Genomic DNA, 57,671 nt, shown 5'->3' on the forward strand with positions numbered 1-57,671 from the left:
TATTTTTCTAACCTTCAGTCCTATTTACTTATCGTCTGCGCTACCTACTATCTCTCGTTTTCAGTGGGGCAAAAGTAGAAACTTTTGATATATCTACCAAGCTTTTCACAAACTTTTTTAATGCAAAATATATAACTAACTGACTTTCGGCATTAAAAATTTTAATCAAGATCTCAAAACGTACAAAAAATAAGACGACTGGCACATCTTAAGCTATCCAAATATAAAAAACTGACCTAAAAAAGTCAGTTTTCATATACTATATTATATGTATTAATAATGATGAACTATGTACTCATTCTCAAATGAGCCATCATCATAGAATTTTAATATGGCATAACCAAGGAGGTGTTTCCTGATAATAGAAGGGTTTCGCGGAATGTTTATCACCTTCACCCCACCAAAATCCAGACATCGCGCCATTACAGAAATAGTATACATCATTATACCAGGCTCTGTCTAGCAGGTGCTGATGCCCACTAAGGCATCCTTTTACTTTATCTCTATGTTTATAAAAAAGATCTTTAAGGACTATGTGGTCTTTATGCTGTCCTCCTTCCCAGGTTCCGGCAACAGTAAGTATAGGATAATGCGACATGATCAATACATATTCCCCCTGAGGAATATTATAAATTATATAATGGAGTTGCTGCATCGTGTTTATATTCCATAACAGTTAATGGATCAGTTACCAGCTCCGGTAATTTCCCAACCGTTCTACTAGGCAGTATTGGTATTCACAGATACATTTAACTGTCCTCCCTTTGCTAACTGTCCTCCTTTTGCACTTTTAGTCGTGATTAATACGACTCCAAATGCTGCTCTTGCTCCATATATTGCAGCTGAAGATGCATCTTTAAGAACTGATACGTTTTCTATATCTGCAGGATTCAATCTTGGGAGCTCTTCACCACTATAAGGTACATTATCTACTAATATCAAAGGCCTGCCTCCGTTCATACTGGTAAAACCTCTTATATTAAAGTTCGCTGCTGAAGTAGCCCTTCCATTATCAATAGTAATATTAAGGTTAGGAATAAGTCCTTGAAGTCCCCCTCCAATATTGATAATATGTCTGTTTTCAAGTTTCTTGGCTGAAATCATATCTACCGCTCCGGTAAGATTAATTTTTTTTGCTTTCCAAAGCCTACAACCACTACCTCATCTATATCTTTAGATATGGCAAGTGTATCCGTTTTTGGAGAATTTTCTTTCTTTACACGTTTTTAAACCAATGCAAGTAGATTAAGGTTTCTGAATAGAATAAGAATAGAATAAAAATAAACCCCGAACTAAGTCGGGGTTTATATATTTAGTGTCCAAAAATGTCTTTCAGACCTATTTCTTTAAATGTTCCCATTTCATTAACGGCTTCCATATTCAGGTTTTCTTTCTTCCCGATAATAGCTGTATTAAAATGCAATGGTTTTATCTCTGTTTGATAGAATTTTTTTACAACTGCAAAGTCCAGGCTTTGGATCTGTTCATAAATATCTTTTCTGAAATCGTGAGCAACTCCTATTTTTTTTAACCTTAATGTATTAAAGAAAATATTTGTTCTTGTTACTCTTGTTGAAGCAATCTGCTTCATGGCAGTATTTTTAGCATTCTCAAATTGAATGGATACCTCTGGAAGATCGTTCATCAGTTCAGACATGGTATCTACGGCAATTTGTAATTTATCCGGTTGCGTTCCAATATAGGTTGAAACATAATCCGGATGTCCCAATTCTGAATTAGCTGAATAGGAAACATATGCTGAATAGGCTAAACTTTTACTTTCGCGGATCTCCTGAAAAACAATAGACGACAAACCTCTTCCGAAATATTCATTGAAAACATTGATCTTCCCAAAATTCAAAATATTGACATTCTTTCCTTTGCCGATTTTACTCATTTCCATCTGCACCATATCGTAATTTGTGAAGTAAACATTTCCCTTGGTTTCTGGCTCAGGGTATTCTTTAGGTTCAGGAATTGCAAGACTTGATACCTCAACATAGTGATCAATATAATTTTTGAAGTTTTCATAGTTTTTCCCGTAGAAAAATAACTGATAAGGAAATTTGAATAAGTTTTTCATCCGATCAGTAAATTTCTCTACGGCACTGCTTTCCAACTCTTCTTTAGAGATAACATCTGTAAAACGTGAGAATTCTCCCAATTTTGTATAATTCGTTAAAGCTGTCATGATTCGGTTTTTATCCTTTTTCACGGCTTCACGATTTTCTAAAACCGTTTCTACAAACTGATGATAGACTTCCTGATCAGGTTTTATATTCTGCATCCAATGCTGGAGGAGTTCAATTCCCTGTTGAATGTTTTCTTCCAAACCACTTAATGAAATTAAAAGCTGATCATTGGTCGTTTTGAAATCATTACTCACTCCTATTTTAAAGAATTCTTTCTTCAAGTCTTCAGGTGAATACTTATCGGTTCCTAAATACTGAAGTAATTGTGTTGAGATTCCTAAATCACGTTCATTATCACTTCCAAAAGGAAAAATAAAATACGCTTGCGCAATATCATTATATTTATTCTTAACGAAACTCAGCTTTTTATCTTTAACAGTATCTGTTAGGATCTCTTTATCATAATCAATAAACTCCGGTTGAATATCTTCAGTTTTTTCCGCTAAAATCTGTTTTAAAAACTCTGACTGTGCTTCTCTATTAATTTTAATTGGCGTAATTCCAGGATTTTCAACCCTAATCAGTTTGTCATTAACTCCTTTTTCTTTGTTGATAATTACATAATTATCAACAAAGAAATCTTTCGCAAAATCTACAACATCTTGTTTAGTAAATGCAGCATATACATCCATTTCATTAAGTTCCTCCGCCCAGGTTCTTCCTTTAATATAGGTATCATAAAGATTTGTTGCCAAGCCATCTGCTGTCTCCAGCGCTTTCATTCTCTGAAGCTTGAAATCATTAATAATAGCCGGAAGCATCCAATCCGGAAATTCTCCTTTTTTTACCAGTTCGATTTGCTCTAAAACCATATCCTTTGCTTCATCCAAAGTCTGCGTCTCCTTAGGAACCGCTACAATTGAAAAATAGCCATATTGTTTTAAACCTACAGAAAAGGCTTGTGCCCACAGCATTCTTTGAGTTTGATTAATATGGAGATCCAACAATCCGGCCTCTCCTCTATTACTCATAATGTTAGCTGTAATATCAGCCAACATTGCTTCCTTAGTTCCATAACTATCCGTTCTCCAGGCCAATTGGACTCTTGGAGTCGTAGGGCTTTTTACCGTTCTTTTTACAATTGCTGTAAGTGGTTTCTCAATAACAGACGTTTTCTTTGGTAATTCCTTGTATGGAATAGCTCCAAAATATTGATCAATAAGCTGAATAGCATCTTCAAAAACCAAATCCCCAACCATGACCATAGCATAATTATTAGGAACATAATATTCATCAAAATATTTATGAATTGCCTTCATAGAAGGGTTCTTTAAATGTTCCGGCTTTCCTAAAGTAGTTTGCTGACCATTAGCATGCGTTGGAAAAAGTGCATCCATCAGTTCATAATTCACAAGCCTTGAATCATTATCCTGAGCTCTGTTAAATTCTTCATATACAGATTCCAATTCTGTATGGAAAAGGCGTAAAACAACTTCCGAGAATCTCTCTTTCTCAACTTTCAGCCATTTTTCCAACTCGTTATTCGGAATATTATTCTTATAAACCGTTTCATCAAACCAAGTATGGGCATTGGTTCCGCTAGCTCCCAATGAAGAAATTACTTTATCGTATTCATTGGCAATAGCATATTGACTGGCTTCCTGAGATACCGCATCAATTTTTTTATAAATATCCTTCTTTTTTTCGGCGTCCGGTTCTGCTTTATGCTGTTCGTAAAGTTCTGAAATCTGATCAAGCAAAGCTTTCTCCTGAGTCCAATCCTGAGTTCCGATTTTGGAAGTTCCTTTAAACATCATATGCTCAAGGTAATGTGCTAAGCCTGTATTATCAGAAGGATCATTATTACTCCCGGTTCTTACAGGGATATAGGTCTGAATTCTTGGCGCATCAAAATTTTGAGCAAGAAAAACCTTTAATCCGTTCTTAAGAGTATACACTCTTACCCCGTTTTCATCGTGAGTGATGCTTATATATTCGTAGTTGTTTTTATCTGTATGAATCGTCTCCTTATATCTTTTGTCCGTCATATGTAAATTCATTTTCATTCTTTAAATAGAATGCCTTACAAATGTAAGGAATAGAAAAAGAAGACTTTCCAATTTTATTAATTTTTAAATCTATGGTGACGATTTATTATTCCAAATGAATTAACATTAATTTTTCGTATTTACCACAAAACTTAACGGAAAGCCTCTCATAGCCGGATTATCGTTAAAAATAATCACAATACAGTGAAAACTAATTGCAAATATTAACTTAAAATTACATTATCAATAATTATATTTTATTATTTTTATATAACCAACACCTAAGCATCCAAAATATTATGAGAAAAATTTTATTCAGCATTTTTTTGTTCATATTTATATTACATATGTGCAAAACGTCTCCATCTGTTTTTATAGACGCTTCACTATCAAACTTTCCAACCGTAAAAATCAAGGAAGAGAAAAAGGCTTTTCACATTTTCTCTCATGGAAGGCCAGGTGAACTTTTTATTAATGGACAATGGTTAGAAAAAGAGAAGATATTATATTTTTTAAAAGACAAAATAAAAGAGCAAAAAGAACTTCTTATTTACGGCTGTGAATTCGCAAAAGGTAAAAAAGGAAAAGAAGCTGTTCATTATCTTGAGAAAAAATTAAATATAAAGGTCTCAGCCTCTACGGATCTTACAGGTTTGAATGGCAATTGGACTCTTGAATATGGTAAAAGCCTCCAAACACTAAAATTATCAGCATATAAGGGAAGTTTACAATTAGATAATCTTCATTATCTTAATCCTATTGTATTTACCAATTATCCACTTGATATTACTCAGGAGTTCATTTATCTTTCTACACCATCCCTGTCAAATATTACAATTTCTGTCAATTACGCTTCAGGAAATGGTAATCCGAGAATGTCTGTTTTAGATATCAACAGTAATACCTCTGCAATTATCACTGACGGGTTGATTACGATAAGCAATACCCAGCCTAAAAGAATCAGTTTTATCAATCCATCCAATACCGTAATTACACCAGGACAATCTCCTATCACATTACCTTCTACAAGCGCAGGAACAATTATTTCCGGTGATACTGCAGGACTTGTATTTGCATCCACCGGTAATTTTTATGTTAACTATCGGGGGCGGCAGACCAATCATGCAGGAACAGTTCTTACCAAGGGAGAATCAGCTTTAGGAAAAGAATTCAGATGGGGAGGCTCTCCAACGCAAAATCCCACAGCTACCGAAGATGTAGGTAACATCCTCTCTGTAATGGCCACTGAAGACAATACAAACATAGACATATCAGATATTAAACCTGGTGTGGAGTTCCTAAACGGTACTAATCCCACACCACTTATCGGCACTTCATTCCATAGAACCTTACAGAAGGGGGAAACATTTATACTTTACGCACCAGTAAAAACAGGTGGAATAACAATACAAGATACAGGATGGCTAGGATCAAAAATTATATCAAATAAAAACGTAAGTGTCGTTGTAGGAGGACTTATGATGTTAGGAGCTTCTGGCACAGCGAGAGATTTTGGTCTGGATCAGCTTATTCCCGTTAATCAAATAGGTGTTGAATACATTGTTATGCAGGGAGCAGGTGGAAATAATGAAAGGTTAATTGTTGTAGCAACTGCGGACAACACTACTATTACTTTAAATGGATCTCCTACCCCTTTATTAACATTAGCAAACGCCGGGGATTATGCCGTTATCAATGCAGCTGGAAACTTTAATGCAAATGGGAATTTATATCTGAAAGCCAGTAAGCCATCCTATGTATTTCACAAAATATATGGGAGTGCTGGAGGTGCTACCAATAATATTGTTCTGGTCGCCCCATTATCGTGTTTTGGTCAGAATGAAATTGATCTGATTCCCGATGCCCATAAAATTGGCAATACCGGTTATGCAAATACCATATTATCAATTCTTACGACGGCAGGAAATACACCTACTGTTACCATTAACGGAAATGCTGTTGTGCCTTCTCAAAGTGCAGGAACAGTAGATGGAAACAGCACCTGGGTAAGTTATAGATATCCGATAGGAGATGCAGTAAATGATGTAAAAAATGTAAAAGTAACATCCACAGGAACTATTCAGGCGGATCTGCTGGGAGCTGATACAAATGCTGGTTTCGGAGGTTATTTTTCTGGTTTTGGAACCACTCCGATTGTAACCATCTCACTAAGCACTCCTTATCCCCAGGCTTGTATAGGACAATCTATTTTATCTGTTCCTACAGGTTTGGGTACCTACCAGTGGTATAAAGATGGAGTCCTTATTCCGGGAGCAACAAACAATACTTACACATTGCCTATTACAGATATTTCCCCTGCCGAATACAGTATTATAGTAACTACGCCCGGAGGATGTACTATTAGTTCTAACTTCGTTAAAAGTGACACATGTCCTTGTTCTAAGCCCGGCACAACCGGTACTCCCAACTCTGGAACTAAGTTCGGCATATCGATTAGAAATGCAAGAAGTTCGAGTAACTGGCCTCATGACGTTAACAATGGATTTGTAGCTCTGGAAGGTAATAGCAAAGGTTTTGTTATTACAAGGATCAGTAATCCTGAAACATCGATCACACAACCGGTGGAAGGAATGATTGTTTATGATACAGATGACAGCTGTATTAAGCTTTATAATGGAACATCTTGGAACTGCATACAACAAACCTGTAATTAATATGAAAAAGCTAATATTATTAATATTTATACCTGTTGCGTTAAACGCACAAGTTGCTATAGGAAAAGAACAAGTAGATGGAAGTGGTATTTTAGATTTTACTACGGGAACTACTAATGGGATCATCTTACCTCAGGTATTGGATAGTGAAACCATGACTTCTACGGAGCCCGGAACATTGGTTTTCGATTTAACCACATCCAGAGTAAAATATTTTAATGGTGCATGGGTAGATCTTTCTGACAAAACGGGAAGCAGCCCTACCCTTATTACTGGAAATGATATTACCGATCGTGGGGTTATTATTGGAGCTGCCTCTTCAACTGCAAATGGAGTTTTGGTTTTAGAATCAGCTGATAAAGCACTTATTCTTCCTAAAATAACAGATCCTGTAACGAATGTAAAATCTCCAGTTGCGGGAATGATCTGCTATGACCCTACTGCCAAACTTATTTGTGTTTATAATGGTAATGAATGGTTTTTCTGGAAATAAAACTCATTAAAAAATAAGAAAAATATAAACCTTTATCGAATCTGGTAAAGGTTTTTATTTAGGAATAGTTTTTTTGTTATTTTCTATTTGGTTTTATCTAATCTTATCTAAAATATCAGGAATATTCGGTTTGTATCTTGAACTTTGTTTAAGTTTGCATAAGGTTTTACCTAAAATATATACCATGTCCGGAAATATTCTTATCATCGATGATGAGCTCAAACTTCTCAAACTTTTGGGAATGATCCTTTCTCAGGAAGATTTTAATGTAAAAGAAGCTTCTACCGCACGTTCTGCTATGACGATGCTTGAACAATATGAGTTTGATGTTGTTTTAAGTGATGTCAGACTTCCCGATGCATTTGGAGTTGAACTTGTAAGATCCATCAAAACAAAATATCCACATCAGGAGATCATTTTGATGACCGCTTTCGGGAATATTACTGATGCTGTTCAGGCCATGAAGAACGGAGCTTATGACTATCTGGTAAAAGGAGATGATAACGATAAAATTATCCCTCTGGTGTATAAAGCTTTGGATAAAGTAAAAGATAATAAATCTAAAATTGTTCAGAAAAGTGATATACAAAAGGGGTTCGATCAGATTATAGGAAGCTCTTCTGCCATTCTTCAGGCTAAAAAACTGGCTGAAAAAGTTGCTTTAACAGATGCTACTGTACTGTTGACAGGAGAGACGGGAACCGGAAAAGAGGTTTTTGCCAATGCCATTCATGAAGGAAGTGATAGAAAGAAAAATAATTTTGTCGCCATCAACTGCTCTGCATTCAGTAAAGAAATTCTTGAAAGTGAACTTTTTGGCCATAAACAAGGATCTTTCACAGGAGCAATTAAAGATAAAAAAGGATTGGTAGAAGAAGCCAACGGCGGTACTTTATTTTTAGATGAAATCGGAGAAATGCCTATTGAGCTTCAGGCTAAATTACTTCGTGTACTTGAAACCCACGAATTCATGAAAATGGGTGAAACAAAAGTTTCGAAATCAGATTTCAGATTAATTGCTGCAACAAACAGAAATCTGGAAGACGAAATCAAACAGGGAAATTTCAGGGAAGATCTGTATTTCAGACTGAATGTTTTTGAAATCAACCTCCCTCCACTTCGTGAAAGAAAAGAAGACTTAAAAGTATTAGCGAAAAACTTCGTTGATATCTTTTCACATAAACTTCACCTCACTTCTGTAGAGGTTTCGGCAGATTATTATAAAACATTAGAAAAAAACGACTGGAAAGGAAACATCCGTGAGTTAAGAAATACGATAGAAAGGAGTTTAATTTTAATGAATGACCATACTCTGGATGCTGAAAGCCTTCCCCATTATTTAGAAAAAGTAACGGGCGACAAAGATTCTTTAAGCATCAGGTCTTTAGAAAAAGAACACATCCAGAAAGTTCTGCATTACACCAAAGGTAACAAAGCTGAAGCCGCGAGACTGCTCGAGATTGGTATTGCCACTTTATACCGCAAGTTGGAAGAGTATGGATTAAGATAAATACTACCTTATCATTTTAATAAAGAGCCTATCATTTTGATAGGCTTTTCTGTTTTTGGCAGGTTCTCAAATAGCACACAACACTCTATTACAAAGCAACTTAACAAAAAAAACAAAAAAATGGATTCTTTTTTGGCATTAGAGATATAGAATAAAATATTTTAAAATGACTATTTCAAAAAAAACATTCAAAAAACGAGATCATTCGAAGTTGAGCTTCCTGATCGTGTCGTATGTACTGTTTACCCTTTTAACTTTAATTGTAACGCTATGATGTTGGTAATTTTATTAGTACTGAGTGCCATTTTATTTTGGCTTTTGTATAAATCCGTTGAATTTTTTGATAAAATATAAAGCTATGTGGAGTTTATTTTTTCTTTCAATACTAGCCTTTGTGTATATCTGCTATGTTTTAATAAAACCTGAAAAATTTTAATCAGCCATGAATACAGAAATTTTAGGCATCGTAGCGATGTTCGCAATCACATTGGTAATAGGGATATTTTTAGGTAAATATATTGCTAATGTCTATGGTCATAAAAAGACTTTTTTAGATCCTGTTTTTCAGCCTCTTGAAAACTTTGTTTATAAGATATCAGGGATTAATCCTAACCGTCAGATGAATTGGAAACAGAATATGTTTGCCATGCTGACGATCAATCTTGTTTGGTTTGTCATTGGATTTTTTATCCTGCTCAACCAATCCTGGCTTCCACTAAATCCCGATGGAAATCCAGATATGTCACCCGATCTTGCTTTCAATACAGCAATTTCTTTTTTAGTGAATTGTAATTTACAGCATTATTCCGGAGAAACGGGAGTAAGTTATTTAAGTCAATTATACTTAATGTTCCTTCAGTTTGTAACTGCTGCAACGGGAATGGCAGCTATGGCTGTACTTTTCAAAGCGTTTAAGGAAAAATCAACGTCGGAATTAGGAAATTTCTTCGATTTTTTTACAAAATCTATGGTCAGAATATTAATTCCGATCAGTATTATTGTTGCTTTTATTCTTTCTGCTAATGGAACTCCTATGACTTTTGAAGGTAAAGATCATATCACAACCTTAGAAGGTCAAAAAGTAGATGTTTCAAGAGGTCCGGCTGCTGCTTTTGTTTCTATTAAACATTTAGGAACAAACGGAGGTGGTTTTTTTGGCACCAACTCAGCACATCCACTTGAGAACCCTAATTATATGACGAATATGACAGAGATGATCGCTCAGATGATCATTCCGTTCGCATTGGTTTTTGCTTTAGGATTTTATTTAAAAAAGAGAAAACTTTCCTGGACAATATTTACGGTAATGACCATCGGTTTTCTGGCCCTTACTATTCCTAATGTTATTAATGAAACAAATGGCAACCCACTCATTACACAAATGGGTACTGATAGTCATTTAGGAGCTATGGAAGGTAAAGAAATTCGTTTTGGAAGCGCTGCATCAGGTTATTGGAGTATTGCTACGACGGTAATTTCTACAGGTTCTGTAAATGCCATGCACGACAGTACCATGCCTTTATCAGGAATGAATCAGCTTCTTGCCATGATGATCAACTGCTTCTACGGAGGTTGTGGAGTTGGTATACTGAATTACTTCATATTCATTATTCTCGCTGTATTCATGAGTGGGCTGATGGTAGGAAGGACACCAGAGTTTATGGGTAAAAAAATCGAGGCTAAAGAAATGAAAATTGCAATGATCGTTGCCTTATTCCACCCTTTCTTAATTCTTGTCGGAACAGCTCTAACCGCTTACCTACCAGAATTTGGAGCCAAAACATTGAATAATCCGGGATTCCATGGATTCAGTGAGATGTTGTACGAATTCACTTCTTCTTCCGCCAATAACGGATCAGGATTTGAAGGGTTGGGAGATAATACACCATGGTGGAACATTTCTACAGGAATTGTGCTTTTACTTTCAAGGTTTATTCCAATTATAGGTCCTATTGCTATTGCTGGGTATCTGGCTGAGAAAAAATACATTCCGGAAAGTGCAGGTACTTTGAAAACAGATACTGCAACATTTGGATTCATGACTTTAGCCGTAATCCTACTTATTGCAGCCTTATCTTTCTTCCCGGCACTTACATTAGGGCCAATCGCAGAACAACTTCAATATTTTTCTAAATAAATGAAATTAAAATCAATTGTAAACCATTAAGGAATTCAGGATACTAAGAACTCAAAACTAGTTTATAGTTCATAAAACATTCACTTGAAAAATATTATCCATTTCAAATCTTAGGTCTTCTATCAACCTTAATGGTTCACGTTGGTTTCAAATTATATAACTCTTTCAAAAAAATGAAAAATCAATCACAAACATTGTTTCAAAAAGATTTGGTAAACGAAGCTATCAAACAGTCTTTCGTAAAACTGAATCCGAAAATTATGTTTAAAAATCCCGTCATGTTCCTGGTTGAAATTGGAACAATCATTATGTTTATTGTGAGCTTATTTAGCTTAACGGGAGACAAAACACAGGGAAGTTTTTCCTATAATTTCTTAGTATTCATTATTTTATTTTTCACGGTCTTATTCGCCAATTTTGCTGAAGCTATTGCTGAGGCAAGAGGTAAAGCACAGGCAGACACCCTTAGAAAAACCCGTGAAGAAACTCCTGCTAAGCTGATCATTGATAATAAGCCGGGATTTCAGGTGGAAACGACATTAAAAATGTCTGCCGAAATGAAGCTTGGTGATATTTTCTTTTGTGAAGCGGGTGATCAGATCCCTATGGATGGAGAGATCATCGAAGGTCTAGCGACCATAGATGAATCTGCAATTACTGGAGAAAGTGCACCGGTCATTCGTGAAGCTGGCGGAGATAAAAGTTCTGTAACCGGAGGTACAAAAGTACTTTCAGATCGTATTAAAGTGAAAGTAACCACAAAACCTGGAGAATCTTTTCTTGATAAAATGATTGCCCTTGTTGAAGGTGCTTCACGACAAAAAACACCTAACGAAATCGCATTAACTATACTTTTAGCAGGGTTTACCCTTACATTTATAATTGTTACCCTTACTTTAAAACCTTTTGCAGACTACGCGCAGACACCGATTACCATTGCGGCATTTATATCACTTTTCGTTTGTCTGATACCCACAACGATCGGAGGTCTGCTTTCTGCAATTGGAATTGCCGGGATGGACAGAGCCTTAAGAGCAAATGTTATTACCAAAAGTGGTAAGGCAGTAGAAACAGCGGGAGACATTGATGTTTTACTTCTTGATAAAACAGGAACGATTACCATCGGTAACCGTAAAGCAACACAATTTCACCCAGCTAACAACATTAAACTGGAAGAGTTTATTAAAGCTTCTGCACTAAGTTCAGTAGCTGATGAGACTCCGGAAGGAAAATCAATTATTGAATTAAGTGAATTAAAACCTCAGGATTTATTGGTTCCCAGCCCTACTTATATCGAATTTACCGCTGAAACAAGAACTTCAGGAATTGATTTCGAAGATACAAGAATCAGAAAAGGAGCTTATGACACCATTAAAAAACTGACTGAAAAAGCGGGAAACATCTTTCCTCAGGAAACTCAGGATGCCACCACAAAAATTTCTGAAAACGGAGGAACTCCATTGGTTGTTTCTGTAAATGAAGTGGTTTGGGGAGTGATTGAGCTTCAGGATATTATTAAAACCGGAATTCAGGAACGTTTTCAGCGTTTGAGAAAAATGGGTGTTAAAACGGTGATGGTGACCGGAGATAATCCTTTAACAGCCAAATTTATCGCAGAAAAAGCTGGTGTTGATGATTTCATAGCTGAAGCTAAACCTGAAGATAAAATGAACTACATCAAAAAAGAACAGCAATCCGGAAAGTTAGTTGCGATGATGGGAGATGGAACAAATGATGCACCCGCACTTGCTCAGGCTGATGTAGGTGTTGCAATGAACAGTGGAACGCAGGCTGCAAAAGAAGCGGGAAACATGGTTGACCTTGATAATGACCCTACAAAACTAATTGAGATTGTAGAAATAGGAAAACAGTTATTAATGACACGTGGAACCTTAACCACTTTTAGTATTGCCAATGACGTTGCTAAGTATTTTGCCATTATTCCGGCACTATTTATCACTTTCATTCCAGCTCTTCAGAAGTTAAACATTATGAACCTTCACAGCCCTGAATCAGCCATATTATCGGCAATTATTTTCAATGCGATCATTATTCCTATTTTGATTCCGCTGGCTTTGAAAGGGGTTGCTTATAAACCGATCGGTGCAAGTGCCTTGTTAAGAAGAAATCTCTTGATCTATGGTGTTGGAGGGATCATCGCTCCATTTATCGGAATAAAAGTTATCGACCTATTCATCAGTTTATTCTTTTAAAAAATTAAAAAAAATGAAAAATTATATTTTATCAGCATTGAAACTGACTTTTGTAATGCTGATTCTTGTAGGGGTTTATTTGATCTTTGTTTATGCAGGCTCAAAAGTATTACCTACTCAAGGAAATGCAGAAATCATCAATCATAATGGTCAAAAATTCTACGCTAATATCGGACAGGATTTTAAGTCTCCAAAATATTTTCACGGTCGTCCATCCGCAGTTGATTATAATGCAGCAGGAAGTGCAGGAAGCAACAAAGGACCTAGCAATGCAGAGTATCTTGAAACAGTGCAGAAAAGAATTGATACTCTGAAAATGCAGAATCCAGAAATGAATACCATCAAAGTTCCTGTAGAATTGGTTACAGCAAGCGGAAGTGGATTAGATCCTGATATTTCTGATGAAGGAGCTCTTTATCAAGTAAAAAGAATCGCTAAAGAAAGAAATCTTCCGGAAGCTAAAATTGAAAGTCTTGTGAAAACAAATACTGAAAAACCTTTTATAGGACTTTTCGGACCTTCAAAGGTGAACGTATTAAAACTCAATATCGCTTTAGATCAATTAAAATAAAAAATATATTCATTTTCTTTTTGTCTTAAGAAGACCCATCTGGTCAAATAAAATTCAATAAGAAAACTTCAATTAAAAATGAATTCTGTTTCCTACAATTCTACATGGACGGGCATCAAAACTTTCAAGTTCAAATAGATCCCGTTTCCTAATCATAAAACATTCTTATTGTTAACAGAATTCATTTTCTTATCATCCTTTTTAAGTGGAAAGTTGTTTCCACATATTACTGCAACACATTATTATCAATATTTATATAATGAAATCAAAAACTTTTCAAGCAGCATTTTTCTTAGGACTTACTGCTTTAAGCCAAATCAACGCCCAAGAAATTAAAAAAGATTCAGTTTTAGGCAAACCTAAAGATTCCTTAATTACAAAAACTGAATCCAGAATTCCTTTTGATGGATATGATCTTACCTGGATCAACGGTCAAAATCGTCAGACAGACTTTCCTTTAACCTTAAAAGACAAAGATGGAGAAACTATACTTACTGGTGTAACGTATGTAGATGCCTATTACAATTATGATTTTAACCGTCCAAAAGACAATACACATACGATTTCCTCAGCCATAGGACGTTCAAATGAAGTAACCATTAATATGGCGAGTATTGGTCTGGAAACCAATTATAAGAATGTGATTGGCCGTTTGTGGCTACAATATGGACAGATGGGTTCTATTGTTCAGGACCTCGATGGTACTGTGAATCACGGTAAAAATACAAGCGGAGGCAACTTAAAAAACATTCGTGAAGCTTCTGCAGGGTATCATTTCGATGTGATGCATGGTTTGAATGTAGAAGCCGGTATTTTCATGAGTTATATTGGGTTGGAAAGTTACGTTTTAGGAGAAAACTGGAACTACCAGAGAAGTTTGGTGTGTGATTTTACTCCTTTCTACTTCCAGGGAGCAAGAATTCAGGCTTTTCCTTCAAAAAAATTCAAAACCGAGATTTGGGTTCTCAATGGATGGCAGACTTATAATTCATGGAATACAGGTCTTGGATTAGGAGTTTCCAATTATTACCGTCCTAATGAAAATTTACAATTGGTAGCCAATTTTTACCTTAATGGAAAAGATACCAGAAACAATCCCGGAGTTCGCCGATTTCACCATGATCACAGTATTGTAGCCAGATATTACAAAAACAAAGAAAGTAAGGGATTATCTCAGGCAGCATTCAGTATCAATAACCATTACGGATTTCAAAGTGGTGGTGGTATAAAGGCTAAGGACAACTATATGATCGGTACTTCTGTCGCAAACAGACTTTGGTTCCACAACAATAAAATTGCTTTAACCCTAAGAGCAGATGCGGTTTCAAATCCGGGTGCTTATTTAGCATTTACTCCTTCTCCTGTTGCTCAGAATGATTTTAATGATGCCATTGCTTCTGGAGAAAAACTTAAAATGTTCCAGGGAACAGCAACCGTGGATATTATGCCTAATCAGTTTGTAACATTCAGATTGGAATATGGATTCAGAAAAAGCAACATCCCTTATTTTGCAGGAAGAGATGGAACAACCAGTCCGGACGGATGGATAGACACTCCTATTGAATCCTGGAGACCTGATCTTAGAAAATCTGACAGCAGGTTTACATTAGCTGTAATGTTCAGATTGTAATACATTATTTAACTATTAAAACTACATGAAAAAATATATTGTTGTTGGGATATTATTAGGAATATTTTTTCCAAAAGCTCAAACTTCGGATTCAACAAAAGTAAGTCCTAAAATAAAATTCTCTGCCTATGCGGAACTCTTTTATACTTATGATTTTAATGAACCGGCTAATCATCTTCGTCAAAATTTTTTATACTCATACAATAGACATAATGAAGTAAATCTTAACTTAGGATTGGTAAAAGCGTCTTATGAAAGTGATCAGCTTCGTGCTAATCTTAGTTTAATGGCAGGAACTTATGCTCAAGATAATATGGCAGCCGAACAAGATGCTTTACGTTATGTAAATGAAGCTAATATTGGAATTAAAATTTCCAAAAATAAGAACTTATGGATCGATGCGGGAATAATGCCATCCCACATTGGTTGGGAAAGTGCGATAGGAAAAGACAACTTCAATCTGACAAGGAGTTTGGCAGCAGAAAATTCTCCTTATTTTGAAACGGGTGCCAAAATTTCCTACACCTCAGATAACGGAAAATGGTTTTTAAGTGGATTGGTATTGAACGGATGGCAGCGTATTGCAAAACCTGAAGGTAATCAGACCATTTCTTTCGGGCATCAGGTAACCTACAAACCCAATGATAGAATTACATTAAACAGCAGTTCATTCATAGGAAATGATAAGGCAAAAGATGATAAAAGAATGCGTTATTTCCATGATTTACATGGAATTTTCCAGGTGACAAAACAGTTTTCTACGATCTTAGGTTTTGACATTGGAGCTGAACAAAAAACAAAAGGAAGCGATCAGTACAACATCTGGTATACTCCGAATGTTCTGATGAAGTATCAGTTCGATGATAAATGGGCATTGGCAGGAAGATTTGAATATTATAATGATAAAAATGGAGTAATCATCGACACAAAAACTCCAAACGGCTTTCAGACCTTCGGATATTCTGTGAATGTAGATTATGCCATTTTGAAGAATGTCGTATTTCGTACAGAAGCCAGAGGCTTTACTTCAAAAGATGCGATCTTTGTACAAAATAATGAGTTGAAACAGGGGAATTTTTTCATTACAACAAGTCTTGCAGCTTGGTTTTAATAATAAATTTAGCCACAGAAAAAAGTGTTTAAAATAAAATTAAAAAGAATAAAATCAATGTCATCAGCAGAACAATTTTTAGAACTGATCCAAAAATCCAAAAAAGGAAAATTCAAGATCTATATTGGAATGAGCGCCGGTGTGGGAAAAACCTTTCGTATGCTTCAGGAAGCTCATGCTCTCTTACGAAATGGTATCGATGTAAAAATAGGTTATATTGAAACCCACGGTCGGGAGGAAACAGTCGCGTTAGTTGATGGCATTCCAGAAATAGCAAGGAGATCCGTATTTTATAAGGGGAAAAATCTCGAAGAGATGGATCTGCAATCCATTATCAATGAACATCCTGAAGTAGTTCTTGTAGATGAACTGGCACATACCAATGTGGAAGGTTCAAAAAACAAAAAAAGATGGCAGGATGTTCTTGAGATTCTAGATAATGGAATCAATGTGATCAGCGCAATGAATATTCAGCATATTGAAAGTCTGAATGAAGAGGTCAAAAAAATTACTGGTGTAGAGGTTTCAGAGCGTGTTCCGGATAAAATCCTTGCCCTTGCTGATGAGGTTGTAAATATAGATTTAACAGCTGATGAACTTTTAACAAGATTAAAAGAAGGAAAGATCTATAAAAAAGATAAAATTCAGACGGCATTAAATAACTTTTTCCAAAGCGGACATATTCTACAACTTCGGGAGCTTTCATTAAAAGAAGTAGCTACACACGTTGAGAGAAAGGTTGAAACTGAAATCAAAACTGAAAACTTTAAGCCTATTAAGTTTCTCGCCTGTATCAGTAGTAATGAAAAAATTGCCAAAAATATTATCCGGAAAACAGCTCGTCTGGCCAGCTATTATAACAGTCCATGGACTGTTTTATACGTTCAGAAACCTTCTGAAAATCCAGAAAAAATAGCCTTAAATAAGCAACGATATTTAATTAATAATTTTAATTTAGCACAAGAAATGGGTGCTAAAGTAATCCGGATAAAGGAAAGCAGCGTTCATAAAGGAATTTTGGACTATGTGATTCAGCATAATATCACAACAGTCTGTATTGGAAAACCCCATTCTCATTTCTGGCAAAGACTTTCAGGTTACAGTTGGATCTACACATTAATGAACCGATTGAACGAACGACAGATAGACATTATCATTTTATCTTAAGAGTAATGAAACTTAAAACTAAACTCACACTAGGCGTAGGTCTTTTATTTTTGCTGATCGTTTTACTATCAGTGATAGGCTCTGTATACATCAATAAATTAAAATCGGATACAGAGAAAATTCTTACTGCAAATTACAACAGCTTAGAATATTCTAAAAATATGCTGATCGCCTTAGACAGGATGAGTACAGACAGCGTTGTTTCCGTAAGGGATTTTGAAAAAAATAATGCTTTACAGGAAAATAATCTTTCAGAAATTGGTGAAAAAGAAATCACTCAGAATCTTAAGATCCATTTTGGCAGCTATTTGAAGCAACCAGATTTTAAAAAAGAAAAGCTCATTCGTGAAGATTTAGTAAAGATCATGTCTTTAAATATGAAAGGGATTGAACGAAAAAGTGATACCGCAATAATCACTGCTGAACGTGCCACATTCTGGATTGTAAGTTTAGGAACGGTTAGTTTTCTGATCGCTTTTATTCTCTTATTTAATTTACCACAAACCATTGCGGAACCAATTAATCAGCTCACCTTTAGTATTAAACAGATCGCCAATAAAAATTATAATGAAAGAGTTCATTTTAAAGGAAGCGAAGAGTTTAGTGACCTTGCGAATTCTTTCAACATCATGGCTGAGAAATTACAGGAATATGAAAGCAGTACGCTTTCTACGCAGCTGATGGATAAAAAACGTATTGAAACACTTGTCAACAATATGCACGATGCCGTTATTGGTCTTGATGAAAATAATTTCATCTACATGATCAATGACGAAGCTTTGAATATCACCAATCTTCGCAAGGAAGAAATTATTGGAAAAACAGCGCATGAAGTTGCTGTAAACAATGATCTGGTCAGGGAGCTTCTTAAAAATATGGATCATCCGGTAAAAGATCCGATCAAAATTGTTACGGATAATAAAGAAAACTACTTTGAACAGGAAATAGTTCCCATTAATATTGCAAAAACGGGTGAAAAAGAGAAAAAATATATTGGAAAAGTAATCTTGCTACGAAATATTACTCCTTTTAAGGAACTTGATTTTGCAAAGACCAATTTTATAGCTACTATTTCTCATGAGCTTAAAACACCAATTGCGGCAATAAAAATGGGTGTTCAGCTTTTAGGAAATCAAAAATTTGGTGAACTCAACGGTCAACAGCAAGAGCTTCTTAAAAGCATCAATGATGATAGCCAACGTTTATTAGATATCACAGGGGAACTTCTCAACCTATCACAAGTTGAAACTGGAAATATCCGCCTGAATATTAAGAGTTGCTCTCCCAAAGAGATCGTTCTTACTGCCATTAAAAATGTTGAAAAACTAGCTGAGCAAAAACATATTGCTATTACCACAAACTTTCTTTTAGGTGATGATGATTTTGTTTCTGCAGATTTTGATAAAACGGTTTGGGTAATGAATAATTTCCTGAGCAATGCTATTAAGCATTCTTTTCAAGATGAGAACATTCAAATTTTAGTTGAAAAATCAGAGGCAATGATTCAATTCAGTATTACCGATACCGGAAGTGGAATTGATGAAAAATACCATCGTCAGATTTTCGACCGCTATTTTCAGGTTCCCGGTGAGCACCAAAATGGAACAGGTCTGGGATTAGCCATTTCAAAAAACTTTATTGAAAAACAGCACGGTGAAATCGGAGTAAAAAGCTCTCCGAATCAGGGAAGTACTTTTTATTTTGAATTGCCTTTAGCTTAAGTTAAAATTTTAAGATAAGATTTCATAAATGTGGTTGTTATAAATTAATAACCAAATTTAGCTTATCAATTAAGGTAATAATGAAAGAAATCCATTTTTATTCAAGTAAAATTAAGAGCTTATTTTTACTTTTGGGTTCAATTGGTTTTTGTTTATTACTCAGTCAATTTTATAGAAAGTTAGGAAATGAGGCTTGGATAAAACTATTCTATTCTACTTTGCATTCACTATTTTCATTTTTTCATCCATCCTTTCAATGTTATTACTATTGAGAAGAAAGCCATTATTAAGTATTACTGACACAGAAATTATTATTTATTATTTATTGAGAAAATCTGTTTCAGTAAAATTTAAAGAAATTTCAAAATTTTTTATATCTAATACGAAATTTCGAGGAATGAAAACAACTGAATACATCAATATCGTTATTAAGTATCCTAAAAATGTTCCACAGAAAAAATTTCCCGTATATTCTAGTGCTCAAAATATGATACAGACTGATATGTTGAATATTAAAACGAGTGAATTACTAAAAATATTAAATAAAAAATTGAATAGCTAAAAGCTCTTTCCAATTTTAGATAAATTACAACCAGTCCCTTATCATTATTAAAAACCATTGCTTTCCCATATTATAAGTATCTTGGTTCGCTTAAAAGCTATTGGTAATTACTTATGAAAAAAATTCTATTATTTGCTTTGTTGAGCTTCATTTTCACCCACAAGGTTTACGCTCAAGAAACTCCTGCCTCCTATGTTGAAAAAGCCATTCAGATTATGGAGCAAAATTCTGTTAATAAAAAAAGCATAGATTGGGTAACGATCAAAAAAGACGCCTTGAAGACTGCCCATGAAAAAAAGGAAATCAAAGAAACTTATCCGATAATCAGAGATATTTTAGGAAAATTAGGTGATCACCATTCAAAATTATACGAACCGGAGGTTGTTGCAGATTATTTAAAAAGACATAAAGATGTAGGACTGCCGTTTCCATATCCTAAGGATAGTCTTATTGATAAGAAGATAGCCTATATCTCCGTTCCTGCAATTGCTAATTTCAATCAGGAAGATTGGGATGAATATGTAAAAACGTTTTACGAGAAAGTAGAGAATCTGGATAAAAGTAATCCAACGATATGGATAATAGATCTCAGAAACAATGAAGGAGGCATGTTTTCACCTATGTTAAAAGCAATTTATCCATTTTTAGATGCTGAGAAAGTAGTCGGTTCTATTGACAATTCTGAAGGAGCAAGCTTCTATTCTTATAAAAATCCAGACATCTACTTTGGAAAACAAAAAATTGCAAATATTCCCATTCCTGATATCACATTAAAAAATAAAAACAAACCTATTTACATTTTAACAAATAAAAGAACGGCAAGTTCAGGGGAATTCGTCGTGGCAAGCTTTGTCGGACAAAAAAATGTAAAAATAGTGGGATGTAATACAATGGGATTGACCTCTGACAACTCCGAATTTAAATTGCCTGACAATGCTTTTCTGGTTCTTACTACTGGAACTCTCATCAACAGACAAAAATACGCATATAAAGAAGTTGGAAAGGGGATTGCAGCTGATATTGAAGTGAAAAGTGATCAATTGAGTGATTATATTAATGCAATTAAGAAGTTGTGAAGTTTAAATACTAAAAGTATTTTTGTACCTATCAAAACTTAAAATAAAACATAATGCCTGACTTTTTCTCTTTTTTTCCCTATCCATTTCTGATATTCGGTTTAACATACATGATTTTCTCTTCTATAATATTTTCAATTCAAAAAAAGAATATCATTTCCAATTTTAAACAATATGATTCTACAGAATTAAAAAATGTAAATGGGACGATTATTATTGAAAATGGATATTTAAGAAAAAATATTGAATGGTGCAGTTTTGACCTATTGATCAATAAAAATTCAATTTTTTTATTTAAGAAAAGATTCTATTTTATTCCAGGACGGAACATTAATTTAATATTTTCTAATTCTGATAAAAAAAATACCAAAAGGGCAACACTTCTTAGAGAGTTTAAAATTAATACTAATAATATTGAACTGGTGTATTATCCACCATTTCTCATGGGTCGCCAAAGTAAAATATTTTTAAAAAATCTAAATAAGGAACATATCTTATTACTCGAGAATACTCTAAGTAATAAAAGCAGAAGAATACCATAACAATTCAAATTATAAGTTAATTATGAATAAAACTCTTTTCATATTTTTTTGTTTTTTATTTGGTATAGTATATTCCCAAACGAATGTAAGTGATTATAATCTCTATATCTTTATTGGAGAAAAAGTAAGTATACATGAGTTTGATCCTAACATAGATAGAATAAAGCATGTTCGGAAAACAATCGATGAAGAAACTGGAGATTCTATAAATATTATCCAAGAAGATTATGTAATGGACAATGCTTTTAATTGCACTTATAAAGTTTTTAGAAAAATCCACGGAGATTTACAAGATATTGTACAGTTTAAAGCTTATGATCATTATGGAAGGCCTGGATTTGAAGATTATGAAAACATTATTCTATACCTTTCTAAAAACGATAAAGGAGAATTTTTCCACCAAAAGTACATTTATGACCCTGTTTACAAAATTGATGAAAAATGGGTTGGACTTTACAGTTTCGCTTTTGCAAATGATGTTAAAAACTCTTGGAAAAATTTTAAAACACAAAATATTAACAAAGATCACACTCTTAAAATAGACTTAAAAAATTGTGATAAAAATTGTCAAAACAAATATTATCCAAAACCCTATTTCAGAATAAAAGATAACATAGCCTATCCTAAAAAAGCATTTAATATAGATGATGTTATATCCTTTAGAAAAAGAAATACTTTTGTATTAAAGAATTAAGAATAAATTTATTTTTTAAAAGAATAAAACTCGAATAAATTATTTTGATATTATGCATAAATTAAAAATTATTTCAACTGTTTTATTAATACTAGCATTCAATTCTAAGATTCTTGCTCAGGCATTCAAGTTAGATGAACTGGAAAAGTTCAATCAATTAAGTATGGATTCATTTAAAAATGAGATCAAAAAACTTAATTACAAATATTATGACAAAACAGAAAGCTCTGAATTTGTTTTATATGAATATGACAGTAGCGATTATCAATATAAGATTGGAAAATTTCAATATACAACGGATAAATCATCAGACAGAATAGAGCTTCAGTTCAAAGCAAAAAATGAATATAATCAATATCTAAAAACAATTGCCAGTTTAGGATATAAACAAACTGAGACCGGAAAGATACCGGGAGGAGAAACCTATGTTGATTATTTTAAAAACAAAGATCACATCAGACTCATTTCCCCTAAGACTGGAGAACCTAACGATCCATATACTATTTTGATTTTTAAAAAGCTTTAATATCTGATAGGTTTCATGAATGATCTGATGTATACATCCTCTGCTCCACCCGTTTCTCTTAAAGAATTTGTTGAGAGTTTCTGGATGCTGGATAATCCATCGGAAAATAAAGAAGTCGTTCTTTTACCCGATGGAAGAATAGACGTTATATTTTCACAGTCTCCCACTGAACCTTTTCATATTGTCCTTTTAGGAATCGGAACTCATCCTGAAGAGGTTGTTATTGCTGAAAAAACCAAAACCTTTGCTATAAGCTTTAATCTACTGGCTACGGAATATATCCTTCATGAGAATGTATCCGATCTTCTGAACTATGCGAAAAATCTACCTATCGATTTTTGGGAATTCAATGCGAATGACATGTCGGACTTTGACCAATTCTGTATAAAAGCATCCAAGAAAATAGAAGGTGAACTTTCGAATCAAAAAATTGATGAACGGAAACGAAAACTTTTTGATCTTATCTATTCCTCGAATGGTGCCATCCCGATCAAAGAACTGTCAGAAAAGGTGATATGGAGCGAACGACAGATCAACCGGTATTTTAATCAGCAATATGGTATTTCCTTAAAGGCTTATTGTGGAATTCTACGCTTCAGAGCTTCCTTTAAACATATTAAAGAAGGAAAATTATTTCCCGAACAAAACTTTAGTGACCAGTCTCACTTTATTAAGGAAATCAAAAGACTTTCAGGATTTCTACCCAAAGAACTCAGTCAAAACAAAAACGACCGATTTATACAATTTTCCGTCCTTCCCAAGAAGTAATTTTGCATCATAATTTTAAAGATGATGATTACACAAAATAAAAAAATAGCCATTATTGGCGGTGGTCCGGGAGGACTTACTTTAGCAAAGCTTTTACAACTTAAAAATGTTCAGGTTCATGTCTATGAGCGTGATAAACATAAAGATGTCCGTGTACAGGGTGCTACTTTGGATCTGCATGAAGAATCAGGATTGGAAGCACTTCGAAGAGCAGGATTAATGGATGCCTTCAAAGCAAATTACCGACCTGATGCAGGAAAATTAAAAATTTTAGATAAAAATCTTAATCAATATCTCAATGAACATGATTCAGAGAGCTTTCATGATGAAGATCGTCCGGAGATCGACAGAGCACCCCTTAGAAAAATTCTATTGGAAACATTGGAACCAGAAACGGTAATTTGGGATAGTCAGTTTGTTTCTATGGAAAAACAGGAAGGTGGTTGGATTTTACATTTCAAAAACGGTAAATCCTACTATGCAGACATTGTTATTGCTGCAGATGGAGCTAATTCAAAAATACGTTCTTACATCACAGATGTTCAGGCAATATATTCTGGTGTCACAATTATTGAAGGTAATATTTATAATGCACAAATGAATGTTCCAAAGCTTTGGGAACTTGTTGATGGAGGAAAAATTTTTGCCATGGATGAGGAAAAGACTTTATTATTCAGCACCAAAGCAGATGGTACACTGACCTTTTATACCGGATGTAAGGTGAATGAAACCTGGGCACAGGAATCCGGAATTGATTTCAGCAATAAAGAACAGATCTTTGAATGGTTTAAAAAAGAATATGAAACATGGAATGAGATCTGGCAGGAATTATTTGAGACCAATGATTCTTCATTTGTGGTACGTCCTCAATATCATTATCCTCTAGATCAAACCTGGGAAACACTACCAAATTTAACGATGCTTGGTGATGCTGCCCACCGAATGCCTCCTTATGCAGGAGAAGGGGTTAATATGGCAATGCAGGATGCCTATGAACTGGCAGAATGCTTAACAGACGGGAAATCTAAGGATGTTCAAACTGCTCTTTCCTGTTATGAAAAGCAGATGCAAAAAAGAACTTATGAGATAACTAGAATCACTTTAGACAATACTGTTTTGATGCATTCTCCTAAAGCAATTGAAAATCTGATGAAGATGTTTAGTGATGAATAGAAGATAAATCCTGGAGCTGATGTTTATAATGGGACGTTGTTTTTAGTATTTAAAGTGTTATTTTGCATTTTTATTTATTTTTGGAATTAATTCTCAAACATATATATTTGTGAAAAAGTAGATTGAATTAACACTTTATTCTACCTTATTATTTTAACACATAATGAAATGAGAAAAACAATTTCCAATTTTTTAAACCTCCATATTGGGGAAGAAAATCCAACAATTGTTCTTGAAAATGTAACGAGTAATGTATCCTTCAGAGGTGCTAATCTCTGGATTCTGGCTTGTGCCATACTTATTGCTTCTGTAGGACTCAATGTAAATTCAACGGCAGTAATTATTGGTGCGATGCTGATCTCCCCTTTGATGGGTCCTATTGTAGGAGCAGGTTTTGCATTAGCGACTTTTAATTTTAGTTTATTAAAAAAATCAATGAAAAATTTGCTGATCGCTACGGTGGTCAGCTTAACGGTTTCCAGTCTGTATTTTTATTTAAGCCCTTTTAAAGATATCCAGTCCGAGCTGTTGGCAAGAACCTCACCTAATATCTATGATGTTCTGATTGCATTTTTTGGTGGAATTGTTGGGGCAGTCTCCATAACACGAATTGAGAAAGGAAACCCAATTCCGGGAGTTGCTATTGCAACAGCTTTAATGCCGCCATTGTGTACTGCAGGCTTTGGTATTGCAACAGGCAATTGGTCTTTTGTCGCTGGGGCATTCTATCTCTATACAATCAACTGCTTCTTTATCTGTATTTCTACATTCCTGATTATCAAGTTCCTTAAATATCAGGCAGTAGAAACTACTAATAAAGCTTTTGAAAAAAGGATCCGTTATGGAATTTCAATATTGATCATTGTGATGATCGTTCCCAGTTGTTATTTAGCTTACAACTTACTTAATCAGAAAAAATACAATCAAAATGTTGAAAACTTTATCGATAGTGAGTTTTCAAAGAAAGGATATACCGTGATTTATAAAAAAGTAGATTATAATAGTAATCCAAAATTGATTGAACTTGTTTTTTTATCTACTAAATTTGATAGCACGGAAATAAAGAACTTCAATTCTTCATTACAAGATTTCGGAATAAAAAATACCAATCTGGTCATTAAACAAAACACCAGCGACATAAAAAAGGAAATTCTAAGTGAGATCAATCTTCAAAAAACAAATATCACCGAAAAAGATCTCCAGGTTAATGAGTTGAAGAATGAATTGAATATATATAAAATGGATAATCCTGAATTGGTAAAAGAAGTGAAAATCCTTTTCCCGGAAGTCCAGGAAATGGCCATCGGAAAACTTCAAAATTATATCACAGCTGATTCAACAAGTTTAGAGACTGCTTTTATATATCAATCCGAAACTAAGATAGATGAAGAAAAACTGAAAGCATGGTTAGCTAACAGGCTAAAAACAAGTAATATTATTTTGTTTAATACAACAAAAGATACGAGCAAAAAGAAAAAATGATAGGGACTTTTAATAGATTAAAAATAGATGTGCGAATGAAATTTCATTCGCCTTTTTCATATAAATAATTTGAGTAAATTAGGATAAATAATATCCATGGAAGCACTTTTTTTCGAAACACCCAAAGAATTCAGAAAATGGTTGGAGAAAAACCATACTACAGAGACAGAAGTCATCGTAGGCTTCTATAAAGTTGGGGTTAAAAAACCATCCATGACCTGGTCTGAATCTGTAGATCAGGCTTTATGTTTTGGCTGGATCGATAGTGTAAGAAGATCCATAGATAAAGACAGCTACTGTAATCGTTTTACACCACGAAAACCGACAAGTATCTGGAGTGCCATCAACATAAAAAAAGTTGAAGACCTGACCAAAGCCGGATTAATGACACCAGCAGGTCTCAAAGCATTTGAATTAAAAAAACAAGAAAAAACCTCAATGTATTCTCACGAAAGAGAACTTGCAAGCCTTAGTCCTGAATTTGAGAAACAATTTAAAGACAATAAAAAGGCCTGGGATTTTTTCAACAACCAGGCTCCTTCTTATAAAAAGGTAATGCTACACTGGATTATGTCTGCCAAGCAGGAAAAAACACAGATATCAAGATTAGAAAAAACGATCAGAGAAAGTGAACAAGAAAAACGAGTAGTCTAATATTTCCATGGAAAAAACATTTAAACTAACAGGCGGTGCAAAAATCGGCCTTGCCAATGCTACCTATCCTTTTGCAGATCTTTATGTTGATGAAAACATATTGAAGATCAATGCCTCTCTTGTGGGCAATCTAGTTTTTCAACCGCAGGATATTATTTCTATTCAGCCTTACACCTCTATTCCGTTAATTGGTCAAGGTATTAAGATCAATCATCGAGTGGAAAATTATAATTCAAATGTTATTTTCTGGACTCTTAAAAATCCGGAAACAGTCATAAATGAAATTAAGAGTACTGGATTTTTAGAAAACAAAAATCCTACACTCATTTCAAGGGATTCCAAAATTATAGAACAACAGATACAGGGTGGATTTCCTTTAAAACCTTTTGTTTCTGTTTTTTTTATTGTTGTCTGGAACGCTTTTTTTATTTCTGATTTCTTTCCCATTTTCAGAAACGGAACTTCCCTGCCAGTATTTCCTGGCCCGGGGGTATGCTCTGCTTTGGGATTTATTTTTATTTCGGCTATACTTTCGTTAGTATCATCTGGTTTCAGAAGATTTATCTTAAAAGAAGGACGAAGTTTCGAAGACATTAAAAAACTAGCTATTTTCATCTCGTTGATTACCGGTTTCATGTTAACTGTCTTTTTAGCCATTGGTTTTTCAAATTAAATCTGTAAGGTTAAACTTATTGTATATTTTCTGATTAAACCTGTCCACTCCAAAGCTTTTCCATACTTTAGCCAAATTAAAATCTATTAACCAGTTTATTAACTCTTACTTAATTTATGAAATATATTATTGCATTTAGTCTTTTCATATTTAGCCACACTTATTTTTCCCAAGATAAAACGGAGATCTATGTGATCGGAAATATCCATCAGAGCGTTCCCAATTATAATCCACCCATTTTATTAGAAATCCTGGAGAAAATAAAACCAGATATTATACTGCACGAAGTAGATAGCAAAGGAATGGAGGAGTATGAAAAGGCGACTGAATTTAAAGAAAACGAAATTACTGCCAGTACTCAGTATTTTAAAAAATATCCTAAAACACTGCGGGCTTCATTTGATTTTGAAGGAAGAAATCAATACAGGAAAGACAAAGGAATGGTTCCTACAGATAATTTAGCGGTACAATTAATTGACAGTTTATATAAAACTAAAAGTCTGGATGCAGCAGACACGAAAATATATGAGAGTTTTATTAACACAACTGAAGAATTAAAAAAAGTTGCTGAATTAGCTCCTAAGAATTTTAACAACGCTGAAAACGATAAAATTTGTGAGAAAAGACAAAACGAGCAATACCATGAATTGACTAAAATCACTGACAAAAGACCTGAATTTGCTAAAAGATTTGTTACCAAGCCCAATGGAGAAAAAATAAGCTATAGAGAAGGATTTAAATTGATGTCCGGATTCTGGGATCTTAGAAATCAAACGATGGCTGCTAATATTTATAAAGTGGCAGCACAAAATCCAGGAAAAAAAATAGTTGTTTTAACTGGTTTCTTACACCGCTATTACATTATTAAGCAATTGAAAAAAATAAACGATCTAAAATATGTGATCAAAGAGTTTTATGATCTGTAAAAGATTCTTGCTAAAGATGTTTTTTAATAAAATCAGAAAATAAAAGACCAGATTGCTTATCAGTAATCCGGTCTTTTATTTTTATTTGATCCAACGATCAAGGCTGATAACCTCTGCTTGGGACGGAAAAACTTTGGTGGTTAATACCTGATGAATTTCAGGATCCCTATCCTCACAACAATCTTCAATTACCGTTAACTGATAATCTTTATCTGCTGCTTCCCGGAGTGTAGAAAGAACCACTCCTGAAGTACTTATACCTGTAAGCACAAGATGCTGAATTCCCTGCCCTCTTAATACGACCTCCAAATCACTTCCTGTAAAGGCACTGAAGCGACGTTTTGTTACGATGACCTCATCATTATCAGGCTTTACATCCTGATGGATTTCCTGCCATTGAGCCACAAACTCCGGTGTCCACATATCCTTTCCAAATCTGGAAAAGGCTTTGTTAGACTCACTGATCTCAGGAGCCCCCGGTCGAAAGGAAACCACGACGTAAATAACAGGAATTCCGTTTGATCTCGCATGGGAAATTGCTTTTGAAACCTTATCAAGTAATGGCTTAGGGTCTTCAAGATTCTGTAAAATGGAATTTTGTAAATCCATAACTAATAAAGCTGTTTTGTTTGATTCTTGCATTTTTTTAAATATTAAATTGTTTTATTAGTGAATTCTTCCGTCTGTAAGGAAGATAATTGATCCTTTTTAGGAACAGCAAATAGTCTGTAAAAACATATAGCAATGAGAATAGCCAAAATCCCCTGAATCAATAGCGTATTACTGCTTCCAATATGTTCAGATGCATATCCTGTAAGTAAGCTGCCTAAAGGTAGCATTCCAAAAATAGCAGTGAGTAAAATACTGATTGCCCTTCCTTTCATATGAGGCGCAGCTTCGGATTGAACGATAATGTTACAGCTGGTCAATTGCATGACACTTCCGAATCCTGTTAGAACAACAAATAACATCGCCCAGTAAAAATCGGTAGTTTGAGAAAAAAAGATGAGACCAAGTCCTAGCACAACAGTACTGAGAACGAGATAAAACCGGAGCTTATCATTTCTTTTTAAGGAAGCCAGTAATATGGTTCCTGAGACGGCTCCCAATCCTATAAATCCAGAGATATAGCCGAAAGTGGAAGCACTCCCTTGAAAAGTTATTTTGGCAACTTCCGGAATTAAGGTATCATAAGGCAAAACCAATAATCCCATCAAAGAAAGCATAAGGATGACCAAACCGATTCTTGACTCATTTTTAAGGTAAACAATACCTTCTTTAAATTCTGACATTACTTTTTTGTTGGTTGTTTTCTTCTCATAAGCAGGAAGCTTCATCATGGAAAAGCAAACGATTACTACAATAAAACTTATAGCATTCATCACAAAACAGAAACCAACATTCCAGTGTTCCAATACAAAACCAGCCACTGCTGGTCCCAATACTTTACTTACGCTTGCTGTCGCAGAACTGAGAGATAGTGCACTTGGAACATCACTGTCCTCCCTAACTACCTGACTGATCATGGTCTGTCTTGCCGGAACATCAAAGGCATTGATAATCCCCAATACAACACTTAAAGCCAGGATTTGCCAAACAATGATATGATTGGTCAGAAATAAAAATGCCAATAATGAAGTCTGCAGCACCGCAGCAATTTGCGTCCATCGTATGATCGTACTTCGGTTGAAACGGTCTGCTGCCACCCCACCGGCAAATGAAAAAAGGAACGAAGGAAACTGTTCGGCAAACACCGTAACACCCAGCATAAAAGAAGAGTGGGTAAGTGAATAGATCAACCATACTATTGCCGTCCGCTGCATCCATGTTCCAAACTGTGATATAGAACGGCCTGCAAAATAATATTTAAAATTTTCACTTTTAAAAGCTCTGAATGTGCTTACGCTACTAATACTCATGGTACATTTTAATTCAATTAAGTTTAATACTTTAATCTAACTATTTGACAAAAAACATCAAAACGTCAAATTTTATTTAAAAAAATTTATCCTTTAATTTTCTCGACAATCATTCTGGCTAACATTTCAGCCCCTTCTTCCCATTGATCTTTATAATTTTCGCTTATCGATTCGCGACGGATACCACGAATACTGCTTAATAATACAAATATCAATGTATCCATAGTTTTCGAATCCGGCTCTGTAATATCACCTGCTTCTACTGATTCACTGATTACTTTTTTCAGTAATACCGTTTCAGAACGCATCATTCTCTGATGTATATCCCATATAATACTTGAATACTTGGAACGTTCTTCCTTATCCATATTTGCTTCAATAGTTGAAATAAAATTCCTCGTTTTGTTGAAACCTTTTACCTTAGCAAAGCAGAATGCCTGAATACGCGATTCTAATGTTTTCTCTTTATAGATAATCTTTTCAAGTTCACTTTTCACCTCATCCACAAGGGAAATCATTACCGCTTCGAAAAGCTCATCCCTATTTTTAAAATAATAATAAAGAGCACTTCTCGTCTTTCCCACCGCTTTCGCCACATCATCCATTGTCACTTTCTTAATACCATGACGTTGATACAGCTCCTGTGCGGTCTGCAAAATCTGACTTTTTAATAGTTCTTCCTGGGAAAGGGGTTGGCTCATTTACTTTAATATATTGGAATCTGCTTCTGAAATATTTGACAAATTTACAAATTTTGTCAAAACGAAAATAATTTATTTGATATTTTTTTAAAATTTCAGAACTCATTCTTATTTATGGCTTAAAGCGTTTATCCTTAAAAAGATATAATTGAGTATATTCGTCTTGAGAATTAAAATCTGATCCAAATAAAAGACTAAGACCATGGGAATATTTGACTTCATGAAAAAGAAGGCAGGAAAAAAACTTCCGTCGGCAGAACAATATCTGAATCATCTTGACCGTATTTTTCAGCAAGAACCTGAATTGTATATGGAGAAAAGCCTCATAGAAGGTATTCCGGGTGTCACTACTATTGTGTATCGGGACATTCCTAAAAAAGGATATACAACAGCTTTCACTTATGGATTGTCATTGGTTCAGCATCCTGCCTGGAAAGTAGGCAGAGCAGAACTTTGCATTTCTGTCAGTTCACCTCGCTTAGATTGGGCGCAAGCTATGGGATATATTGCGAATAAACTTCGTGGAGACTGTCCTTTTTCTTATGGCCAACTTATCAATTTCGAAGAAAAGATAAGTGACGATTCTGAAATGGACGCATTTTTTATCTTTGCACCAAGTACAATTGATAAAGAAGACTATCTGCACATCGACATCGGAGCAGGTTATAAGGTAAGTATCGCAAGTCTTTATCCAATGTACTCAGATGAGATCGAAGTTTATGAAAATATTGGTCTTGAAAAATTCTGGCATCATCCTAATTTTGATAATTATAAAGTGGACAGGAAGAAAATTAAAGGTGAATAAAAAGTAGGTATGAAAATACATCATTTTGGATTTTGGATTTTTAAAGAAGGTCTCTTTGATCTTCTTGACTTTTTTCATAGAAAAATTAACTTACCCCTTACTGTTGATAATGAATTGGTCAAATATGAACTCCATTACACCGATGACGAACAAAACCTTTGGTTTACACTTTTAATACATGATGTAATAACAATCAAAGTAGCAAAAGATTCGAATGATAGGGATATTATATTTTTTAATATTGAGTATACAGATCTTGTAATCAGAGAGATTAAGGATTTGGAAGAATTTATAAATTCAAAGTAAATGGATCTCAATGATTTCTTATCTTTGCAATAAATTATGATTCCTATCCATGATCTTTTCTTCTTTCTCTTAGCCGCGTTTATTTTGGTCATAAGCCCGGGACCTAATATGATTTATCTGATTTCAAGATCCATTACACAAGGAAAAAAAGCGGGATTAACCTCACTTGCAGGTGTTGTCTGCGGTTTTTTATTTCACATTGTCATGGTTTCTTTTGGACTAACTGCAGTGTTGTTTGCTGTACCTTATGCTTATATCGTTTTAAAAATTCTGGGAACAATATATCTTATATATCTCGCTTACCAGGCTATTAAACCAAACGGTAAAAATATCTTTGAAGTAGATAAAAATATGACAGCAGACGGACCTAAAAAATTATTTGCAGTCGGTTTCTTAACGAATGTTCTTAATCCAAAAGTAGCTGTTTTCTATCTGTCCTTTTTTCCTCAGTTTATAAAACCTCAGTACGGTTCTATCTTTACACAAAGCTTAGAGCTTGGATTAATACAGATTTTCACAAGTTTTACGGTCAATTTCATTATTGTTTTAACGGCAGCAAAGGCAGCTTCATTTTTTGCTAAAAATCCTATCTGGATCAAAGTGCAAAAATGGTTTATGGCGAGTGTGCTTATCTTTCTTGCTGTGAAAATGGCGCTTTCGAAAGCGAAATAGAAAGAAGGCTCTTAGAATTCTTAATAGTTATGGGAACCCGTAATTTTTTTTTATGATTTCAAGATATTTTTGAGCATTGAAAAATAAGAATTATGTCATCAATTAAGTGCCCAAAATGTCAAAGTAACATAAATGACACCATAACCCAATGTACCAATTGTGGTTATTTCATTAAAAGTCATTTAATAAATACAAATGTTCAAAATCCGGATCAAATAAAGAAACAAAGTAATGGATGTGGTATTGTTGTGTTACTCTTCTTTGGATTTTTGTTTTTATTTTTTTTAATAAAACAGTGTTCGAAGGCAGAAAATAACATAGATTATTCCAGCAAAATTGACACTAAACTATCAAAAGAGGATAGTATTAAAAATCAAGCAAGAATTGATAGTATAGGTAGAAAAGAAAAAGCCGAAGAAGAAAAGTTCTTGAAAACAAAGGCCGGAAAAATTTATAAAAAACATCCGGAATGGTCAAAAGAAGATTGTAAGAACATTTCTGAACGTAAGATCTGGATTGGAATGCATTATGAAATGCTTGTTTACATGAGGGGAAGGCCTGATAATGTAAATACTTCAAATTATGGAGATGGACAAAACTATCAAGCTTGTTGGCATGACTATGATCCTTCTTGTTTTTACTTTGATGAAAGCCAAATCATTACTTCTTACAACTAAAGCTCAGACGTTATACGAACAGAGCATATTGATCAAAAGCTATTAATAAATAGATGTTCACAGTACCTCAGTCCAATATAAAAGAAAAATGCTGAAGTTTATTCAGCATTTTTTATATCATTAATGGAACTTAATTTTAATGTGCTTCCAGCCAGTTGTTCCCTACTCCAACTTCAACCAATAAAGGAACCTGTGTTTCAATGGCACTTTCCATTTCTGTTTTGATTAGTTTTGAAGCAACTTCAATCTCGTCAATTGGAGATTCAAATACCAATTCGTCATGTACCTGAAGTAACATTCTGGTCTTAAGTTTTTGTTGGTCCAGTTGCTGATCAATTTTGATCATTGCCATCTTTACTACATCAGCTGCACTTCCTTGTACTGGAGCATTAACAGCATTTCTTTCTGCGTGGCCTCGTACAACGAAATTGTTAGAGTTGATATCTTTTAGGTGGCGTTTTCTGCCTAAAATAGTTTCCACATAACCTATCTCACGTGCGTTTTTCACCTGCTCGGCCATATATTCTTTCAACTTTGGATAGGTCTCAAAATAGGCCTCGATCATCTGCTTAGCTTCTGATCTTGATAAGCCAGTTTGTTCAGCCAATGCAAAAGCACCCTGACCATAGATGATTCCAAAGTTTACCGTTTTAGCCTGACTTCTTTGTGTTTTTGAAACTTCCTCTAAAGGAATTTTAAACAATTTTGCCGCTGTAGAAGCGTGAATATCTTCACCATCCTGGAATGCTTTGATCATATTATCTTCCCCGGAAATTTCAGCGATTAAACGAAGTTCAATCTGTGAATAATCGGCAGAGATAATTTTCTTTCCTTCTCCTGAAACAAATGCTCCACGAATCTGTTGTCCTCTCAGGGTTCTGATCGGAATATTCTGCAAATTTGGATTCACACTTGCCAAACGACCTGTTGCCGCAGTTGTCTGAGAGAAGTTGGTATGTACACGCTCATCCTTATCAATCTGAGATGGCAACGCATCTACATACGTTGATTTCAGTTTCTGATAAGTTCTGTATTCAAGGATATATTTTATAATTTCATGCTTTGAAGACAACTTTTGTAAAACATCTTCAGAAGTTGCATACTGTCCGGTTTTAGTTTTCTTAGCTTTTGGATCGAGCTGCATTTTTTCAAATAAAATTTCACCCAATTGTTTTGGCGAGTTCATATTGAATTCTTCACCAGAAAATTCAAAAATCTTAGACTCTAATTCTCTTAGATCATTTTCTAAATCAATACTTTCCTGAGCCAGCCACTTTTCATCGAGAGAAATTCCTTCAAGTTCCATTTTAGCTAAAACTTCCATCAAAGGCATTTCTATTTTAAAGAACAGATCTTCCAGATTCTCTTTCTTCAATTGGGGAGCAAAAAGTTCATACAACTGGAAAGTAACATCTGCATCTTCTGCAGCATAATCCGTTTGTGTCCTTAAATCGGCATCCCTGAAAGTTCCTTGATTTTTTCCTTTCTTTCCGATAATGGTTTCAATAGAAACTGGCTTATAATTTAAGTACACCTCTGAAAGATAATCCATTCCATGTCTCCCATCCGGACTCAGAAGATAATGGGCAATCATCGTATCGAACATTGCTCCTTTTACAGTGATGTCATATTGTTTTAAAATTTTATAATCGAATTTCAGATTATGGGCTACTTTCAGTAAATCTTCTTTCTCAAAAAACGGTCTGAAAATCTCCAATGTCTGTAGCACCTCACCTTTATCTTCTGACAAAGGAATATAATAGGCCAATCCTTTTTTATAGGAGAAACTCATTCCTACCAATTCAGCTTCCAACTCGTTTAAAGAAGTTGTTTCTGTATCGAAACAAACCACTCTTTGTTTCAATAAATTATTAACAAGAATTTTTTGAGCTTTTGGATTATCGACGAATTGATATAAGTGCTCATTATGTTCTATAGTTGCTTTTGTAGAAGTTGCCTGATCGAGCTCTTCATAAGTAGCAAACAGATCAAGCTGGGTAACCTGACCTTTAACAATAGTTCCTTTTGATGTTTCAGATACCTCAACCTCTGCGACTACTACAGTTTCTGTAGGAGCAAAAGCACGATACAGATTTTCATACAATCTTCTGAATTCTATTTCATCAAAAACTTGTTTTACTTTTTCAAAATCCGGAGTTTCAAGATCGTATTGTTCCTGATGGAATTCGATTGGAGCATCACAAATAATGGTCGCTAATTTTTTAGATAAAATTCCTCTTTCTGCCGAAGCTTCTATTTTCTCTTTTAATTTTCCTTTTAACTGATGAGTATTAGCCAGAAGGTTTTCAATGCTTCCATATTCTTTAAGGAATTTCATAGCTGTTTTTTCTCCTACCCCTTCCAATCCCGGAATATTATCCACAGCATCACCCATCATCGCAAGAAAATCAATGACTTGTTTTGGATCTTCAATTTCATATTTGGCTTTCACTTCCTCTACACCCAAAATTTCAATATCTCCACCTTTTAAACCCGGTTTATAGATTTTAATTTTATCTGTAACCAGTTGGGCAAAGTCTTTATCAGGGGTTACCATGAAAGTAGTATATCCTTCTTTTTCCGCTTTACAAGCAATAGTCCCGATCACATCATCAGCTTCGTAACCTTCTACTCCTAAATTAGGAATATGCATCGCTTCTAAAATCTTATGGATATATGGAACAGCAATTTTAATAGCTTCTGGAGTTTCACTTCGATTGGCTTTATAGTCGGCATAATCATCAGTTCTTACACTTGCTTTTCCAACATCAAACACAACGGCTAAATGGGATGGTTTTTCTCTTCTGATCAATTCGATCAAAGAATTGGTAAAACCAAAAATAGCAGAAGTATCTACTCCCGTACTCGTTAGCCTTGGATTTCTAATTAATGCGTAATATCCTCTGAAAATCATCGCATAAGCATCGATGAGAAATAACCTTTTATCTTGAGTTGCGTCCATATTTTCTATAATGAACAAATATAAGAAAATAGGAATATTTATGTTCTACAATTTGAGTTTTAAAAAATAAAAAAAAGACCTTAAATGAGATCTTTTTATTTAATTCTTCTTCCTTATGGATTGTAATTCAGATATGGATTATTGATTTTAAATTCATAATTAAATAGTTCCTCATTGGAAAGTTTTAAAAGGCCTTTAATATACTCAGGCAAAGATTCACCAAATTTGTTATTATAGGAACTCGTTTCCTGAATAGCACCGTTGCTCATTTCTACCGATTTAAGATAATCATTATTATAAACTATACTGACTACTGCTATGTTCCCATTTTCATCATATTCTTTTGAAATACCAAACATCACGTTTCCTCTGTTTTCATTGGTTTGTTCTATATCCCCGTTTGAATTATAAAGATGCTCAATTCCATTTTTATAGCCATTCTTATATTCAGCCTCAGATTCTATATCATCATTAAATCTCACATAAATCTCACCAGTAAAAGGTTTTTTGAATTCTTCATCTAAAAAATAGATAGCATATCCGTTAATATCATTTTTAGTGTATAAACGGTCATCAATATCTTCAAATCTGAATTCTACATTATTATTAATCATAAATTTATTAATTATGTCCATGGGTGTTTATTCCATCAGTTAAGAATCCACAATGTGGGCATCTTACTTTAGGCGGTGGCGTTCCGCCATTATTTTTAATCGCATTATTTTGTAAATCTCTATTATGAAGATCCATCTCTCTGATTGAATTTTCATCCACTGGAAGCCCTGCTTCTCGTCTAGCTTTTAACGCCTGATCATAAGCTCTGATTTCTGAATGTGCGGCCAATCTGTTGTCGGCGGTTTCAGGAAGTTCTATCTCACCATTTTTAATTTTAGCCTCATATTCTGCGACTTTCTGTTTAATAAGTGGATCAGCACCTCCTAATTCTGGAGGATCACTTAGCCATTTTTCATAGGCAGCTTTACCTGTAACATTATTTTTAAAGTTTTGTCCATAAAAAGTTTTTCCAGTCACCGGATCATATACTCCGGATAAACAAGGCCCCCTTTCTTTCGCACTTTGAGTTTCTACAATTTCTTTAGCCTTAGCTTCAGTATCTGCTATTAATTTGTCACTTGGTTTTTGAGGGGTGCTTTCATAAGCATCTCCTTTTTTGTTTTCTCCAGAATTATTATGTCCTTCATCTCCTTGACCCTTATTTCCATTTGCACCCTCATCTTCTGGAGTCTTATTTCCTTCTTCTTTTGGCTGTCCTTCCTCTTCAGGGCTTTGATTTCCATCTTCATCTTTTGGTTGGCCTTCATCTTTATTGGTATTGTTACCATCTTTATCAGAAGGTGTATTTCCATCTTTATCACCCCCTGTATTAGGCTCTTCAATGGGAGCAGGTCCTTTTGCCCGTATATTAAGCAAATATAAGAAAAGAAGATAATCTGATGGATGTGCCTGTCCTGAAAATATACGCTTTCCCATACCTATTTCCGGTACGCCTCCGTTAACTAAAGCGGCTCCGGCATCTCCGGCATCCTGTACATTTCCATATGCGTGTTCATTGGCTAAAGAATTAAGTCCAAAAAGAGCTCTGCTTCCACCCCAGATCCCGGTGAAACTTCCGGCAACATTCGATAAAACACTTGAAAACGTTGGTGCTGCTATTGCTAATGATCCTCCAGCCAGACCTGATACCAGAAAACCTCCGGCACCGACTGCAGCGCCACCCAGTGCACAGCCTGCTAATTGAGTAACATAGTTAAAACCTCCTAAAGCCAAAGCATGACCCCAGCTTTTTATCTCCGGAGCAAATTTTACAACCCCTCCAATAGAACAGGTCATTGTTCTGTTTCCTGTAATACCCTGAGTTCCTGTAAGAAGAAGGTTATCTTTACCTCCATCCCAGGTTCTGGCAGTAGCATTTTTTTGTCCACATTTCAATGCACCATCAACTGCGGCAATAACACCTCCAGCGACTCCTGCTGCGGCACCAATAGCCATCATTCCGATAAGACCAATGGCAGCAACTCCGCCTGTACCTACAATTAATGCTACAACAACCACAACGGCAACAGCCGTTAAAAGAGCTGCCCAAAGCATATTCTTTGTACATCCGAAATCTATCCAGCTGCTTGTAGCAGTATCTGCTACAGTAATGTAGACTTCGCCTGAACTTTTTTTATTACTTTTTCTGGTTCCTTGTAATTGAGCGGGCATGGCTCCACTGGAACACATCCAGAAATCTTTTTCTGTGATAATTTTGTTTCCCATTTCTGATCACCTTCCCCAATTAATGTTGTCTAAATTATATACAATTTTATCCTATCACTTATCTGAATGCAGATAAATTTTATATTCAATTCTTCCAAATTTGCTGTGTTATTAGAAGATCAGACAATTCCTTACGTTCCCCAAGAACACTCTTTTATTAAGAAATTTTATTTTACTGTCTTCTATCTTATAAACGAGTCCAAAAGAATATCCGGAATCTTCATCTACATTATATACTTGAGAAACGATGGCATCGAAACTGCCATCATTAAGTTTAATATTATTTTTATAGATCAAAACGACTGTTTCTTCACCGATGTCCTCTATTTCTTCTTCTGCCATTTCTATAGCTTCATCCAAAGAATCAGCTACCATTTTTTTGATACTTTTTTCACCAAAGTAAATAAACGGGGAGAAATTAATACCATTTTGAATATTTTCAATGGCTACTTCTTCTGCTTTTTCCACTTCAGACTGTAACTCTTGTTCTAAATCTTCGAATTCCATGTGCCTTTATTTTATGATTTTTATTTTAATAGGTGGTGGGCTCTTTAGCGCTTCTTCCAGAGCTTTTGATGGCCCTTTATCTTTAAATACCCATTCGACATCCCATCCATTCTCTGCAAGTTTTTTATCAAAGTCCACTTCTGCTTTAATATCTTTATCGTAAGGAACTTTTTTACTGGAGTAATCTTTTACTTCAACAGCCTTTTTGTTTGCGGCATCTCCAATATCTAAATTTCGGGTTTCCTGTCCTTTTTTCACCTGAACCGGATTTCCATTTTCATCGATCTTCATTGGAACCTCCCTTTCTCCCCATCCTATTTCTTTTTGATATTCATCTGCAGATTTGTTCCCTTTTTTTGCATTCTTCATATTTGCCTCATAACGGTTGCTCCATTCTTCATAAGATTTTTTATTTTTAACCTTAGGATTATTTTGATAAGCTTCCCATCTTGCTGCTTTATGTTCTGGTGAACCCGGTTCTGGTTTTGAAGGTTTTGGTTTTTTAGGTGGAATACTTTTTCCATCAGATTCAGCAAAAGCATCTCCTTTACCATCTTTCTTAGGCTGAGCCGGTTCATTCTCATTTTTATTTGCTGTAACCCCTTCATCTTCGGGCGTTTTTTTATTTTCTTCTTTTGATTGTCCTTCTTCTTTATTGGTATTTCCATCTTTATCAGAAGGTGTATTTCCATCCTTATCACCTCCTGCATTGGATTCTTTTATAGGAGTAGGTCCTTTTGCCCGTATGTTTAACAAATATAAGAAAAGAAGATAATCTGATGGATGCGCCTGTCCTGAAAATATACGCTGACCCATACCTATTTCCGGTACGCCTCCGTTAACTAAAGCGGCTCCGGCATCTCCGGCATCCTGTACATTTCCATATGCGTGTTCATTGGCTAAAGAATTAAGTCCAAAAAGAGCTCTGCTTCCACCCCAGATCCCGGTGAAACTTCCGGCAACATTCGATAAAACACTTGAGAACGTTGGTGCTGCTATTGCTAATGACCCTCCGGCCAGACCTGATACCAGAAAACCTCCGGCACCGACTGCAGCGCCACCCAGTGCACAGCCTGCTAATTGAGTAACATAGTTAAAACCTCCTAAAGCCAAAGCATGGCCCCAGCTTTTTATCTCCGGAGCAAATTTTACAACCCCTCCAATAGAACAGGTCATTGTTCTATCGCCGGTAATACCTGGAGTGCCTGTAAGAAGAAGGTTATCTTTACTTGCATCCCAGGTTCTGGCAGTAGCATTTTTTTGTCCGCATTTCAATGCACCATCAACTGCGGCAATAACACCTCCAGCGACTCCTGCTGCGGCACCAATAGCCATCATTCCGATAAGACCAATGGCAGCAACTCCACCTGTACCTACAATTAATGCTACAACAACCACAACGGCAACAGCCGTTAAAAGAGCTGCCCAAAGCATATTCTTTGTACATCCGAAATCTATCCAGCTGCTTGTAGCAGTATCTGCCACGGTAATGTAGACTTCACCTGAGCTCTTTTTATTACTTTTCCTGGTTCCTTGTAATTGAGCAGGCATGGCTCCACTTGAGCACATCCAAAAATCTTTTTCTGTAATAATTTTATGTCCCATATCACAGTTTTTTTAGAATTTGTTTTCTCCTATGGGCTTTTATTCTATTTCTATCATTAATCAATTGATGCTCGATACCATAACCGATTTTTCTGATAAATTTTTCTTGTTCCTTTTCATATTCTTTCTCAATGAATATGAAAAAACTTCTAATACAGTTTTTCTTATCGGATTTTAAAATAAATCCGAAACTATAGTTTCTTATAGAAATACCTTTAATATAAGATCTTACATCAGGAATTCGCTGTATTGTGTTCATTCGACATTTTATATTTAAAAATTTCGTCGCTATAAAATGTATATTTCAATTTTGTATAAAGATTTTCAGGATCAGCAATTTCTTCTCTGGTCAAAGAAGCTTCTATAATCCGCCCTGTATATTGATCTACTCTGTATATTCCTTTTTCCTGCAATGCTGTTTCCAGTTTTGAGACATCGATCTGATTGGAAAATTGAATGTAGGCTCTGTTATAAAATCCTATATTCAATAAAACAGAAGGTTCTCCAGAAATTTCTACAATCATTTCATCTGAAGACAGCAAAGGATTACTTATATTTTTCAGATCGAAACTCCAATGCACGTTAGCAGAATTAAAGAAGTTTAATGCATTTCCTTTATAATTTCCTGGAATCTTCCTCCCATAAATTTTATTGAAATACATAAGGAAAAATTCATTATTCTGAATGCCTTCTATTAATTTCGTCTCATCTTCAAAAATATTATCGTTCAGAACAATAGCATTTTTAATGTCGGGATTAATTTCTGCAATCTTCTCCATTTCAGCTCTTGTTTGCTTCCATTTGGATCGAATAATATTCATATTGAGTACCTCCGTTACCTTACCTTCAGTGTTTACTTTTAAATATAATTCATTATACAATCTTGAAAAAGCATTTGTTAAAGCCGCTACTTCTTTAATTAATGGATTATTTGCTTCCAGTAAAATATGATCCAGCAATATTATTTTTATTTCGATATGATCTTCGTTTATTTTTAAAACTGTAAAATCCCACCTTAACTGTGAACGGGAAGTCATATGTACGTTTACAGCTTTAATATCTGAATCTATTATTAAAGTATATTGTTCAGAAAATGTATTCTTTATTTTAAGAGAATCACTCATATTTATATTTAATTAATAAAGGCATCTCCACCATCTATTTTTGTCTGACCGCCTCCAATATGATTGGCAGGAGAAGACACATCAATTCCTTTTGAAGCTGAAAGACCTATTCCTTCACCACCAATTCCAATTATTTTTCCACTGAGAATAATGGTTCCATCAGATTTTAATGTAATTGAACTCGCTCCTGTTTTAATGGTAACATTCGTATCGCATTCCAGAGAAATGTTTCCGGCTTTATCCATAGAAAACATAGAATTTGAACCGCCGCCGTCTTTACTTCCAACGTTGATGGTATTTTTACTGCCTGTATTTACTGTATTATTATTTCCTACTTTAACTGTTTTATCATTATTGGCATTTGTTGTTGCATTTCCAGCTCCATCAAACTTCATATTAGCTCCTCCTTGGTCCGTTAAAAAGACAGAACCTGCACCATCATCCAATTCCAGTTTATTCCCACTTCTACTACTTAAGCTTTTGATATTATTTCCGGCTCCGCCACCACCTCCAACACCACCATGGAACATTCCGCCCATTACAAAAGGACGGTCGGGATGCTGATGAACGAAGTTAACGATTACCTGATCTCCTACTTCCGGAATAGCCATAAATCCCCGGTTTTTACTTACTTTATCACTGCCCCCAGCATCCGGAGTCATCACTCTGATAAATTCTGTAGTCGTAGATCCGTTTTGCCAGTCGAATTGTACCTGTACCCGGCCTTGGTTCAGGGGATCTGTATTTGAAATTACTTTTGCAAATTGAGCTTCCGCTTTCGGAGCCACAAATTCCGGACGCGGAATAAATCCCGTATCCGAAGCAATAGCATCAAAAGTACCGGTATAATATCCTCTGGCATCAACTTCATGATTCACCTCCGTGATCATTAATTTCGTAAAATAAGAGGTCTGATTACTATCTGTTTTACGCATTTCTATATCTGCAATACATCCAGGATATAGAAACGGAACTGTGGTATTCCCAGAGGTGATGAAAACATCGGAAGCTTTACTTCCCGCAGTTCCTTTTTGGGAAGCATCAATATCCATAAACGAAGAAGCTTTAATAGGTGCTACTCGAAGTGATGGTGTCGTAAAAGTTTTCTCGGAAATTTCATATGCTCTTTTAGCAATATCTGAACTGTGATTTATTTTTGAATTGCCTGTTGTTAATTTTTCGTTTTTACTGCTGTTATAGCCATAAAAAGTAGGATTAACGTGTTGGGCTTTCATTCTGATCTTTACGTCGTTTACACTACTTCCGTAAGTGAGTTTAATAGGTTTTTCCTGTGGTGGAAGCTTTCCGAAATGCAACACTTCTCCATCATAATAGAATTGCTCTCCATATGCCTCAGCCATTCTTGCAAGGTAATTATAGTGGGTTTCTTCATATTGGGAGCTATAAGAGACATTTCCGTGTTGTGAATCGACTCTGAAATCAAATTTATTTTGTCCCAGACCTTCCCTGATTACCTGATCGGCAATACTATTCAAACTTATTTCCTGAGCTCCTCCAAAACTTTGAATATGTGGAGCTGCATCTAAAAGAACAGTAGGACTGGATCCTGTAAGCACAATATTTCCGAGACTTCCTTTCTCCTGACTAAAACCGACTTCAGTGATAACTCCAACAAAACTTCTCTCAGGACCGTCCTCAACATCTTTGTATTTGAATACTACTGTGATTCGTTTTCCTAAGAAATTCTGTGCTTCTTCCAGATTATGGTTTTCAGCATTACCTAGAGTATCGTGAGCAAGCATCAGGTCAAATTCATGATGCTTTATTGCACTTTGTCGTAATTTAAAATGTTTGAAATGCTTAACGATTTTTCCCTCGATTATAATCTCAAGTTTTACAACCCGATTAATACCCATTAACTGATTTTCAGGGATCGCATTAGCATTATGAATTTTAGAGGTAGGTTGTTTCGACCATACTTTATCTTCTACAATTGAAGGAGTATTAGGTTGTAAAACCTGGTTCATAAAAAGGTTGGAACCATTCTGAACCATACCTGAATAAGCTTGTGCCTGAGCCAGCTTTTGAGTTACTTTTTGAGTCTTACCGCTTGTTTTTTCTTGTATTTTTTCACTAGCTTTTTGTATCGCTTGTGTTTTGGTTGTATCTCCTAATTGTTCAATTGGGCTCTTTATATTTTTTGGAGCTGGCATTTTTGACGATTTATCATCCTTAAACATAGCCTTAGTATTTAGGTTTATATAACTGGTGTTACGAATTCAAATATCTGATTATTATTCAGATAATTTTCTCAATTCTATCTAAAGCAAAATCATAAACATCTAATTAACAGATATATATGATAAATTATTAGATTAACGTATCTCAAAACGAAAAAACAGAATAGTCAACTCTAGACGAGTAAACTATTCTGTACCAATTTTATTTTTACTAAGATGATTCGGATTATTTACCGCTTCCACCTGGCCATACTCCTTCGTATATACCATTACCGTAGTCGATTTTCTCTGCACTTACGATAAAGCTGATCAACATACTGTTTTCGTCAACAGCATCGAAGTCTACTTCGTGTTGGATTACATATCCATTCTCCCACTTCAAAGTAATCAGAGTTCCTTCTTCGTGAGATTTATTGAATGTAACTTCTCCAGTTGTTGGCTTATACTTACCATTTAATAAACTTTCTAAGATATCAGATTTCTCTGTAGCTTCGATCGTTAATTTTATAAGTGCGTTTGATGGATCTGATGCTACACGTCCTGAAACGTCTGTAGATCTGGAAACACTGTAGTTAAGTTTTAAAAGTTTTTGACCTTCGCCTCCGTTGAATTTTAAAATTCCTCTTGAATTTGCTGCCATGATTTGTAAATTTTAATCGTTAATATTTTGTGATGTGGTGTTCAATTATGTAGCAAATATATACTCCTAATTTTAAAGCTGAAAGTTTTTAAAGGGTAATCTGAATTTTTGTAGTAATTCTACGATTTGATGTAGTAATTCTACTACTTTAGAAATAAATAAACTCATAAACGACTGTAAAACAATGTATTAAATATATAAAACACACATCACACAATTATTTTTTTTAACACTAAACAGAGAAATATTAACAAAAGTTTAAGACAATTTCACATTCATTATGATTAAGTAAAAAATTCTGTTTTAATTTTTAAGAATAAAAAAACAAAAAAGCTATGAAAATTCACAGCCCGATATCCCAATAATCAAATCTTAAAAATCGTTGATTTTTCCACTATTATTTTTCGTACGAATCATGAAATTCTCTTTCGGTTTTGAAGATCCTTACGCTATCTACTGGAAAAGACTCTCCATTAAGATATACTTGAAATCCACTATTGTCAGGGACTATCTTAAATTCTAAATTTCCTTTGTTTCCAGATTTTTTAAATGCTTCATTCGCTTTTTCCCAGTTAAAAAATGCCCTCCCAATATATTGTTGATCTTTTCCGGTTTCCCATGTGAAATTTAATTCTTTTGGAATGGCTCTTTCTTTTATCGGAATATTATCAACCATGGGACGCAATATCACTTCTTCCTCTGCATTAAAATAGCTCAGATTCATTTCGAACAATCTTAAATTTTTATTTTCAGAGGTAATGACTGGCTTCCAAGAATACTTTATTCGATAATCATCCCATTCTTTTGAGCTAATCTCTAAAAACCTTTTCTTTTTCATTTCTTCACGCGTCACAGATAATTTGGAGAAAAATTTCTTTTCGAGTTCTTTATCATCTTTTACTTTTTCGGCCTGAAATCTACCCAATTCTATTTGAACAGCCCTAAATCTTAACCACACTACCACCATCCCTTTTGGTGCAAAGCCAAAAACTAAAGTTGAAAAACTATTGTAAGGATTCTCTGCACCGCTAAATTTTTCATCTCTTCCCAAGTTTTTATACTCCTGAAGTGGGTTAGAATAAAGAGAAGCTTCTCTTTGAGAGTAAGCACGCTGCATATAATCTTTTATTTTTTCAATAGGAAAATCAGCTTTTAAATGGTAAAATGTATCTTCATATCTCGAGAAATAAGTTATATCTGCACCAATAGGCGTTCCGTGCTGTTCAGTCCAACCTTTTCCAGATGTCCCCCATTCCCCAGATGTACTTCCATAAGGTAAACTGGCAGGAACTCCTTCTAAAGTTATTATTTTATCTTCAACCGGACTTACATCCATATCATTTTTAGGGTGACTTATTTCCACCTGAAATTCTGGCAACTTCTTTTCTTTCATTTTCTGGCAACTGAGTAAATGAAAGAAAAGCATTAGATATAATATAAAAAACTTCAATTAAAACTACTTATAGGATTCATGAAACTCTCTTTCGGTTTTGAAGATCCTTACGCTATCCACTGGAAAAGGTTCTCCATTTAGGAATACTTTAAAAATACTGTTGTCAGGGGCTATCTTAAATTCTAAGTTTCCTTTGTTTCCAGATTTTTTAAATGCTTCATTCGCTTTTTCCCAGTTAAAAAATGCCCTCCCGATATATTGTTGATCTTTTCCGGTTTCCCAGGTGAAATTTAATTCTTTAGGAACAGCACGTTCTTTAACGGGAATATTATTAATCCATGGACGAAGCATCACTTCTGTTTCACCATTGTAATATCTTAAGTTCATTTCAAAATTTTTCAAACCCTTATTTTCAGAGGCAATGACGGGTTTCCATGGATATTTATTTCTGTAATCTTCCCATTCTTTTGGGCTAACCTCTAAAAACCTTTTCTTTTTCATTTCTTCTCTGCTAACAGATAAATCGGCAAAGAATTTCTTTTCTAATTCTCTATCATCTTTAATAATTTCCGATTGATATTTACCCAGTTCAATCTGGATAATTCCAAAGCGCAACCAGACAACAACCATCCCTTTCGGGGCGAAACCAAAAACTAAGGTTGAAAAGCTGCTATATGGATTTTCTGCACTTCCATAATGCTGAAATCTGCCAAGATCTTTGTATTCTTCAAGAGGTTTTTTATATAAAGAAGATTCTCCCTCTGCATAGGCACGCTTCATATAATCTTTGATTTTATCTTCAGGAAAATCCACTTTCAAATGATAAAAAGTGTCTTCGTATCTTGAAAAATAGATAATATCAGCTCCTATTGGGGTTCCATGTTGTTCTGTCCAGCCTTTTCCAGACGATCCCCAGGAACCAGAAGAACTTCCGTATGGCAAAGTTGCAAAATCTCCTTCTATTGTTGGAATTTTATCTTTGACTGGTGTTATAATCAAATCATTATTTGGGCTGCTTATTTCAACATGGAACTCAGGAAGTCTTTCTTCTTTCATTTTCTGGCAACTGAGTAAATGAAAGAAAAGCATTAGATATAATATAAAAAACTTCAATTAAAACTATTTATAGGATTCATGAAATTCTCTTTCGGTTTTGAAGATCCTTACACTATCCACTGGAAAGGGTTCTCCATTTAGGAACACTTGAAAAATACTGTTGTCAGGGGCTATTTTAAATTCTAAATTTCCTTTGTTTCCAGATTTTTTAAATGCTTCATTCGCTTTTTCCCAGTTAAAAAATGCCCTCCCAATATATTGTTGGTCTTTTCCGGTTTCCCAGGTGAAATTTAATTCTTTAGGAACAGCACGTTCTTTAACGGGAATATTATTAATCCATGGACGAAGCATCACTTCTGTTTCACCATTGTAATAATCAAGGTTCATATCAAATAACCGAAGTCCTTTGTTATCTGAGGTAATTAAAGGCTTCCAAGAATATCGGGTTCTATAATGATCCCATGTTAAAGGTAATGCTTCAGGATTAAGATCTCTTTTTTTAACTTCATCTCTGGTCATACTCCAATTAGCAAATAGTTTCTTTTCCAGCTCTTTATCATTTTTTATCACTTCCGCCTGAAATCTACCCAATTCTATTTGTACCGCTCGAAAACGAAGCCAAACTACAACCATTCCTTTTGGTGCAAATCCAAAAACTAAAGTTGAAAAACTGTTGTAGGGGTTTTCTGCACTTCCGAAACTTTCATTTCTCCCTAAATTTTTATACTCCTCAAGTTCTTTTGTATACAAAGAAGCCTCACTTTGAGCATAGGCTCTTTCCATATAATCTTTTACTTTATCTTCGGGAAAATCTACTTTCAGACGGTAAAAAGTATCTTCATATCCTGCATAGTAAGTAATATCTGCCCCTATAGGAGTTCCGTGTTGCTCTGTCCAGCCTTTTCCAGATGTGCCCCATTCTCCCGATGTGCCGCCATATGGTAAATTTGCGGGAATTCCCTCAAGAGTAGTAATCTTATCATCAACAAACTCTATACGGTATTGATTAGCCGGCGCACATATTTCTACATGAAATTCAGGTATTTCTTTTTCTTTCATCTTTTGGCAACTTATGTTTTGGATAAGGAGTGTAAAAAAAAATAATATTTTAATCAATCTATTCATGTCAGATTACTTTATATTCAATGGAGCAGGCTCTAAAGGCAATGGAGGATTCGATTGATTACTTTCAGTTTTATTTTTTTTCTCCATTAGTACTTTAGAACCTATCAGGCACTTCGCAGCAATGGAATCTTGACGATCATAAATGTATTTTTGGCTTGTAACTTTATTCTGATCTATTTTGGCATACTCATAAATAATAGCATTCTTTTGATCATATACAACACTGGACTTTCTTTCGTATTGATTTTTACTTTTATTAAAGGAATACTGATTCAAATTTACTTTGCCTAAAATCACTTGGTAATCCTGGTCCAAATATATTGTATTTTGGCTAAAAACAGAATGTATCTTATCAAACTTCGCCAATATGTTTTCAGGTTTCTCCTCCTCAATATCTGTCGTATTTCCTAATTTTAGCGGAGATTTTTGCACCCAATTATTGCTGATTACCTCTCCATTTTTTATTTTGATAATTCCATTAAAGGAAGATAGATCTTCCTCTTTCTCTAAAAAAAATAGTAAAAGATCATTATATGCTTTATTAACATTAAAAGTGTTTAATATATCTGCATCATTTTTCACTACTAAGTCGTTTACCCCTTTATCAAAAGGAATAAAGTAATTTCCAGAATTACAATCATCTTCCTTATTTTTAGTGATGAGACGTAAATTTGCAGCATCAGTATTTACATTAACATATATCTGGTTTTGATCGATTTGTCGATTTGTAATAATCAATCTGTTTTCACCTGAGCTGTTTCTCCCATATAACCGATATTCTGATTTTGGATGAACAGTTTTAAAGAATATAGAATTATCCTTTATTGATGCTATTCCTACGACTACTGTAGAAGCTCCGATAGCAACAAATCGATTATCTGGAAAAATGTAAAGATAAATTTGTTTACCACCAAAGTAATACTGTCCCTCTATAGCTGGTAATTTTTGTCCATAACTTAAGCTAAAAATGAGTATTAAAAATAAGAAAATATTTTTTTTCAACTTATCCATCCTGTATATTTCTTTTTCGGTATTTCGCTTCTAATGCACCTCTTTCTTTTGGAGCATTATCATTGGGTCTAGTATCAAGTCCGATCTGGTTCGTCTTTGCAGACCAATGTAAATACTTATTTCTAAGTGCTTTCAAATCTTCGGAATCAATATAACTTAAATAAGAAATTGCCTTTATATCCTTTATATACTGAGAGGTGGATGGTTTTTTACCTGAATCATATTCTTTTACATACTTATTTCGCACATCATTACATGCATTCATATATGTAGACAACTGAGAATAAATTGTTTTAAGAAAATCATCATTTATTTTATGATTCTTTTCAATAACATCTTCCAGATAAACCACCTTATTATTTTTCGAATAATGAAACATCTGATTCAAAGGAATTTTATCGTAACTATTAGAGAGGTTTCTTGTTCCTACAAGGCCATAATACTGCGCACCTTTATTCCACCATCTGTCGTATTTGACATCACTTTGGTAAAAGTATTTAATCTTTAATTGATCCTCTTTATACCAACCTTCTTCTACTACAATTTTTTTAAATGCTTCACACTCTTTATGTGTTTCAGTATTATTATAGGCGTCGTAAGGATCACAATATAATACAGATATTTCGTCACCTATACCATAGGATCCACCAATATCCGAATGAACACCAGGAAGCGTAAATTCCAAGCCATATAATCCTGTACTATTAATATTCGTAAGGTCAAAATTATCTCTATATTCATCATCAGAAGCAAGTTGTAAGGCAAATTGCACTTTACCGCTACCAATTGCATCCAATCCTAACTGCTCCGTGTCATTACCAATACCAAAACCACCTCTATGATTTAATCCAAAAGATGCTACGGTATCATACAAACCAGCAAATCTGAATTTTATCTCTTTTACTTCCAATCCTTGTGCTAAGAGACAAGCTCCAAAATAACCATGCTGATTAATAAATTTATCCTTGGAACCATCTTTATCTTTGATTATCAAATATCCGTTTTTGATATATTCGGGAGGAGAAACCTGTATAACTGTTCTAGAATTAGTATATATTGCTGCAGCCTTTGAATTAGCTATATATACAAAATGTCTAGCAGCAGCAGATCCTCTACTGAATCCAAATACATTAACAGTAAGAATATTGATTGGTTTTATGTTGCCTTTTAATTTATCAACGATAGCCTGTGCTCCTTTTAAACAGCCTTTGGCTACTTTTGCTACCACTCCAGTATCTCCAGTCCCCTGTGCTACACCTTTCAGTATACTATCACTTTCTTTGTCCTCAGTTCCTATTCCCTCAATATACCATGACACCTGATTATCTGCACTGGGATCAATGGCATCATAACCTTTTGCTACATTAGTAAATTCATTATTATAACTATCATCTTTATCACTACTAGCTTCTTTAAAATCTCCCCCAAGACTGGTATTTGTTTTATTATTCTGTGTCCCATCAAAAAAAAGATTCAGACTAATATCTATTGTGTTAATAGGTTTATCATTAGGATTCACTTTCTGAGCTTTATTATAGCTCACTCCTGCTTCATTTCCCTTTTGTTCAACTGATACAGAACTATTATGATCTATGCCTTCTTTAGCATAGGTCAGATAGTTTCCACCTGTTCTCGTAGTGGTTTTACCCTCTACAAAATATTCGATACTCATTGTTAGTGATTTTTAGATTTCTCACCACTATTATTTTGAACTTCTTTTTCAGCGTGATGTTCAACTTTTCCTTCACTATTAACTTCAACTCCTTTTAGGCTTGTCAATTTATGTTCTTTTTCACCATAAACCTCCATATCACCTTTTACATAATGGCTCATTTTTCCAACAACATTCGTTGTAAAATCTGCGCCGGTAGTAACGTATTTCATGGAACCTACACTTTCTGTGTTGTTAAGCACGACAGTATCTGTTTTATTCATTCCAACATTGGTATTCATATTTTCTCCTACGTTAATATTCATATTCTTACAGTTAAACGTCATTGTTTCTGGCGCTGTAATAGTAATATTACTTCCCGTCGTATCTAAATGAATCTTGTTTCCTGATTTATCCGTAATGATGATGCTTTCATCTTCAGTGAAAATTATGCGATGTCCGCTTCTGGTCTGAATAGATTTTACACGGTTATCTACACCACCACCTAAACCAATACCTCCATGGAACATCCCGCCCATCACAAACGGTCTATCCGGATGACTGTGTACAAAGTTGATCATCACCTGATCTCCTACCTCAGGTATGGCTACATAACCTCTGTTTTGAGTGATCTGATCCGTTCCTCCAGCATCAGGAGTCATAACACGGATGAAATGAGTGATATCATTAGTCTGCCAGTCGAACCTCACCTGTACACGACCTTGACCTTCAGGATCGGTATTTGAGATTACGGTAGCGATCTGTGGCTCTGCTTTAGGTATTTTAAAATCCGGTTTTGGTAAAAATCCGGTATCTGAGGCAATTCCATCAAAACTCCCCTGATAATGGCCTATTGTATCTATTTCATGGGTTGTTTCAGTAATCATAATTCTTGTGAAATAATCACTTTCATTCGTGTCGGGCTTACGCATTTGTACATCCACAACACATCCGGGATGTAAAAATGGTACGGTTGTATTTCCAGAAAGTGAAAAAACACTTACAGCCTCACTTCCAGAATAACTCTTTTGGGAGTATTCTACATCAAGATGCGTTGAAGCTTTTACAGGAGCAACCTGTAATGCTGGAGTTTTAAAGATCTTGTCGTTATGAGCATAAGCCGTTTTTGCCAGATCACCTACATGTTGGATAGGCGTTGCAGCTGAAGTAAGTTTTTCATTTTTGCTGCTATTATATCCATAAAACTGAGGTTTGGTATGAACAGCCTTCAGCTCTACCTTAATATCATTCGCATTGCTACCATAGGTAAGTTTAATAGGTTTGTTTTGTGCCGGAAGCTTTCCAAAGTGGAGCACTTCGCCATCATAGTAAAACTGTTCACCATAAGCTTCAGCCATTCTCGCCAGATAGTTATAATGGGTTTCATCATACTGACTACTGTAAATAATCTGCGAATAATCATTGGTATCTACTCTAATATCAAAACGGCTTTTATCGATGCCCTGCTTGATGACCTCTTCAGCGATAATTCCCATATTAACAGGTTGATCGCCGCCAAAGCTTTGGACATGAGGTGCACCATCCAAGAGAATCGTAGGGCTATAACCAGTTAAAACAATATTCCCTAAACTCATTTTTTCCTGACTGAACCCTACTCCGGTAATAATCCCTACGAAAGTTCTTTCGGGGCTGTTTTCTATGTCTTTATAAGAAATAACAGCAGTAAGTCTTTTCCCTAAAAATTTATTAGCTTCCTCCAACGTATGGGTTTGCCGGTTTCCTAATGTATCATGAGCTAAAGTAAGTGTAAACTCATGGTGACGCTGAGCACTCTGCTTTAGCTTAAAGTGCTTATAATAGCTAATTACATTACCTTCAATAACAAGGGATAATTTTACAAGACGATTGATGCCTGTGTGGTGACTATCAGAGACTCCATCCGCATTTTGTGAAGGACGAAAAGAAGGGGTTTGTGGTATATTTGGTGATTCTAATTTCATATTAACTTCATTTGGATTAAACTTTATCGTTTAGCATTTTCATTGGGTAGCTGTTTTATTCCCTCCTTTAATAGAGCGGCTAAGTATCTTATTTTTCTTTAGTAAAAAATCAGGCATTAAATCAATTGGCAGGTAGAATATACTTTCGCCACTTTGCTGAAGTTCCTCCATTATACCAGGGTTCCATGCCAGGATTTTATCAACATCTACATCAAGCTCATCAGCCACAATACTCAGATCGAATCCAGCATTAATATCCGTTTCTGCAAGTGAAACAGTTCCCGAATTTTGTCCAGTCCCATTCTGGAAGACCATATTCATCCTGGAGTTATTGTAATCATTCAATACATTTTGTAATTCACCTGTTGCATAGCAAGCATTTAAATATTTCTTAACATGATTGATCGTTTCCCCAGGTAGATATTTGCTGAAAATATGATATTGTGGAGATCCCGCAGCAGCCATTGCTTTGGAAATATTGCCTTCACCACAATTGTAAGCAGCTACTACTGTAACCCAATTGTTGTATTTTCTATATAGCTTAGCTAATGAAACAACTGCTGTTTTTGTACTTCTATATAAATCTGTACGGCTTTGCTCAGAAAGACCATACTGATTGGCGTGAGCGGTCATAAACTGCCAGACCCCTACTGCTCCAGCTCCTGAAACCTGTCTTCTATCAAACCCTGATTCGATCAACGCGAGATTTCTTAAATGCTTAGGCAGACCTTTTTGAGAAAGTGAATACTCTATAAAATCAACGATCTCTTTGTTTGAGTTAATGATATTTTTATATCTTTTCACACTGTTTTCGGAAGTATCAGAAGCAGAAAGAAATTGCCCATTAACAAAATGAGTGGAGACCACCAATAATAATCCCGTTACAATATGTTTGAAATTAATTTTCATTGTAATATTTAATAATTAAATATATTTTAAGGTAAAACTAAAAATAAAACATTTTTAATTTTACCTTATTTTTTACAGACTTATACTACGTTCCACGTTAATTTGTCTTCTTCACTGTCCCAGTCTACATGAATCGTCTGCCCTGTTTTTACCTCTTCGCGAACAATCATTTTTGAAATAGGTCTTGCCAATTGGGCACGAATAACTCCTGAGATCTGTCTTGCACCATATTTACTGCTAAATCCTCCAAGGGCAAGGTTTTTAACAGCCTCATCACTGATTTTAAGTGTCATTCCCAATCTCGTTAATGAAGAATGAAGTGACTTTAGCTGGATATTGAAAATTCGTTCGGCAATAGATTCCGTAATAGGTGCAAAAGGAATAATTTCTGTAATCCTTGCTAAAAATTCTGGTCTGAATCTCCCTGAATTAGACATAATCTGCATTAATGCTGAAGATCCGGGAACCTTTCCTTCTTCAAATTGCTTTACAATTTCTTCACTTCCAATATTGGAGGTAAATAGTATTATAGCATTACTGAAATCTCCTTCTTTTCCAAGTTTATCATGTACTTTTCCTTCATCCATAATCTGAAGAAATACATCAAAAACAGAATGATGTGCTTTCTCGATCTCATCAAACAGAACTACAGTATAAGGTTGCTGTCTGATCTTATTGACAAGCATTCCTCCTTCTTCATATCCTACATATCCCGGAGGAGCTCCATATAATAATGCTGCTGAATGTTCTTCTTTAAATTCTGACATATCAAAACGAACCATGGCTTTTTCATCATTAAAAAGAAGTTCAGCCATCGATTTTGCCAATTCTGTTTTTCCTGTTCCTGTAGGTCCCAGTAAAAAGAAAGATCCTATTGGCTGACCTGGTTTGTTAAGTCCGCTTCGGTTCTCAACAATAGCATCGGAAAGTATTTTTAAGGCATGGTCCTGACCTACCACTCTATTCAGTAAAAGCGATTCCATATTCAGAAGTTTTTCTTTTTCCTGAGCCTGGATCTTACCGATCGGAATATTAGTTTTTGCTGCCATCACTGCTGCCAACTCAAGCTTACTTACTCTCTCTCTTTTCTTTGAAGCATGTTCAAGCAGCTCTGTAAATGTATCATCAATGATCTTTTTGATCTGATCAACCGGCATTGAATTATCAATAGCAGGTTGCTCGCTCAAAGAACCCCACAAAATAGGACTGATCTTATCTCTTAATAAATTATAGTTCCAGATCAGCTCGTCAGCCTGATCTTTACTATCCAGATATTCTTCTTTTAAAATTGTTTCATAGATTGTTTTCCAGCTTTCCAGTTCTTTTTCAGAAAGCTCATCAAGCATTTTTATAGCAGCCATTGTTCTGTCTAACAAGTCAATTGCTGCATCGGGTAATTTTTTTCCTTTTGCATATCGTTTCGCCAATCGAACACATTCAGGTATAGCTGTTTTTTCAACTTCAATATTATGATGCTTTTTATATCCATCTAAAAGAACATCAATCATTTTTACACACGTCTTCTCATCAGGTTCATTTACGGTAAGCACTTCAAAACGTCTGTTGAAGGCTTGTTCCGGTTCGATAATTTTTCTATACTCTTCCTGCGTTGTGGCACCGATAACAGTAATCTCGCCTCTTGCCAATTCAGGTTTCAGAAGATTGGCAACATTTCCAATACTCCCTTTAGGATCTAAAAGGGTATGAATTTCATCAATGAACAAAATAGCTTTTTCTATCTTTTTACATTCGTTGATTACTTTTTTCAGGCGGTCTTCAATTTCGCCTTTATACGAAGTTCCCGCAAGCAAAGCTCCGGTATCCAACTCCAAAAGAGTTCCGTTTTTAAGCATTTCAGGAACATTCCCTTTTGTAATTTCAGTAGCAAAACCTTCTACCAAGGCTGTTTTGCCAACTCCCGGTTCACCAATGATAATAACATTCGGTTTACTTCTACGGCAAAGAATTTCAACAAGCATTCTTAATTCTTTATCTCTGCCAATAATATTTTCCAGGGTTCCTTTTCTTGCTTGTGCTGTCCGATCCACACAATAATTTTTGATCGACGGAAAAGAGGAATCTGTAAAATCTGATGTATTAGAAAAAAGTGAAGAAATCTCACCATTTTCAGATGTACTGAAAGGCGAATCTTTTCTATATAAATTGAATATCTCATGCTCTCTTAATGGCAAAGATTTCAACTGTTGTAATGAAAATGCAACCTGAGGTTTCACGATAGCTGTAAGTATACAGATGGGGGTAATTTCATCTAAACCTAGTTTCAGCCTTATATCATCTGCTTCCTCTGTAATTAGATCCACATGCTCATCCTGTCCCACTTCGTCAGGAAGATGAGTTGTCTTAGGATAATCTTCAAGACGTACATCCGCCCATTCATAAAAATAACCCGGATCTTTATCAATATTTTTCAAGAATTCATTGAGTCCGATGTCTTTATGCATTAAAGCCTGCAAAAGATGCGGACCACCATAAGTGGCATTGTAATTTTCTCTTGCTATCGATTGTGCAATATGAAAAAGCTGTTTTACTGTTTCGTTGGTTACTAGTACTCCCATTGATAGTTTTCTTATTAATATATGTTGTTTAGTGTAAATAATTTCAGTGTAAAAAGATAGTCTTTCTTAGAAGAGAATCTCTCTTAAATTTCACCAGCAGCAACTGCATCGGATATCCGTCACTTATATGAAAATCCATCAGAACGTCATCTGTATTCTGTGAAATATTAAAAGATGAACCGTGCATTTTTTCAAGTGTGGTTGACATAACTTTGTGATTGTGGTGAAGTTTAAAGGTAAAAAAAATATTTAATCTGTTTAAAGTATTACTTTATAAAAATATTATATCTATTACTATGACTATAGTGAACATAACTATGCATCATCTCAGGCAAAAAAGACTGTCTTTTGATGGACAGTCTTTTTCTTATGAATGTGGATTAAATGTGTCGCTTTTAATTAGCTCATTGGCCATAAACCTTCGAAAGCAGCCAAACCATAATCGATCTTCTCTGCACTTACTACAAAGCTGATCAACATGCTGTTTTCGTCTACTGCATCAAAATCTACTTCATGCTGAATTACATATCCATTCTCCCACTTTAAAGTAATCAGAGTTCCTTCTTCGTGAGACTTATTAAATGTAACTTCTCCTGTTGTTGGTTTATATTTCCCATTTAGCAAGCTTTCAAGGATATCAGATTTATCCGTAGCTTCTACTGTAATTTTGATAAGTGCGTTTGAGGGATCGGATGCTACTCTTCCTGATACATCTGTAGATCTGGAAACACTGTAGTTAAGTTTTAATAACTTTTGACCTTCGCCTCCGTTGAATTTTAAAATTCCTCTTGAATTTGCTGCCATTATTGTAAATTTTTTATCGTTAATAGTATTTTGTGACTCAGTGATTGTGAAACAAAGATAACATCCTTATTCCTTTCTTAAAAGCTTTTAAATGCAATTTTTATTTTTTGTAGTAGTTCTACGATTCAATGTTTTAATTATATGATAAAATACCTGTCAAAATATTCGAATATGCCTCATATGAATAGTTTAAAGCATCTTAAAAATTTTTAATACCAGGAAACATTTTAAGTCAAATTACGAAATATAAGCCTCTAATTTCCTTTAAATTAAACATAAAAAAGGGCGGAAATAAATTTCCG

At 34.8% G+C, this 57,671-nt stretch carries 48 protein-coding genes and 1 pseudogene; 24 read left to right on the forward strand and 25 right to left on the reverse strand.

Annotated features, from left to right (window positions below):
• Window positions 1-316 precede the first annotated feature (316 nt).
• The 3 genes and pseudogenes from AC3WRL_RS18925 to AC3WRL_RS18935 form a co-directional block, all read right to left on the reverse strand.
• Window positions 317-655 carry a hypothetical protein gene (locus AC3WRL_RS18925; protein ID WP_492331023.1) on the reverse strand — a complete coding sequence of 113 codons (339 nt, stop codon included), beginning with the start codon at window positions 653-655 and terminating at the stop codon, window positions 317-319.
• Window positions 630-1,181 (reverse strand): annotated as a pseudogene (locus AC3WRL_RS18930) (TonB-dependent receptor plug domain-containing protein); the annotation flags it as partial. The gene AC3WRL_RS18925 and the pseudogene AC3WRL_RS18930, both read right to left, overlap by 26 nt.
• 131 nt (window positions 1,182-1,312) lie before the next feature.
• Window positions 1,313-4,192: a M16 family metallopeptidase gene (locus AC3WRL_RS18935; protein ID WP_492331024.1), complete on the reverse strand. Its 2,880-nt coding sequence runs from the start codon at window positions 4,190-4,192 to the stop codon at window positions 1,313-1,315.
• Window positions 4,193-4,527: 335 nt separating this feature from the next.
• Between AC3WRL_RS18935 and AC3WRL_RS18940 the strand changes: the two genes are divergently transcribed.
• From AC3WRL_RS18940 to AC3WRL_RS19035, 20 genes are all read left to right on the forward strand, one after another.
• The gene (locus AC3WRL_RS18940; protein WP_492331025.1) at window positions 4,528-6,855 is read left to right on the forward strand and encodes a DUF4347 domain-containing protein; all 2,328 of its coding nucleotides are present in this window, start codon (window positions 4,528-4,530) and stop codon (window positions 6,853-6,855) included.
• A gap of 1 nt (window position 6,856) precedes the next feature.
• The gene (locus AC3WRL_RS18945; protein ID WP_492331026.1) at window positions 6,857-7,348 is read left to right on the forward strand and encodes a phage tail-like protein; all 492 of its coding nucleotides are present in this window, start codon (window positions 6,857-6,859) and stop codon (window positions 7,346-7,348) included.
• A 184-nt stretch (window positions 7,349-7,532) separates the two neighbouring features.
• The gene (locus tag AC3WRL_RS18950; RefSeq protein ID WP_214829187.1) at window positions 7,533-8,858 is read left to right on the forward strand and encodes a sigma-54-dependent transcriptional regulator; all 1,326 of its coding nucleotides are present in this window, start codon (window positions 7,533-7,535) and stop codon (window positions 8,856-8,858) included.
• Window positions 8,859-9,300: 442 nt separating this feature from the next.
• The gene (kdpA, locus tag AC3WRL_RS18955) at window positions 9,301-10,995 is read left to right on the forward strand and encodes a potassium-transporting ATPase subunit KdpA (protein WP_492331027.1); all 1,695 of its coding nucleotides are present in this window, start codon (window positions 9,301-9,303) and stop codon (window positions 10,993-10,995) included.
• Between the two features lie 173 nt (window positions 10,996-11,168).
• Window positions 11,169-13,208 carry a potassium-transporting ATPase subunit KdpB gene (gene kdpB / locus AC3WRL_RS18960; RefSeq protein ID WP_214829178.1) on the forward strand — a complete coding sequence of 680 codons (2,040 nt, stop codon included), beginning with the start codon at window positions 11,169-11,171 and terminating at the stop codon, window positions 13,206-13,208.
• A 13-nt stretch (window positions 13,209-13,221) separates the two neighbouring features.
• Complete coding sequence (kdpC, locus tag AC3WRL_RS18965; RefSeq protein ID WP_492331028.1) at window positions 13,222-13,779, forward strand: potassium-transporting ATPase subunit KdpC; 558 nt, start codon at window positions 13,222-13,224, stop codon at window positions 13,777-13,779.
• Between the two features lie 259 nt (window positions 13,780-14,038).
• Entirely contained in the window at window positions 14,039-15,409 is a 1,371-nt protein-coding gene (locus tag AC3WRL_RS18970) for an outer membrane beta-barrel protein (RefSeq protein ID WP_492331029.1), read from the forward strand.
• Window positions 15,410-15,434: 25 nt separating this feature from the next.
• Window positions 15,435-16,520 (forward strand): porin, encoded by a 1,086-nt coding sequence (locus AC3WRL_RS18975; RefSeq protein ID WP_492331030.1) that lies wholly within the window; start codon window positions 15,435-15,437, stop codon window positions 16,518-16,520.
• Window positions 16,521-16,577: 57 nt separating this feature from the next.
• Window positions 16,578-17,687, forward strand: a complete 1,110-nt coding sequence (locus AC3WRL_RS18980) for a sensor protein KdpD (protein WP_214829170.1) — start codon at window positions 16,578-16,580, stop codon at window positions 17,685-17,687.
• A gap of 5 nt (window positions 17,688-17,692) precedes the next feature.
• On the forward strand, window positions 17,693-19,408 hold the full coding sequence (locus AC3WRL_RS18985; RefSeq protein WP_492331031.1) for an ATP-binding protein: 1,716 nt from the start codon (window positions 17,693-17,695) through the stop codon (window positions 19,406-19,408).
• Between the two features lie 397 nt (window positions 19,409-19,805).
• Window positions 19,806-19,970, forward strand: coding sequence for a hypothetical protein (locus AC3WRL_RS18990; protein ID WP_261512981.1), 165 nt, complete (start codon window positions 19,806-19,808; stop codon window positions 19,968-19,970).
• A 113-nt stretch (window positions 19,971-20,083) separates the two neighbouring features.
• Window positions 20,084-21,046, forward strand: a complete 963-nt coding sequence (locus AC3WRL_RS18995; RefSeq protein WP_492331032.1) for a S41 family peptidase — start codon at window positions 20,084-20,086, stop codon at window positions 21,044-21,046.
• 564 nt (window positions 21,047-21,610) lie between these two features.
• Complete coding sequence (locus AC3WRL_RS19000) at window positions 21,611-22,282, forward strand: hypothetical protein (protein ID WP_492331033.1); 672 nt, start codon at window positions 21,611-21,613, stop codon at window positions 22,280-22,282.
• A 52-nt stretch (window positions 22,283-22,334) separates the two neighbouring features.
• Entirely contained in the window at window positions 22,335-22,808 is a 474-nt protein-coding gene (locus tag AC3WRL_RS19005) for a hypothetical protein (RefSeq protein WP_492331034.1), read from the forward strand.
• 15 nt (window positions 22,809-22,823) lie between these two features.
• Complete coding sequence (locus AC3WRL_RS19010; RefSeq protein ID WP_492331035.1) at window positions 22,824-23,576, forward strand: helix-turn-helix domain-containing protein; 753 nt, start codon at window positions 22,824-22,826, stop codon at window positions 23,574-23,576.
• Window positions 23,577-23,597: 21 nt separating this feature from the next.
• Window positions 23,598-24,749, forward strand: a complete 1,152-nt coding sequence (locus AC3WRL_RS19015) for an FAD-dependent oxidoreductase (protein WP_492331036.1) — start codon at window positions 23,598-23,600, stop codon at window positions 24,747-24,749.
• A 168-nt stretch (window positions 24,750-24,917) separates the two neighbouring features.
• A complete protein-coding gene (locus AC3WRL_RS19020; protein WP_492331037.1) occupies window positions 24,918-26,231 on the forward strand; it encodes a DUF389 domain-containing protein in 1,314 nt (437 codons plus the stop codon).
• A gap of 96 nt (window positions 26,232-26,327) precedes the next feature.
• Entirely contained in the window at window positions 26,328-26,885 is a 558-nt protein-coding gene (locus tag AC3WRL_RS19025) for a YdeI/OmpD-associated family protein (protein ID WP_214829156.1), read from the forward strand.
• A gap of 7 nt (window positions 26,886-26,892) precedes the next feature.
• The gene (locus tag AC3WRL_RS19030; protein ID WP_492331038.1) at window positions 26,893-27,558 is read left to right on the forward strand and encodes a hypothetical protein; all 666 of its coding nucleotides are present in this window, start codon (window positions 26,893-26,895) and stop codon (window positions 27,556-27,558) included.
• 116 nt (window positions 27,559-27,674) lie between these two features.
• The gene (locus AC3WRL_RS19035) at window positions 27,675-28,484 is read left to right on the forward strand and encodes a TraB/GumN family protein (RefSeq protein ID WP_261512988.1); all 810 of its coding nucleotides are present in this window, start codon (window positions 27,675-27,677) and stop codon (window positions 28,482-28,484) included.
• An 81-nt stretch (window positions 28,485-28,565) separates the two neighbouring features.
• Here the strand turns inward: AC3WRL_RS19035 and AC3WRL_RS19040 are convergent, their stop codons facing one another.
• The 3 genes from AC3WRL_RS19040 to AC3WRL_RS19050 all read right to left on the reverse strand — a co-directional run bounded on the left by AC3WRL_RS19040 (window position 28,566) and on the right by AC3WRL_RS19050 (window position 31,104).
• Complete coding sequence (locus AC3WRL_RS19040; RefSeq protein ID WP_214829150.1) at window positions 28,566-29,126, reverse strand: cysteine hydrolase family protein; 561 nt, start codon at window positions 29,124-29,126, stop codon at window positions 28,566-28,568.
• Window positions 29,127-29,137: 11 nt separating this feature from the next.
• Complete coding sequence (locus tag AC3WRL_RS19045; protein WP_492331039.1) at window positions 29,138-30,403, reverse strand: MFS transporter; 1,266 nt, start codon at window positions 30,401-30,403, stop codon at window positions 29,138-29,140.
• 86 nt (window positions 30,404-30,489) lie between these two features.
• Complete coding sequence (locus AC3WRL_RS19050) at window positions 30,490-31,104, reverse strand: TetR/AcrR family transcriptional regulator (RefSeq protein WP_492331040.1); 615 nt, start codon at window positions 31,102-31,104, stop codon at window positions 30,490-30,492.
• Window positions 31,105-31,306: 202 nt separating this feature from the next.
• Between AC3WRL_RS19050 and AC3WRL_RS19055 the strand changes: the two genes are divergently transcribed.
• The 4 genes from AC3WRL_RS19055 (at window position 31,307) to AC3WRL_RS19070 (ending at window position 33,564) form a co-directional block, all read left to right on the forward strand.
• Window positions 31,307-31,909, forward strand: a complete 603-nt coding sequence (locus AC3WRL_RS19055; RefSeq protein ID WP_492331041.1) for a suppressor of fused domain protein — start codon at window positions 31,307-31,309, stop codon at window positions 31,907-31,909.
• Between the two features lie 9 nt (window positions 31,910-31,918).
• Complete coding sequence (locus AC3WRL_RS19060) at window positions 31,919-32,215, forward strand: hypothetical protein (RefSeq protein WP_492331042.1); 297 nt, start codon at window positions 31,919-31,921, stop codon at window positions 32,213-32,215.
• A gap of 36 nt (window positions 32,216-32,251) precedes the next feature.
• Entirely contained in the window at window positions 32,252-32,887 is a 636-nt protein-coding gene (locus AC3WRL_RS19065; RefSeq protein ID WP_492331043.1) for a LysE family translocator, read from the forward strand.
• Window positions 32,888-32,979: 92 nt separating this feature from the next.
• The gene (locus AC3WRL_RS19070; protein ID WP_492331044.1) at window positions 32,980-33,564 is read left to right on the forward strand and encodes a hypothetical protein; all 585 of its coding nucleotides are present in this window, start codon (window positions 32,980-32,982) and stop codon (window positions 33,562-33,564) included.
• A 136-nt stretch (window positions 33,565-33,700) separates the two neighbouring features.
• Here the strand turns inward: AC3WRL_RS19070 and polA are convergent, their stop codons facing one another.
• The 19 genes from polA to tssD (AC3WRL_RS19165) form a co-directional block, all read right to left on the reverse strand.
• Window positions 33,701-36,526 carry a DNA polymerase I gene (gene polA / locus AC3WRL_RS19075; protein ID WP_214829136.1) on the reverse strand — a complete coding sequence of 942 codons (2,826 nt, stop codon included), beginning with the start codon at window positions 36,524-36,526 and terminating at the stop codon, window positions 33,701-33,703.
• A gap of 113 nt (window positions 36,527-36,639) precedes the next feature.
• The gene (locus AC3WRL_RS19080; protein WP_214829134.1) at window positions 36,640-37,140 is read right to left on the reverse strand and encodes a hypothetical protein; all 501 of its coding nucleotides are present in this window, start codon (window positions 37,138-37,140) and stop codon (window positions 36,640-36,642) included.
• A gap of 7 nt (window positions 37,141-37,147) precedes the next feature.
• A complete protein-coding gene (locus tag AC3WRL_RS19085) occupies window positions 37,148-38,806 on the reverse strand; it encodes a hypothetical protein (RefSeq protein WP_492331045.1) in 1,659 nt (552 codons plus the stop codon).
• Between the two features lie 111 nt (window positions 38,807-38,917).
• Entirely contained in the window at window positions 38,918-39,313 is a 396-nt protein-coding gene (locus tag AC3WRL_RS19090) for a hypothetical protein (protein WP_214829130.1), read from the reverse strand.
• A 6-nt stretch (window positions 39,314-39,319) separates the two neighbouring features.
• Window positions 39,320-40,918, reverse strand: coding sequence for a hypothetical protein (locus AC3WRL_RS19095; RefSeq protein WP_492331046.1), 1,599 nt, complete (start codon window positions 40,916-40,918; stop codon window positions 39,320-39,322).
• Window position 40,919: 1 nt separating this feature from the next.
• Complete coding sequence (locus AC3WRL_RS19100) at window positions 40,920-41,177, reverse strand: hypothetical protein (protein ID WP_214829121.1); 258 nt, start codon at window positions 41,175-41,177, stop codon at window positions 40,920-40,922.
• Window positions 41,152-42,042: a hypothetical protein gene (locus AC3WRL_RS19105; protein ID WP_261513000.1), complete on the reverse strand. Its 891-nt coding sequence runs from the start codon at window positions 42,040-42,042 to the stop codon at window positions 41,152-41,154. The genes AC3WRL_RS19100 and AC3WRL_RS19105 overlap by 26 nt, the downstream gene beginning before the upstream one ends.
• A gap of 8 nt (window positions 42,043-42,050) precedes the next feature.
• Window positions 42,051-44,216: a type VI secretion system Vgr family protein gene (locus tag AC3WRL_RS19110; RefSeq protein ID WP_492331047.1), complete on the reverse strand. Its 2,166-nt coding sequence runs from the start codon at window positions 44,214-44,216 to the stop codon at window positions 42,051-42,053.
• A gap of 253 nt (window positions 44,217-44,469) precedes the next feature.
• Entirely contained in the window at window positions 44,470-44,883 is a 414-nt protein-coding gene (tssD, locus tag AC3WRL_RS19115; RefSeq protein ID WP_214829116.1) for a type VI secretion system tube protein TssD, read from the reverse strand.
• A 397-nt stretch (window positions 44,884-45,280) separates the two neighbouring features.
• Window positions 45,281-46,276, reverse strand: coding sequence for a DUF2931 family protein (locus AC3WRL_RS19120; protein WP_492331048.1), 996 nt, complete (start codon window positions 46,274-46,276; stop codon window positions 45,281-45,283).
• A 63-nt stretch (window positions 46,277-46,339) separates the two neighbouring features.
• Entirely contained in the window at window positions 46,340-47,332 is a 993-nt protein-coding gene (locus tag AC3WRL_RS19125) for a DUF2931 family protein (protein WP_492331049.1), read from the reverse strand.
• Window positions 47,333-47,395: 63 nt separating this feature from the next.
• The gene (locus AC3WRL_RS19130; protein ID WP_492331050.1) at window positions 47,396-48,391 is read right to left on the reverse strand and encodes a DUF2931 family protein; all 996 of its coding nucleotides are present in this window, start codon (window positions 48,389-48,391) and stop codon (window positions 47,396-47,398) included.
• Window positions 48,392-48,463: 72 nt separating this feature from the next.
• A complete protein-coding gene (locus AC3WRL_RS19135) occupies window positions 48,464-49,459 on the reverse strand; it encodes a hypothetical protein (protein ID WP_492331051.1) in 996 nt (331 codons plus the stop codon).
• 1 nt (window position 49,460) lies between these two features.
• Window positions 49,461-51,140, reverse strand: coding sequence for a T6SS phospholipase effector Tle1-like catalytic domain-containing protein (locus AC3WRL_RS19140; RefSeq protein ID WP_261513007.1), 1,680 nt, complete (start codon window positions 51,138-51,140; stop codon window positions 49,461-49,463).
• Between the two features lie 2 nt (window positions 51,141-51,142).
• A complete protein-coding gene (locus AC3WRL_RS19145) occupies window positions 51,143-53,080 on the reverse strand; it encodes a type VI secretion system Vgr family protein (protein WP_214829106.1) in 1,938 nt (645 codons plus the stop codon).
• Window positions 53,081-53,119: 39 nt separating this feature from the next.
• The gene (locus AC3WRL_RS19150) at window positions 53,120-53,989 is read right to left on the reverse strand and encodes a lytic transglycosylase domain-containing protein (RefSeq protein WP_214829104.1); all 870 of its coding nucleotides are present in this window, start codon (window positions 53,987-53,989) and stop codon (window positions 53,120-53,122) included.
• Between the two features lie 80 nt (window positions 53,990-54,069).
• Window positions 54,070-56,565: an ATP-dependent Clp protease ATP-binding subunit gene (locus AC3WRL_RS19155; RefSeq protein WP_492331052.1), complete on the reverse strand. Its 2,496-nt coding sequence runs from the start codon at window positions 56,563-56,565 to the stop codon at window positions 54,070-54,072.
• Between the two features lie 43 nt (window positions 56,566-56,608).
• Entirely contained in the window at window positions 56,609-56,773 is a 165-nt protein-coding gene (locus AC3WRL_RS19160; protein WP_214829100.1) for a hypothetical protein, read from the reverse strand.
• 191 nt (window positions 56,774-56,964) lie between these two features.
• On the reverse strand, window positions 56,965-57,369 hold the full coding sequence (gene tssD, locus AC3WRL_RS19165; RefSeq protein ID WP_214829098.1) for a type VI secretion system tube protein TssD: 405 nt from the start codon (window positions 57,367-57,369) through the stop codon (window positions 56,965-56,967).
• Window positions 57,370-57,671: the final 302 nt, after the last annotated feature.

Source organism: Chryseobacterium sp. FW101-FHT12H09, assembly GCF_058790395.1.

Coding starts and splice junctions, on each gene's coding strand:
- AC3WRL_RS18925 (WP_492331023.1), bottom strand. CDS start 655: ATGCAGCAACTCCATTATATAATTTATAATATTCCTCAGGGGGAATAT.
- AC3WRL_RS18935 (WP_492331024.1), bottom strand. CDS start 4,192: ATGAATTTACATATGACGGACAAAAGATATAAGGAGACGATTCATACA.
- AC3WRL_RS18940 (WP_492331025.1), top strand. CDS start 4,528: ATGTGCAAAACGTCTCCATCTGTTTTTATAGACGCTTCACTATCAAAC.
- AC3WRL_RS18945 (WP_492331026.1), top strand. CDS start 6,857: ATGAAAAAGCTAATATTATTAATATTTATACCTGTTGCGTTAAACGCA.
- AC3WRL_RS18950 (WP_214829187.1), top strand. CDS start 7,533: ATGTCCGGAAATATTCTTATCATCGATGATGAGCTCAAACTTCTCAAA.
- kdpA (WP_492331027.1), top strand. CDS start 9,301: ATGAATACAGAAATTTTAGGCATCGTAGCGATGTTCGCAATCACATTG.
- kdpB (WP_214829178.1), top strand. CDS start 11,169: ATGAAAAATCAATCACAAACATTGTTTCAAAAAGATTTGGTAAACGAA.
- kdpC (WP_492331028.1), top strand. CDS start 13,222: ATGAAAAATTATATTTTATCAGCATTGAAACTGACTTTTGTAATGCTG.
- AC3WRL_RS18970 (WP_492331029.1), top strand. CDS start 14,039: ATGAAATCAAAAACTTTTCAAGCAGCATTTTTCTTAGGACTTACTGCT.
- AC3WRL_RS18975 (WP_492331030.1), top strand. CDS start 15,435: ATGAAAAAATATATTGTTGTTGGGATATTATTAGGAATATTTTTTCCA.
- AC3WRL_RS18980 (WP_214829170.1), top strand. CDS start 16,578: ATGTCATCAGCAGAACAATTTTTAGAACTGATCCAAAAATCCAAAAAA.
- AC3WRL_RS18985 (WP_492331031.1), top strand. CDS start 17,693: ATGAAACTTAAAACTAAACTCACACTAGGCGTAGGTCTTTTATTTTTG.
- AC3WRL_RS18990 (WP_261512981.1), top strand. CDS start 19,806: ATGAAAACAACTGAATACATCAATATCGTTATTAAGTATCCTAAAAAT.
- AC3WRL_RS18995 (WP_492331032.1), top strand. CDS start 20,084: ATGAAAAAAATTCTATTATTTGCTTTGTTGAGCTTCATTTTCACCCAC.
- AC3WRL_RS19000 (WP_492331033.1), top strand. CDS start 21,611: ATGAATAAAACTCTTTTCATATTTTTTTGTTTTTTATTTGGTATAGTA.
- AC3WRL_RS19005 (WP_492331034.1), top strand. CDS start 22,335: ATGCATAAATTAAAAATTATTTCAACTGTTTTATTAATACTAGCATTC.
- AC3WRL_RS19010 (WP_492331035.1), top strand. CDS start 22,824: ATGAATGATCTGATGTATACATCCTCTGCTCCACCCGTTTCTCTTAAA.
- AC3WRL_RS19015 (WP_492331036.1), top strand. CDS start 23,598: ATGATGATTACACAAAATAAAAAAATAGCCATTATTGGCGGTGGTCCG.
- AC3WRL_RS19020 (WP_492331037.1), top strand. CDS start 24,918: ATGAGAAAAACAATTTCCAATTTTTTAAACCTCCATATTGGGGAAGAA.
- AC3WRL_RS19025 (WP_214829156.1), top strand. CDS start 26,328: ATGGAAGCACTTTTTTTCGAAACACCCAAAGAATTCAGAAAATGGTTG.
- AC3WRL_RS19030 (WP_492331038.1), top strand. CDS start 26,893: ATGGAAAAAACATTTAAACTAACAGGCGGTGCAAAAATCGGCCTTGCC.
- AC3WRL_RS19035 (WP_261512988.1), top strand. CDS start 27,675: ATGAAATATATTATTGCATTTAGTCTTTTCATATTTAGCCACACTTAT.
- AC3WRL_RS19040 (WP_214829150.1), bottom strand. CDS start 29,126: ATGCAAGAATCAAACAAAACAGCTTTATTAGTTATGGATTTACAAAAT.
- AC3WRL_RS19045 (WP_492331039.1), bottom strand. CDS start 30,403: ATGAGTATTAGTAGCGTAAGCACATTCAGAGCTTTTAAAAGTGAAAAT.
- AC3WRL_RS19050 (WP_492331040.1), bottom strand. CDS start 31,104: ATGAGCCAACCCCTTTCCCAGGAAGAACTATTAAAAAGTCAGATTTTG.
- AC3WRL_RS19055 (WP_492331041.1), top strand. CDS start 31,307: ATGGGAATATTTGACTTCATGAAAAAGAAGGCAGGAAAAAAACTTCCG.
- AC3WRL_RS19060 (WP_492331042.1), top strand. CDS start 31,919: ATGAAAATACATCATTTTGGATTTTGGATTTTTAAAGAAGGTCTCTTT.
- AC3WRL_RS19065 (WP_492331043.1), top strand. CDS start 32,252: ATGATTCCTATCCATGATCTTTTCTTCTTTCTCTTAGCCGCGTTTATT.
- AC3WRL_RS19070 (WP_492331044.1), top strand. CDS start 32,980: ATGTCATCAATTAAGTGCCCAAAATGTCAAAGTAACATAAATGACACC.
- polA (WP_214829136.1), bottom strand. CDS start 36,526: ATGGACGCAACTCAAGATAAAAGGTTATTTCTCATCGATGCTTATGCG.
- AC3WRL_RS19080 (WP_214829134.1), bottom strand. CDS start 37,140: ATGATTAATAATAATGTAGAATTCAGATTTGAAGATATTGATGACCGT.
- AC3WRL_RS19085 (WP_492331045.1), bottom strand. CDS start 38,806: ATGGGAAACAAAATTATCACAGAAAAAGATTTCTGGATGTGTTCCAGT.
- AC3WRL_RS19090 (WP_214829130.1), bottom strand. CDS start 39,313: ATGGAATTCGAAGATTTAGAACAAGAGTTACAGTCTGAAGTGGAAAAA.
- AC3WRL_RS19095 (WP_492331046.1), bottom strand. CDS start 40,918: ATGGGACATAAAATTATTACAGAAAAAGATTTTTGGATGTGCTCAAGT.
- AC3WRL_RS19100 (WP_214829121.1), bottom strand. CDS start 41,177: ATGAACACAATACAGCGAATTCCTGATGTAAGATCTTATATTAAAGGT.
- AC3WRL_RS19105 (WP_261513000.1), bottom strand. CDS start 42,042: ATGAGTGATTCTCTTAAAATAAAGAATACATTTTCTGAACAATATACT.
- AC3WRL_RS19110 (WP_492331047.1), bottom strand. CDS start 44,216: ATGCCAGCTCCAAAAAATATAAAGAGCCCAATTGAACAATTAGGAGAT.
- tssD (WP_214829116.1), bottom strand. CDS start 44,883: ATGGCAGCAAATTCAAGAGGAATTTTAAAATTCAACGGAGGCGAAGGT.
- AC3WRL_RS19120 (WP_492331048.1), bottom strand. CDS start 46,276: ATGAAAGAAAAGAAGTTGCCAGAATTTCAGGTGGAAATAAGTCACCCT.
- AC3WRL_RS19125 (WP_492331049.1), bottom strand. CDS start 47,332: ATGAAAGAAGAAAGACTTCCTGAGTTCCATGTTGAAATAAGCAGCCCA.
- AC3WRL_RS19130 (WP_492331050.1), bottom strand. CDS start 48,391: ATGAAAGAAAAAGAAATACCTGAATTTCATGTAGAAATATGTGCGCCG.
- AC3WRL_RS19140 (WP_261513007.1), bottom strand. CDS start 51,140: ATGAGTATCGAATATTTTGTAGAGGGTAAAACCACTACGAGAACAGGT.
- AC3WRL_RS19145 (WP_214829106.1), bottom strand. CDS start 53,080: ATGAAATTAGAATCACCAAATATACCACAAACCCCTTCTTTTCGTCCT.
- AC3WRL_RS19150 (WP_214829104.1), bottom strand. CDS start 53,989: ATGAAAATTAATTTCAAACATATTGTAACGGGATTATTATTGGTGGTC.
- AC3WRL_RS19155 (WP_492331052.1), bottom strand. CDS start 56,565: ATGGGAGTACTAGTAACCAACGAAACAGTAAAACAGCTTTTTCATATT.
- AC3WRL_RS19160 (WP_214829100.1), bottom strand. CDS start 56,773: ATGTCAACCACACTTGAAAAAATGCACGGTTCATCTTTTAATATTTCA.
- tssD (WP_214829098.1), bottom strand. CDS start 57,369: ATGGCAGCAAATTCAAGAGGAATTTTAAAATTCAACGGAGGCGAAGGT.